The sequence below is a fragment of the Brachybacterium netajii (SeqCode) genome, from assembly GCF_054114245.1.
In genome coordinates, this window is sequence record NZ_JBSYXB010000002.1 from 687,282 (window position 1) to 744,952 (window position 57,671).

A 57,671-nucleotide genomic window follows, 5' to 3' on the forward strand; every position below is an offset into this window, starting at 1 on the left:
GCTCGTCGCCGGCTCCCGCATCCTGTGGGCCGGTCCCGCAGTCTCGGCCCCTTCCTACGCCGCACGCAGCGAGCGCCGCCACGACGGCCTGCTCCTGCCGGGGCTCGTGGACCTGCACTGCCATGGCGGAGGGGGCGCATCGTTCCCGGACGCCGACGGCCCCGAGGCCATGCGCACCGCCGTCCTCGAGCACCGCCGCCACGGCACGACCTCCGTCGTCGCCTCCCTCGTCACCGCCTCCTCGGCGACGCTCCGCGACCGCGTCCGCGACCTCGCCGTGCTCGCCGCCGACGGGGATGTCGCCGGGATCCACCTCGAGGGCCCCTTCATCTCGGTCGCCCGCAAGGGCGCCCAGAATCCCGAGCACATCCGCGCAGGCGACGCCGCCCTCGTGCGCGAGCTCGCCGAGATCGCCGACGGAGCGCTCGCGACCATGACCCTCGCCCCGGAGACCCCGGGAGCCGACGACGTCGTCCGCGCCCTCGCGGAGAGCGGCGCGCTCCCCTCCCTCGGCCACACCGACGGGTCCAGCGCCGACATGACCCGCCTGGTCGCCGTGTCGCGGGACGCGCTGCGGCGCGCGAAGGGCCGCAGCTGCCGGCCGACCGCCACGCATCTGTTCAACGGGATGCGCCCCATCCATCATCGCGATCCCGGTCCGGCCCTCGCCGCCCTGGATGCCGCGGCCCGCGGCGAGCTCGTGGTCGAGCTCATCGCCGACGGCGTCCACCTCGACGCCCGGACCGTCGCGCACGTCATGACGATCGCCGCCGACGATGCGGTCGTGCTCGTCACCGACGCGATGGCCGCGGCCGGCATGCCCGACGGCCGATACCGCCTCGGAGCCCTCGACGTCACGGTCGACGAGGGCGTCGCGACCCTCACCGAGGGCGGTGCGATCGCCGGCGGCACCGCGCATCTGGTCGATGTCGTCCGCTTCGCCGTGCAGCGGGCCGGCGTCGATCTCGCCCGCGCCGTCCACGCGGCCTCCTCCGTCCCCGCGGCGGTGCTGGGGCTCCAGGACGAGATCGGGTCCCTGCGCACGGGGCTGCGGGCCGATCTCCTCCTCGTCGACGCGGATCTGCGGCCCGTCGAGGTCCTCCGCGCAGGCGCGAAGGTCTGACCTCCGGAGGGCCCGGCTCCCGGCGGTCCTGACATCCGGCGAGCCGGTCGCGTCGGTCGCCGTCGCCGAAGATCAGTCGGTGTCGCCGATGACCTGACCGGTGGGGGCCGCCTCGAGCCAGGCCGTCAGGACGGGCGTGGCCTCGCGCTCGACGATCGCCTGCACCTCACGGCCGTCGACGAGGAGGAGCGTCACGAGGCATTCCACCGGCGCGCCCTCGACGCGCACCGGCAGATCGCGCCGCTGCACGTCCTGGATGTCGCTGCGACGCAGCGAGAGCGACGACCCCGGGTGCAGGGACGCCATTCGGTACCAGCGGATCCGCTCCGTGCTGAAGCGGACGACGCCGTGCTGCCACGCCTTCCCGCCGACGAGACCGCGGCGGCTCAGATCGCACTCGATCGTCCCCGGTCGCCGGTAGACCAGCAGATGGCGCGCCACCACGAACAGCGCCAGAACGACGATGAGCACCCCGATCCCCACGAGGAGGATCGGGATGCTCACGTGCGTCATGGATGGGCTCGGCAGCTCAGCGGGTCGCGCTCAGGCGCTTGGCATGATCCACCGCGATGGTCACGACGTCCGCGTCCATCGAGATGAAGCCGCCATGGACCTCGCGCTCGGTGACGTCGCCGTCCTCCGCGATGATGCGCACGACACCGTCGCTGAGGATCGCGAGCGTCGGCTGCATGCGAGGCAGGATGCCCATCGATCCGTCGGCGGCCGGGACCACCACCTGCGAGGCGCGACCGGACCACACGGTCCGATCGGCCGTGACGAAGGTGACCTCGAGGGCAGTCACTGACCGAGCTCCTTCTGGATCTTGTGCCAGTTCTCGAGGACCATGTCGATGCCGCCGACGTTGAAGAACGCCTGCTCCGCGATGTGGTCGAACTCGCCGTCGCAGATTCCCTTGAAGCCCTCGATGGTGTCGCGCAGCGGGACGTCCGAGCCGTCGACGCCGGTGAACTGCTTGGCGAGGTGCGTGTTCTGCGAGAGGAACTGCTGGATGCGGCGAGCGCGCGAGACGATCACCTTGTCCTCCTCGGACAGCTCGTCGACGCCGAGCATCGCGATGATGTCCTGGAGCTCCTTGTTGCGCTGCAGGATCTGCTTCACGCGCACCGCGGTGTCGTAGTGGTCCTGGCCGATGTAACGGGGATCCAGGATCCGCGAGGTCGAGGACAGCGGGTCGATCGCCGGGTACAGACCGCGCGAGGCGATCTCACGGGACAGCTCGGTGGTCGCGTCCAGGTGGGCGAAGGTCGTCGCCGGGGCCGGGTCGGTGTAGTCGTCGGCCGGCACGTAGATCGCCTGCATCGAGGTGATCGAGTGGCCGCGGGTCGACGTGATGCGCTCCTGGAGCACACCCATCTCGTCCGCCAGGTTCGGCTGGTAGCCCACGGCCGAGGGCATGCGGCCCAGCAGCGTGGAGACCTCGGAGCCGGCCTGCGTGAAGCGGAAGATGTTGTCGATGAAGAGCAGCACGTCCTGCGACTGCACGTCGCGGAAGTACTCGGCCATCGTCAGGGCCGACAGGGCGACGCGGAGGCGCGTGCCCGGCGGCTCGTCCATCTGGCCGAAGACCAGTGCGGTCTTGTCGATGACGCCGGACTCCGTCATCTCCTCGATCAGATCCCAGCCCTCACGGGTGCGCTCGCCGACGCCGGCGAACACGGAGACGCCGTCGTGGTTGTTCGCCACGCGGTAGATCATCTCCTGGATGAGGACCGTCTTGCCGACGCCCGCGCCGCCGAACAGGCCGATCTTGCCGCCTTGCACGTACGGGGTGAGGAGGTCGATCGACTTGATGCCGGTCTCGAACATCTGGGTCTTGGACTCCAGCTGGTCGAAGTTCGGCGCCTTGCGGTGGATGGGCCAGCGCTCGCTGACCTGGAGGGACTCCGGGTCCTTGTTCAGCGGGGTGCCGGTCACGTCGAAGACGGTGCCGAGGGTCGCGTCGCCGACGGGCACCGAGATCGGTGCGCCGGTGTCGAGGACGGCCTGGCCGCGGACGAGGCCGTCGGTCGGCTTCAGCGCGATGGCGCGGACCATGCCGTCGCCGAGGTGCTGGGCGACCTCGAGGGTCAGGGTCGAGGGCTCGAGGCCCGCGCCCTCCACGGCGATGCGCGTGGTGACGGCGTTGTACAGATCGGGGATGTTGCCCGGAGGGAACTCGATGTCGACGACCGCGCCGGTGACGCGGGCGATACGACCGGTCCCCTGCTGCTGGTCAGCAGCCGGGGCGGTGGGGGCGGGGGTGCTCATGTGCTTCTCTCCAATAGGTCAGGCCGGCGCTCGGTGCGCGTCGAGGCGGCTCAGCGTTCCTTGCGACCGGATCCCGAGAGCGCGTCGGCGCCGCCGACGATCTCCGTGATCTCCTGCGTGATCTCCGCCTGGCGGGCCGAGTTGGCCAGGCGCGTGAACTTCCGGATCTGGGTCTCGGCGTTGTCCGTGGCCGTCTTCATCGCGCGCTGCGTCGCCGCGTGCTCGGACGCGATCGACTGCATCAGGATGTTGACGATGCGGGACTCCAGGTATCGCGGCATCAGCTCGTCCATGACGTTCTCGGCGTCCGGGGCGAACTCGTACAGCGGGTAGGTCGGCGAGGTCTCCTCCTCGGCGCTGTCCACGACCTCGATCGGCACCAGGCGGGTGGCCCGGGCGACCTGCTGGAAGCGGCTGAGGAAGCGGGTGCCCACCAGGTAGAGCTCGTCCAGGTGCTCGGCCGGGTCCTCGTGCAGGAGATCCGCGGTCACCCGCTCGGCGATCTCATGGCCCAGACCGGCCAGCTCCGCCTCCGAGTAGGGCGCCCACGCGACATGCGGGGGGCGGTTGCGGAACTTGTAGTAGGTCTCGCCCTTGCGGCCGACGACGTACAGCACGGGGGTCTTGCCCTCGGCGGTCAGCTTGTTGCCGAGCTCCTCCGCGGTGCGGATGACGTTGTGGGAGTAGGACCCCGTCATGCCGCGGTCGGCGGTGATCAGCAGGATGCCGACCCGACCGCTGGATGAGCGGTCGCGGTCGAGGAAGGTGTGCTCGACGTCGGTCGAGTGCGTGGCGACCGCACCGATGGCACGGGTGATCGCGTCGGCGTAGGGCGTCGTCGCGAGGACGCGCGCATGCGCCTTCGAGATGCGCGAGGCGGCCACCATCTCCTTGGCCTTGAAGATCTTCTTCATGCCCTGGGCGGAGCCGATCCGCTGCTTGTAAACCCTCTGCTGGGCTCCCATGTCTCTCCTTCGCGGGGATGATCCTGCCGGTGTCCGACGCCTCCCGCCCTCGCGGGCGGGAGGCGATCAGGATCATCCGCGGACGATGCGCTCCTGGTCGATGTCCTCGTCGGACGCGCTGGAGTGGACGTCCTTCACCGCGGCGCCCTGGCCCTTGGCGGCCAGGAAGTCGCGCTTGACCTGCTCGAGGATCGTCGTCGCCTGCTGCTCGGTCTCGTCAGAGAACTTCTGCGAGCCGCGGATGTCGGCGAGGACGGTGCCGTTGTGGCGCAGGTGCTCGAGGAGGTGCGCCTCGAACTCCCGGACGTCCTCGACCTCGATCTCGTCGAGCTTGCCCGTGGTGCCGGCCCAGATCGAGATGACCTGCTCCTCCACCGGGAAGGGCGAGTTCTGGGACTGCTTGAGCAGCTCCATCAGACGGGCGCCGCGGCTGAGCTGCTGCTTGGAGGCGGCATCCAGGTCCGAGGCGAACATCGCGAAGGACTCGAGGTCGCGGTACTGCGCGAGCGAGATCTTCAGCGTGCCGGAGACCGACTTCATCGCCTTGATCTGCGCGGAGCCGCCGACGCGGGAGACCGAGATGCCGACGTCGACCGCCGGGCGCTGGTTCGCGTTGAACAGGTCCGACTGCAGGAAGCACTGGCCGTCGGTGATCGAGATGACGTTGGTCGGAATGTAGGCCGACACGTCGTTCGCCTTGGTCTCGATGATCGGGAGGCCGGTCATCGAGCCGCCGCCCATCTCGTCGGACAGCTTCGCGCAGCGCTCCAGCAGACGGGAGTGCAGGTAGAAGACGTCACCCGGGTAGGCCTCGCGGCCCGGCGGGCGGCGCAGGAGCAGCGACACGGCGCGGTAGGCCTCGGCCTGCTTGGACAGGTCGTCGAAGACGATGAGGACGTGCTTGCCCTCGTACATCCAGTGCTGGCCGATGGCCGAGCCGGTGTAGGGGGCGATGTACTTGAAGCCCGCCGGATCGGAGGCCGGGGCCGCCACGATCGTGGTGTACTCCAGCGCGCCGTTCTCCTCGAGGGTCGCGCGCACCGACGCGATGGTCGAGCCCTTCTGGCCGACGGCGACGTAGATGCAGCGGACCTGCTGCGAGGGGTCGCCGGTCTCCCAGTTCGCCTTCTGGTTCAGGATCGTGTCCAGGGCGACGGTGGTCTTGCCGGTCTGGCGGTCGCCGATGATCAGCTGACGCTGGCCGCGGCCGATCGGCGTCATCGCGTCGATCGCCTTGAGGCCGGTCTGCATCGGCTCCTTGACGCTCTTGCGCTGCATGACGCCGGGCGCCTGCAGCTCGAGGGCGCGGCGGCCGACGGTCTCGATCTCGCCCAGGCCGTCGATGGGTGCGCCGGTGGGGTCGACCACGCGGCCGAGGTAGCCGTCGCCGACGGGGACGGAGAGGACCTCGCCGGTGCGACGGACCTCCTGGCCCTCCTCGATGCCGGTGAACTCGCCGAGGACGACGGCGCCGACCTCGCGGAGCTCGAGGTTCAGGGCGAGACCGAGGGTCCCGTCCTCGAAGCGCACGAGCTCGTTGGCCATGATGTTCGGCAGGCCCTCGATGCGGGCGATGCCGTCGGCCGACTCGGTGACGCGGCCGATCTCCTCGCGGTCGGGAGTGCCGGCCTGGTAGGTGGACACCGCCGTGTCCAGGGCGTTCCGGATGTCCTCCGGTCGGATCGTGAGCTCAGCCATCGGAGTGCTTCGCTTCCTCTCGTCCCTCGCCGGTGCGAAGGCAGTCGTCGTGATGCTTGGGGTCGCCGGGGGCGGGGCCGTCAGGCCACCAGGCGGGTGCGTGCCTGCGACAGGCGCGCGAGGACGGTCGCGTCGTAGAGATCGTCGCCGACCCGGATGCGCAGGCCGCCGACGACGTCCTCGTCCAGGTCGTAGTTGGCCTGCACCTCGCGCCCGTACACCCGGGCGAGGATGGAGCCGAGCCGTGCCTGCTGCTCGGCGGACAGCGCGCGAGCGCTGGTGACCACGGCCAGGAGGCGGCTGCGTCGCGCGGAGGCGAACTCGGCGAAGCCGAGCAGCCGACGCGCGGGCTTGAGGTCGCTGCGCCGGGCCACGGCCCGACGGGCCAGCACCACGGTCAGCGGGTGAGCCCGGCCCTCCAGCAGTCGCGAGAGGATGCCCTCGCGCTCGGACGGCGTCTCCCGGGCGTCATCGAGGGCCCCGCTCAGAGCGGCGCTGTCCTCGATCAGCCGGGAGATCTGGAAGAGCTCCTCCTCGACCTGCTCGAGCGCGCCGCCGCGGGCGGCCTGCTCCAGCAGCGCCTCGATGCCGAGCTGCTCGAGGGCGTCCAGGACGTCCTCCTGCTCGGACCAGCGGCGACGGACGACCTCGAGCGCGAGCTCGAGGGCGGCGGGGACCACGCGGCCGGAGAAGAGCGAGCGGACGACGCTCTCCTTGACCTCGGCGGGCCGGCCGCCGTCGCTGAGCGTCCGCACCAGCTGATTGCTGGAGTCGATCGCATCGGCGATGGAGAAGAGGTCCCCGGCGGTCTGCTCGAGCGGCGCATCGCCGCGAAGCAGCACCTGGGATCGCTGGGTCACCTCACGCAGGGAGGTGGAGGAGGTTCCTCGCATTGTCGGTCCTTATCGGGTCGCGGGCTGGGCCGACTCGAGGTCGTCCAGGAACCGGTCGATCACGCGGCGGGAGCGCTCGTCGTCGGAGAGGGACTCGCCGACGATCTTCGAGGCCAGGTCGCTGGCGAGAGTGCCCACCTCGCCGCGCAGCTGGGCGGCGGCGGTGGTCCGCTCCGCGGTCAGCTGCTGACGGCCGGCGGTCAGGATGCGGTCGTTCTCGGCGTCGGCGCGAGCCTTCGCCTCCTCGACGATCCGTGCGCCGTCGTGGCGAGCCTGCTCGCGGATCGCGGCGGCCTCCTGACGGGCGGCGACCAGCTCCTGCTCCTGCTGATCCTTGAGCTGGTCGGCCTGCTGCTGGACCTCTTCGGCCTTCTTGATGCCGCCTTCGATCTTCTCCGCCCGCTCATCCAGCACGGCGGTGAGCCGCGGGAGGACGAACTTCGAGAAGACGGCGATGAAGATGACGAGGAAGATGAACGTCCAGACGATCTCCGGGACCTGGGGAATCAGGAGCTGATACCCAGGAACGTTGTCTTCAGCCTGAATCATCGGGGCTGCCTCAGAAGATGAAGCCGGTGACGATGGCGAGCAGCGTCAGGATCTCGGTGAAGGCGATACCGATGAACATCGTGGTCTGCAGCTGGCCGCGGAGCTCGGGCTGGCGCGCCATGGCCTCGGCGGTCTTGCCGACGATGATGCCGATGCCGATGCCGGGGCCGATCGCTGCGAGACCGTAGCCGATAGCCGCGACGTTGCCTTCGAGAGCGGCGAGGAGCGTGGTGTCCACAGGGGTTCCTTTCGGTTGTGCCGACCGGTCGGACGGCAAGAATGTGGGGTGGAGGGGAAACGTCAGGGGCGGACGATCAGTGCTCGTCCGAGGTCGCCATCTGGATGTAGACGGCGGACAGCATCGTGAAGATGAAGGCCTGCAGGGCGGCGACGAAGATCTCGAAGCCGTAGATGCCGATCGCGAGCGCGCCGGAGAAGGGCGCCAGCGCGATCAGGGCCGTGCCCGAGAACAGCAGCGCCTGCGTCATGCCGATGAACACGACCATCATGATGTGACCGGCGACCATGTTGGCCAGCAGTCGGATGGTCAGCGAGGCCCAGCGGATGAGCACGACCTGCAGGAACTCGATCGGGACGAGCAGGAGGTAGATCGGCTTCGGGACGCCCGGGGGCATCGTCTCGTGCTTGAGGTACCCGCCCAGTCCGTGCTTCTTCACACCGAAGTAGACGTAGGTGCCGAAGGTCCACAGGGCCAGCAGCAGCGGCATGCCGATGACGGAGGTGCCTGCCAGGTTCAGGCCGGGGACCACGCCGCCGAGGTTCATCGCGAAGATGAAGAAGAACATCGTGATGAGCATGGGGGCGAACTTCTTGCCCTCGCGCAGGCCCAGCGTGTTCTGGATGACCGTGTTGTTCACGAACTCGATCAGGATCTCGACGATGCTCTGCACGCGGCCCGGCACCAGCTTGGCGCGGGAGGCGATGATGCAGGTGGCCGTCAGCACGACCGCGAGGATGATCAGTCGGACGAGCTGGACCCGGTTGAACTCGAACCAGGTGCCGTCGAAGAGGATCGCTTCGGGGAAGAACTCCGCGATGCTCGGCACATGGAACTCGAACCCTTCGGCGAGGAGGCTCACAGTGGCGTCGGAGGTGTTCAGCGCGATCTCCCGTGGTCGTCGTGGTGTGATCCGGCCGCAGCTTCCTCGGGGCCCTGCAGGCCGGGAGCATGGTGGTCCCGGCCCGGCCGTCCCGGGTCACGTCAGCCTGGATGGTCGTGCAGCGTCCTTGCAGCAGCCGGTGGGTGTTCCGGTGTGCATCGCACGACGACCAGGGACCGCCCTCCTGGGGAGGAAGGGCGATTCTGCGAGGGCCCAGGATCTGCCGTATCCGACCCGCTTCTGCCTCCTTGTGGAGCAGGGGATCCGATGCCGATCAGACTTACGTCCCGGCCGTGCGAGGACAGTTGGGAGCATATCAGAGGGTCAGCGCTCTCCGCCCGGTCCGGCCACCTCCAGGCGGGGCCGGCTGCGGACCATCTGGACCGCCTCGGTGACCGCCGCGGCGATCGCTCCAGCCAGCAGGGCGATCCCCAGCCATCCGCGAGCCATCCATTCGGCGTCGCGGAGCAGAAGAAGTGCGATGATCAGCACGAACATCTTGACCATCCAGCTGCCCATGAGCACTGTCGCCCATGCCATCGGAGGCAGCGAGCGCGAGATCCGGGCGCCCGCGAGAGTGGGCAGGGTCACGACGAGGGCGAGCGCCGAGCCGACCAGGGCACCGTTCAGCGCCCCCTCTCCCCCGGCCGTGGCCGCGAGGGCGATGACGATCGCGTCGATGACGATGCCGACGCCCACGGCGATGAGGAGCGCACGCATCATCATGCGGTCGTTGCGGGCCCGCGCACGGGCGATGTCGGCGTCCGTCGGCTCGCCGACGGCGTCGGTCGCCCGCGCTCCGCGGTCGTCGTGGGGGTCGGTGGTCTCATGCGCGGGCATCGCGGTCCTCGGTGCTCTCTGTGTTCTCGGCGAGGGCTGTGCTCTCGGTGCGGGACGGGGCGGGCTCGGCGTCGGCGCGCCGCCCGGCGCGCCGACGCCGGAGCCGGCCGACGGGGTCGAAGGTGAGCAGGAGGGCGACGACGAGGCCGCACGCCCAGAAGATGAGGACGGGCCTGGTCGGGAGCTGGAGCGGCAGCAGCAGCCCCACGCAGATCACGACCGTCCAGAAGTACATGATGAGCACGGCGGTGCGCTTGGAGTGCCCCAGCCGCAGCAGACGGTGGTGCAGGTGCGCCTTGTCGGCGTGGAAGGGGGACTTCCCCGAGCCGATCCGTCGCACCACGGCGAGGCCGAAGTCCAGGAACGGGATGATCATGACCCCGATCGGCAGCAGGATCGGGAGGAACTGCCCGAAGAAGTCCGCGCTCGAGAGGCGGGCCGGATCCACCTGGCCGGTGACGGCGATGGTGCTCGCGGCGAGAAGGAGCCCGAGGAGCATCGACCCGGTGTCGCCCATGAAGATCCGGGCCCGATGCATGTTGTGCGGGAGGAAGCCGAGGCAGGCGCCGATCAGCAGCGCCGTGACGAGCGTCGCGAGGGAGGAGTAGTCCGTCGCGGAGGCGCTGCGCGTGAGCGTGTACGCGTAGAGGAAGAAGGCGGCGCCGCCGATGGCCATCACGCCGGCGGCGAGACCGTCGAGACCGTCGACGAAGTTCACCGCGTTCATGCTGACGACGACCACGAGGACGGTGAGGATCAGCGCCGTATGGGGCGACAGCAGCGTCACTCCCCCGATCGGCAGCGTGACCAGCTGCACGCCCTTCCAGGCCATGAGCAGCGCGGCGAGCACCTGCCCGGCGAGCTTGGTGACCCAGTCCAGATCCCATTTGTCGTCGGCCGCTCCGAGCAGGCAGACCAGCCCGGCGGCGCCGAGGATCGCCCAGGGCTTCGAGCTGTCGTGGAAGACCGGATGGAGGAAGGGGACGTTCGCGGCGATCAGCATCGCGGCGGCGACCCCGGCGAACATCGCGATGCCGCCCCAGCGCGGGGTGACCGCGTCGTGGACGTCGCGCTCGCGCACCGCCGTCATCGCTCCCGCCCGCCGCGCCAGCAGCCGGACCGCGGGAGTGGTCAGGTAGGTCACTGCCGCGGCGACGAGCAGGACGAAGAGGTAGACCCTCACCCGTCTGCGGAGCGGACGGGGTCGTCGGAGGCGGCCGTCTCCGCGGGCGCGCCCTCGACATCGGCGGCGACCCCGGGCTCGGGCTCAGCGGGCAGATCGAGCGCCGGGGCGATGGCCTCGCCCTCCGACTCCTCGGCGGCGTCGCCCTGCGGCGCTCGGTCCGCGGCCGTTGCGTCGGCGCGGACCGTCGGGTCCTCGGCGCCCTCCGCGGTCGCCGACGCCGCGTCCCCTGCGGCGGCGTCCTCTGCAACGGCGTCCTCTGCGGCGGCTTCGTCCGTCGGCTCCGACTCGGGGGCGGTGAAGATGTCGCCGACGGCGGCGACGATCTCCTCGCGCGTGAGCGTGCCCTCGCGGACGATCTCCGCGGGCGTCACGGTGGTGTCGATGATGGTGGAGCTGGTGCCGAGGCGGGCCGGCCCGCCGTCGAGGTAGATCTCGACGCTGTCGCCGAGCTGCGTGGCCGCGTCGAGGACACTCAGCGCCGCCGCCTTCCCATGGCGGTTGGCGCTCGAGACGGCGAGCGGACCCGTTCGCCGCAGGAGGTCGAGGGCGACCTCGTCGTCGGGCATGCGCAGGGCCACCGTGCCGCGTGTCTCGCCCAGGTCCCAGGTCAGGGAGGGCTGCGCCGAGAGGATCAGGGTCAGTGCGCCGGGCCAGAACTCCTCAGCGAGGCGCTCGGCGTACTCGGGCACGTCGACTGCGAGGGCGAGCAGGACGGCCTGGTCGCCGACGAGGACGGGCGGCGGGGTGTCCCGGCCGCGGCCCTTGGCGTCGAGCAGGGACTGCACGGCGTCGGGATCGAAGGCGTCGGCGCCGATGCCGTAGACGGTGTCGGTCGGCAAGACGATCAGCTTGCCGTCGCGGACGGCCTCGACCGCCGCCTGGAGGGCGTCCTCGCGGGACTCGGGGTTCTGGGTGTCGTGCACGCTCACCGGGTCAGTCTCTCACTTCCAAGGGATCGGATCCTGTGCCGCGACGGGCGACGAGGAATCGGTCGCGCCCGGTGAGGTCCCGGGCGGTGCGCACGGCGGTGAACCCGCCGATGTCGTGGGCGGCCTGCCGGGCGATCGCTCCCTGCACGTCGGCATGCTCCATCACGAGGATCCCACCCGGACGCAGCAGATGCGCGGCGATCTCGACGACGCGGCGCGGGACCTCCATCCCGTCCGCTCCCCCGCCGTACAGCGCGCGCTCCGGATCGTGCTCGCGCACCTCGAGATCGCGCGGGATCGCGTCCGGCGGGACGTACGGCGGGTTGGAGAGCAGGAGGTCGACCGTCCCCGGGGCCGCGCCCGCCGCGGCGATGCGGTCGAGGGCGTCGGCGTCCAGCAGATCGGCCTGCAGCACCCGGCCGCGGCCGGGCCCCGCCGCCTCGGTGTTCTCGCGGGCGAGCTCCGCGGCGGCGGCGTCGAGCTCGACCGCGAGGACACGGGCGGCGGGCAGCTCGTCGAGCGCCGCCGCGGCGAGGGCGCCGGAACCGGTGCACAGGTCGACGACGGAGGTCGGCAGGGCGTCGGCCTCCTCGAGCGCGATGTCGATCGCGAGCTCCGTCTCGGGCCGCGGGATGAAGACGCCGGGGCGCACTCTCAGGGTGAGCCGACGGAACGGCGCCCGTCCGAGGATGAGCTGCAGCGGCTCGCGGGAGGCGCGTCGGCCGACGAGCGCCGCCAGCCGCGCGTCGAAGTCCTCCGGGAGCTCATCGAGCAGGACCAGGGGACGGTCGGTGCCGGCCGCCTCGGCGATCAGGGCGCGGGCGTCGACGCTCGGCGAGGGCACGCCCGCCGCGCCGAGCCGTGCGGTCGTCTCGGCCAGGGCCGCGCGGAGCCGGAGGCGCGGCGGCACGGCGGAGGCGTCCGCATCGGTCGCGGGGAGGGGGTCCCTGGACTCCAGGGGTTCCATTGATCAGTCCTCCTGCTGCGCGTCCGCGGCCAGCCGGGCCTCGCGCTCGGCGGCGCGGGCGGCGGCGACCAGGGGGTCGAGGTCGCCGGCGAGCACCTGCGGGAGGTTGTTGGCCTTGTAGCCGGTGCGATGGTCGGCGACCCGAGACTCGGGGAAGTTGTAGGTGCGGATCCGCTCGGAGCGGTCGACCGTGCGCACCTGCGAGCGACGGACCGCCGAGGCCTGGGCGTCCTGCTCCTGGCGCCGCACGTCGAGCAGACGGGTGCGCAGGATCCGCAGCGCCTGCTCGCGGTTGCGCAGCTGGCTCTTCTCGTCCTGGCAGGAGGCGACGATGCCGGTGGGCAGATGGGTCACGCGCACCGCGGAGTCCGTGGTGTTCACGCTCTGTCCGCCGGGACCGCTCGAGCGGTAGACGTCGATGCGGAGATGGGCGGGGCTCATCTCCTCGGCGAGGAGCTCCTCCTCGTCCGCGGCGTCGGCCTCGGGGAGGACGAGCACGCCGACGGCGGAGGTGTGGATGCGGCCCTGGGACTCGGTGACGGGGACCCGCTGGACGCGGTGCACTCCGGCCTCGTGCTTGAGATGCGCGTAGACGCCGTCGGCCGCGGCGGTGCGGGAGGCGATGGCGGCGGTGACGTCGCGCAGGCCGCCGAGCTCGGACTCGGAGGAGTCGAGGATCTGGACGGTCCAGCCGTGGCGCTCCGCATAGGCCCGGTACATGCGCAGCAGCTCGGCGGCGAACAGGGCCGACTCCTCGCCACCGGCGCCCGCCTTGATCTCGAGGATGATGTCGCGGGCGTCGTCCGGGTCGCGCGGGGCGAGCAGGTCGTCGAGCTCCTCGCCGAGGGCGGCGACGTCGGCGCGCAGCTGCTCCGCCTCGGCGGCGAGCTCGGGATCGTCCTGGCCCAGCTCGACGGCGGCCTCGAGGTCCTCGCGCGCGGCGGCGAGGCGGTCGGCGGCGGCGACGACGGCTTCGAGCTCGGCGTAGCGGCGCCCGACGGTGCGGGCGCGGGCGGCATCGGCGTGCAGGTCGGGGTCGGCCATGTCCGCCTGGAGGCGGGCGTGCTCGGCGCGCAGCGGGGCGAGCCGGTCCTCGGTCTCGGACGTCATCGCGCTCCTGCCCTCCGTCTGCTCAGCCCTGTGCGGGCGCTGCGCCGGTCCGGCGTCGGACCGATCCCGGTGCGGTCCCGGGCGAGGTGCGGATCCGGGACCGGATCGCCGCCCGCGGGGGCCGCCTCGTGCTCCGCATCGATGCGGACACGACGACGCCGGCGCACGCCGCAGGGCGCGCACCGGCGTCGGAAGACGAGGTCAGGCCTTCTTCTTGCCGTAGCGAGCCTCGAAGCGGGCGACGCGGCCGCCGGTGTCGAGGATCTTCTGCTTGCCGGTGTAGAAGGGGTGGCATGCGGAGCACACCTCAGCGCGGATGACGCCGTCCTTCTTGGTGCTGCGGGTGGTGAACGTGTTGCCGCAGGTGCAGGACACCTCGGTGACGACGTACTCCGGGTGGATATCGGCCTTCATCGCACTCTCCTTATGCTTGAGTCGCTGGGTCGGCGCCCGGCGGGCACCGTGAACCAGAACCGACCTACGATTCTGCCACGACGCAGGCCAGGACGCGAGACGGCGCGGATGCGGCGTGCGCAACACCGCACCCGCTCCCCCGCCGGGGCGGGCGGGGCGGAGCACCGGCCCTCGGGCCGCACCGCGGCCGGCGCCCCGACCCCCGACCCTGCTCAGGCGGAGTCGCGGACGATCAGGCGGTAGGCGACCGTGCGGCTCGCCTCCGGCCCGTCGTACGGGAGACGGCCGGCGAAGATGCCGTCGACGAGGTCGACCGCGTCGCGGGCGGCCTCGGCGAGATCGACCCCGAGGGTCGTCAGCTCCGGATGCGTGAGGGTCCCGATGCTGAGGCCGTCGATGCCGACGACCCGCATCTCGCCGGGCACCTGCACATCGAGCTCGCGCAGGCGCTTGAGGACGGCGAGGGCATGGGCGTCGTTCCAGCCGAGGATGACCTGCGCCCCCTCCTCCAGCGCGCGCGGCACCTGCTGCTCCTCATCCCCTGCGCGACCACCGGGACCATCACCGGAACGGGAACCGCTGCCGGAGCCGGGGATCACCGTCACGTCGAGGCCGTGCGCCGCGAGCGCCGCGCTCAGCCGCGCCGCGCGCGGCGTCCGCTCCTCCTGGACATCCAGCAGCGCCAATCGCCGAGCGCCGACGGCGCGCAGATGCTCGGCGAGGGCGCCGAGCGCCGCGGAGTCGTCGAAGCGCACTCCTGCGACCGGCTGATCGGCAGGGGCGTCCAGCCGCACGAGCGGCATCCTCGTCGGGAGGTCCTCGCCGGTCGCGACGGGCAGGCCGTAGCCGAGGAGAGCATCGGCGCGGCGTGCGAGGTCGAGGGCGACGGAGGTCGGATCCGCGGCGCCCCCGGTCTCGGCGAGCACCACGTTCCATCCGCGCGCGGCGGCCTCGCGGACCACCGCCCGCGCGATCTCCGGGAAGAACGCGTTGGAGAGGTCGTCGACCAGCAGTCCCAGCGCCGGGGGCCCTGCCGAGACGAGTCCCCGGCCGAAGCGCGAGGGGCGATAGTTGAGCGCCTCGGCCGCTGCGAGGACCCGCTCCCGGGTCGCCGCACTGATCCCGGGCAGATCGTTCACCGCACGGCTGACGGTCTGCCGGGAGACGCCGGCGGCGGCCGCCACGTCGATGATCGTCGCGCGGCGCCCCGGAGCCGGCGTCCCCGCACCGCCCTCATCGGCGCTGTCGGTGCTCTCGTCGGTGCTCACGGACGCGGACCCCGCAGGTCCAGCCAGGCGACCTGCTCCGGCGAGAGCCCGACCGACAGTCCCTGCATCGAGGAGCGCATCTCGGCGATCGAGCGGGGCCCGAACAGCGGGAACGTCGGGAAGGGCTGGGCGAGGACGTAGGCGAGGGCGATCGCCGTGGGCGGCACCCCCCGCTCGTCGGCGAGGGCCCGGGCGCGCTCGAGGCGCTCGAAGTTGCCGTCGGTGTAGAAGCAGCGCACGAGCTCCTCGTCGGAGCGGTCCTCGGGGTGCGCGCGTCCGGCGAAGAAGCCCCTCGCCTGCGAGGACCAGGGGAACAGCGGGATCTGCCGCTCCTCGAGCCACTGCTTGGAGGCCGGATCGGTCACGTGCACGCATCCTGCCCAGGGGACGTCGATCGCCTCGGCGAGGCCGAAGTGATCGCTGAGCAGGCTGAAACCCTGCCGGCCGTTCTCGCGGGCGTACGCGTTCGCCGCATCGATGCGCTCCGGCGTGCAGTTCGATCCGCCGAAGGCACGGATCCGACCGGCTCGCACCTGCTCGTCCATCGCGTCGACGAACTCGCCGACGGGGATCGACGGATCGTCGCGGTGCATCATGTAGAGGTCCGCGTAATCGGTCTGCTGGCGCTCGAGGGACTCGAGGAGCTGACGGGAGATCGACTCCGGGTCGCAGTGCGGCGTGTGCGCGCCCTTCATGATCACGACGACGTCCTCGCGGATCCCGCGGTTGGCGACCCACTGTCCGAGCAGCGCCTCGTGGCGGCCGCCGCCGTAGATGTAGGCGGTGTCGAAGGTCGTGCCGCCGGCCTCGAAGAAGGCGTCGTAGAGCGCGGAGGCATGGGCGAGGTCGGGCTGGTTGTCGCAGCCCATGACCAGGCGGGAGACCCTCTTGCCGATGCCCGGGATCTCCCCGTAGGTCATCGGGGCGTCGTCGGCGACCCGCAGCGGGGCGCCAGACACCGTCGGGATGGCGGCGTCGTCGGTCTCGAACGCGTACTGCAGGCCGATCTGCGCGCGCCAGCTGTCGAGCAGGCGCGCCTGCCCGAGGCTCGCCTCGAGGTCCCAGCCGGGGACGTCGCCGCTGCCCGCCGCGGCGGCGACGGCATCGGCCTCGAGGGCGTAGGGCCAGGCACCGGAGATCTCGATCTCGCGGCGATCCTCGCCGACCACGTCGACCCGGATGCTCTGGCGCTCTCCGAGCGCCCACGGCTCGTCGAGCCGGATGACACCGCGGGTGCCGGTGATGGTGGCCGACTGCGGGTCGTCGAGGCGCACGCCGGTGCGCAGGCTCGCGGTCGCGTCGCCCGCAAAGGTCAGCTGCGCGGTGGCCCATTCATCCACTCCGGTGGGGCCGAGCGAGCCGTGCCCGACGAGCGAGGTCGGCTCCTGGACCGTCGTGCCGGCGGCGGCGCCGGCGACGAGGCGGGCGAGGGACAGCGGGTAGCAGCCGACGTCGAGGATGCCGCCGCCTGCGACGGCGGGATCAAACAGGCGGCCCTCGCGGCGGCCGGTGTCGAAGGAGAAGGAGGCGTCGACGTGGACGAGCTCGCCGATCGTGCCGTCGGCGACGAGCTCGAGGACCTTCAGCGTCTGCGGGTGGAAGCGGTACATGAACGCCTCGAGCAGCGTGCCGCCGGTGCGACGCGCGGCATCGGCCATGGCCATCGCGGTGCCGTGGTTGACCGCGAGGGGCTTCTCGCACAGCACGTGCTTGCCCGCCTCGAGAGCGGCGATCGCCAGCTCGGCGTGCGCGGTGTGCACGACGGAGACGTAGACGGCGTCGACCTCCTCGGAGGCGAGGACCTCCTCGTAGGTGCCGACGACGGCCCCCTCCCCCAGCCCGAACTCCTCGGCGAAGGCACGGGCGCGCTCGGGATCGCGGCTGCCGGCGCCCACGAGGACGCCGTGCTCGGAATGCGGGAGCTGGGTGGCGAAACGGCGGGCGATGCCGCCGGGGCCGAGGACGGCCCAGCGCAGACGGTTGCTCATGAAGACCTCGCTGTCGGAGTGCAGGACGCCCGAGGGCCGGGCGGATGGCTCGCGGAACGCAATGAGTGAACGTTCACGGCGCGTCCGACGCTACACGCGTCCGCCCCTCCGGCGCAATGCCGCGCCTCGTCGGGACGCCTCGTCGGCGCGCTCCATCGGCACGTCCCGTGGGCGGGCCCTGCCGCCGACGACGACGGGGCGCCCCCGCAGGGGCGCCCCGTCGATCGCGCACGCCAGGCGGCGAGCCGCCGGGCCGAGCCGATCCGTCGGCCGGTCGATCGATCGACCGGTCGATCGGCTCAGTCGGCGGTGCGCTGCCCCACGCTGGGGGTGTTCTTCTGGACCGTCATCAGGAACTCGGCATTGGACTGCGTCTTCTTGATCCGCTCCAGGAGCATCTCGAGCGCCTGCTGCTGCTCGAGGGATCCGAGCACGCGGCGGAGCTTCCACATGATGGCCAGCTCCTCCTTGCTCATCAGCTCCTCCTCGCGGCGCGTGCCGGAGGCGTTGACGTCCACCGCCGGGAAGATGCGCTTGTCGGCGAGGTTGCGCGAGAGGCGCAGCTCCATGTTGCCGGTGCCCTTGAACTCCTCGAAGATGACCTCGTCCATCTTCGAGCCGGTCTCGACCAGTGCCGAGGCCAGGATCGTCAGCGAGCCGCCGTGCTCGATGTTGCGCGCGGCGCCGAAGAACCGCTTCGGCGGGTACAGCGCCGAGGCGTCCACACCGCCGGAGAGGATGCGGCCCGACGCCGGGGCCGCCAGGTTGTACGCGCGCGAGAGGCGGGTGAGGGAGTCCAGCAGCACGACGACGTCGCGCCCCATCTCGACCAGGCGCTTCGCCCGCTCGATCGCGAGCTCGGCGACGATCGTATGGTCCGAGGCCGGACGGTCGAAGGTCGAGGCGATGACCTCGCCCTTCACCGTGCGCTGCATGTCGGTGACCTCCTCGGGGCGCTCGTCGACGAGCACGACCATGAGGTGGACCTCGGGGTTGTTCGTGGTGATCGCGTTGGCGATCTGCTGCATGATGATCGTCTTGCCGGCCTTCGGCGGCGCCACGATCAGACCGCGCTGGCCCTTGCCGATCGGCGAGACCAGGTCGATCACGCGCTGCGACACGCTCGGGCCGGCCGTCTCGAGACGCAGGCGCGAGTCCGGGTACAGCGGCGTGAGCTTGCCGAAGTCGGCGCGCTGGCGCGCCCGGTCCGGGGTCATCCCGTTGACCGTGTCGACCTGCACCAGCGCGGCGAACTTGCCCTGCTGGCTCTTGGAGCGACGATTGCGGCCGCCGGAGTACTGGGGCTGCTCGACGACATGGTCCTCGCCCTCACGGGGGGCCTTGACCTGCCCCGTGATCGCGTCGCCCTTGCGCAGGCCGTACTTGCGCACCTGGTTCATACTCACGTGCACGTCGCTCGGTCCGGGCAGGTAGCCGGTGGTGCGGACGTAGGCGCTGTTGTCGCGGACGTCGAGGATGCCGGCGACGGTCACCAGCTCCTCGCCCTCGCGCACCTCGGTGTCCTCGACCTGCCCGGAGTGCCCCGAGTGGCCGGACTGCCCGCCCTGCTGGCCCAGGTCCGAGCCGCCGCGCCCACGGCGCTTGCGGTCCCGCGAGCGGTTGCGCGACCGGGAGCGCCCGCGGCGCTCGTCGTCGTCGCGGCCGCCCTGATGGCGGTCGTCCTCGGGCTCGCCGGAGCGATCCGGGAGCTCGATGTCCTCGATGCGGGCCGGACGGCGCTGGCCGTTGCGGTCGGCGCGCTGGTCCTGGCGAGCCGCGCGCTGATCCTGGCGCTCGCTGCGCTGCTCGGAGCGGGAGTCCTCGCGGGAACCGCGATCGGCCTGGTCGCCGCGGGGGCTGTCCTGGCCGGCGGGCTCGGCGGACGCGCCCTGCTCGGGGAGATCGATCTGGAGCGCCGGTGCGCCGCTCTCGCGGGAGGCGGAGCGTCCGCGCGAGCGGCTGCGGGAGCGCCCGGCGGGAGCCTCGGCATTCCCCTCGGCGGAGGACTCCGCGTCCTGCTCGGTGCGGGATGCCGCGGCGGAGGCGCGTCGGGTCGAGGCGGAGGCGGTTCCTACCGGCTCCTGGCCGGAGTCCGCGGACGTCGACGACGCCGCATCCGTGCGGGGAGCAGCCTGCGCCTGCTGGGCGCTCGTGTCCTGCGTCGGGCGGCCGGCGGCCCGCGACGCGGAGCGCGAGGTGCGCGTCGCGGAGGTGCTCGTCGTAGCGGACGCGGGGGCCGCGGGAGCGGATGCGGGGGCGGCGGTCGACGGAGCGGCTCCGCCGCCGATGGCCTCGATCAGCTCGCTCTTGCGGAGCCGACGGGCGCCCTTGATGCCGAGGGAGGCCGCGATGCTCTGCAGCTCAGGCAGCTTCTTCGCGGCGAGATCGCTTCCGGTGCCGGAGGCGGGGGTGGAGTCGTTCACCCGGGTTCCTTCCTGTCGGACCGGGCATACCGGTCCTGTGTGGGGGCGGTGGCCGGGGCGCGTCGAAGAGGCGTGATCGCCCGTGCGCTGCCGGGGCTCATCCGTGCAGGAGCGCAGTCGGAGATGCACTGGGCACCGCAGACTCGCCTGCCGGGGTGGTTCATGGGGTGCGTCGGCGTCGATGCAGAGGCCTGCACGGCTCGACCTGCGCTGAGCGCGGGGACCCTGCGAGACGCGGATCAGCCGATGGCAACAGGAACGGGGTGCGATGGAGATGCATCCGCCCTCGGTCGATGCCGTCGGGACGCAGGGTCAACCTACCACAACGCGCGCGCCGTCCTCGCGCAGCGCGACCTCGGCGATCCGCCACGCGGACGGGTCGTCGACGGCCTTGCGCACGAGGGCCGCGATGTCCGCGCGGGCCCCGTCGAGGACGAGCACGGAGGGTCCCGCTCCGGAGATCACGGCCGGGTGCCCCTCGCTGCGCAGAACGCGCACCAGCTCGACGCTCTGCGGCATGCCCGGGGCGCGCTGCTCCTGGTGGAGGCGATCCTCCGTCGCCTCCAGCAGCAGGCCCGGCTCCTCCGAGAGCGCATGCACGAGCAGCGCGGCGCGGGCCGCGTTGAAGGCGGCGTCGGCGTGCGGGACCTGGGTCGGCAGCAGCGTGCGGGCATGGTCGGTCGCGAGCGTCGAGGTGGGCAGCAGCACCACGGGACGCAGGGCGTCGGCGCGATGGTGGAGGGAGACCGCACGGGCCCTCTCCCCCTCGGTCCAGGCGAGGGTGATCCCGCCCAGCAGCGCCGGGGCGGCGTTGTCCGGATGCCCCTCGAACTCGGTCGCGAGCTGCAGGACCGTGTCGTCGTCGAGGGCGTCGGCATCGTCGAGGAGGCCGCGGGCGAGCAGGAGCCCGGCGACCGTCGCCGCCGCGCTCGAGCCCATGCCGCGACCGTGGGGGATGCGGTTGACCGCGTGCAGGCGCAGACCCGCCTGCGGTGCCCCGGCATGGTCGAGTCCGCGGCGCAGGGCGCGCACGACGAGATGGCTCTCGTCCTCCGGGACGCTCCCGGCGCCCTCGCCCTCGGTGCTGATCTCGAGCCCGCCGGTGGTCGCCTCGACCTCGAGGTCGTCGCACAGGTCGAGCGCGAGTCCCAGCGCGTCGAAGCCGGGCCCGAGGTTCGCCGAGGTCGCGGGGACGTGGACCCGGGCCCGGGTGCGCTGGATCCTCACAGGCCGATGGCCTCGACCGCGGCCGCGGTGTCCACCGGGATGACCGTCGGGGTGAGGTCGCGCTGGGCGAGCGCGGTGTCGATGTCCTTGAGGCCGTTGCCGGTCACCGTGATGGCGATGGTCGCGCCCGCGGGGACCTCCCCGCGCGCCGACTGCTGCAGCAGCCCGGCGACGCCAGCCGCCGAGGCGGGCTCGACGAAGATGCCGACCTCGGCCGCCAGGAGCGCCTGGGCCTCGAGGATCTGCTCGTCGGTGACGGCGTGGATGAGGCCGCCCGACTCGTCGCGCGCGGCGGTGGCGAGATCCCAGGAGGCGGGGGCGCCGATGCGGATCGCCGTGGCGACGGTCTCCGGATCCGAGATCGGGTGCCCGGCGACGAAGGGTGCGGCGCCGGCGGCCTGGAAGCCCCACATCGCGGGGACGGCCGAGGTGATGCCCTTGTCGCGGTACTCCGTGTAGCCCATCCAGTAGGCGGAGATGTTGCCGGCGTTGCCGACGGGCAGGATGTGCACGTCGGGCGCCTTGCCGAGGGCGTCGCAGATCTCGAAGGCGCCGGTCTTCTGACCCTGGAGGCGGTAGGGGTTGACCGAGTTGACCAGCTCGACCGGGTACTCGGCGTCGAGCTTGCGCGCGATCTCGAGGCAGTCGTCGAAGTTGCCCTGGACCTGCACGAGCTTCGCCCCGTGCACGACGGCCTGGGCGAGCTTGCCGGCGGCGATCTTGCCCTCGGGCAGCAGCACGACGCAGGTCATGCCCGCCACGGCGGCGAACGCCGCGGCCGAGGCCGACGTGTTGCCGGTGGAGGCGCACACGACGGTCGTCGCGCCGTCGTTGAAGGCCTTCGTCATGGCCGAGACCATGCCGCGGTCCTTGAAGGATCCGGTCGGGTTCTGGCCCTCGACCTTGATGTGGACATCGGCGCCCACGCGGCGCGAGAGCGCCGGGGCGGGGACGAGCGGCGTGCCGCCCTCCCCGAGGGTGAGCAGGGTGTCCGACGAGCTGAACGGCAGGTGCTCGCGATATTCGGCGAGCACGCCGCGCCACTGGTGCGCCATGCGGGTCATTCTCCTTCGATGCGCAGGACCGAGTCGATGCCGAGCACCGTGGACGTCGAGGAGAAGACGTCCAGGGATGCGGTCATCGCGGATTCGACGGCCTTGTGGGTGGTGATGCCGATATGGGCCAGCGGATGGCCGTCGGCGGCGGGATCCTCTTCGGAGTCCTCGAGGAGCTCCTGGTGGATGGTCGAGATGGAGATGCCGTGGCCCGAGAGGGTCCCGGCGATCTCGGCGAGCACGCCCGGGCGGTCCTGGACCGTGAGCGAGACGTAGAAGGCGCTGCGCAGGTCGTCGACGGGGATCATGTCGAGCTCGGCGTAGCTGGACTCGCGCGGGCCCACTCCCCCGGCGACGCGATGGCGGGCCGCGGAGACCAGGTCCCCGAGGACCGCCGAGGCGGTGGGGGCCCCGCCGGCGCCCTGGCCGTAGAACATGAGCGATCCGGCGGCGTCGGCCTCGATGAACACGGCGTTGTACGCCTCGGCGACGGAGGCCAGCGGGTGCGAGTCCGGGATCAGCGCCGGGTAGACGCGCGCGGAGACGCGCTCCTGCTCGCCGTCGTCGACGCGCTCGACGATCGAGAGCAGCTTGATGGTGCGGCCCATGCGGCTCGCCGCGGCGATGTCCTGCGCGGAGACCTCGGTGATGCCCTCGCAGTGGACGTCGGCGAGCCGGACGCGCGTATGGAAGGCGAGCGAGGCCAGGATCGAGGCCTTCGCGGCGGCATCGTGGCCCTGCACGTCGGCCGTCGGATCGGCCTCGGCGTAGCCGAGCTCCTGCGCGGAGGCGAGCGCGGAGTCGAAGTCCGCGCCCGTGCGCGTCATCGCATCGAGGATGTAGTTGGTGGTGCCGTTGACGATGCCGAGGACGCGCTGGATGCGGTCGCCCGCGAGGGACTCGCGGACGGGACGCACGAGCGGGATCGCGCCGGCGACGGCGGCCTCGAAGTGCAGGTCGACGTCATGGGAGTCGGCGGCCTCGTAGAGGGAGGAGCCGTCCTGCGCGAGCAGCGCCTTGTTCGCGGTCACGACGCTCGCGCCGTTCTCCATCGCCTCGAGCAGGAGCCCGCGCGCGGGCTCGATGCCGCCCATCACCTCGACCACCAGGTCGGCGGAGCGCACGAGCGCGGAGGCGTCCTCGGTGAGGAGCTCGCGGGGGACGTGCGGGCCGCGGTCGCGCCCGAGGTCGCGCACGGCCACGCCGATCACCTCGAGGCGGGCGCCGATGCGATGCGTCAGGTCATCGCCCTGCTCGGCGATCAGGCGCAGCACCTCGGAGCCGACGGTCCCGGCTCCGAGGACGGCGACCCGGAGAGCGGGGGCCTCGGCGCCGTCGGCCGAGCGGGCAGCGGGGCTGCCGGGATGGGGCTGGGACATGGGATGTCGTCCTTCCGCGGAAATGCGACGTCGGGCCGGTGCGGCTCCCGGAACTGTATCCGAGCGCCGCGACCGCCTGAGTCCGTATGTGAATGAATGGGACGGCGGCGACGGGCGGGGCCGTCAGCCGACGTCGAGGCCGAGGAGGTCGTCCTCGGTCTCGCGACGGACGACGACGCGGAGCTCGCCGTCCTTCACCGCGACGACGGGCGGTCGCGGCACGTGGTTGTAGTTGGAGGCCAGCGAGTAGCAGTAGGCGCCGGTGACGGGCACCGAGACCAGGTCGCCGCGCTGCACGTCGGCGGGCAGGTACTCGTCCTTGACGACGATGTCGCCGCTCTCGCAGTGCTTGCCGACCACGCGCACGATCTCGGGGGCGGCCTCCGAGACGCGGCCGGAGAGCAGGCACGAGTAGTCGGCGTCGTAGAGGGCGGTGCGGATGTTGTCGCTCATGCCGCCGTCGACCGAGACGTAGACGCGGTGGTGGGGCCCGCCCAGTCGCACGTCCTTGACGGTGCCGACGGTGTAGAGCGTCTGCGTCGTCGGGCCCGCGATCGCGCGGCCGGGCTCGAATGCCACATGCGGCACCTCGAGATCGAGCTCATGGCACTGCTTCTCGACGATCCCGGCGATGCCGTCGGCGAGCGCCTCCGGGGTCGAGGGCGTGTGCTGAGTGTTGTACATGACGCCGAAGCCGCCGCCGAGGTCGAGATGGTCGATCGTGTGGGACAGCTCGTCGCGGACCTGCGCGACGAGGTCGAGCACGCGGCGGGCGGCGACCTCGAAGCCGCCGACGTCGAAGATCTGCGAGCCGATGTGGGAGTGCAGCCCGATCAGGGAGATCTCCTCGCGGGCGAGCACGCGGCGCACCGCCTCGAGGGCGTCGCCGGAGGTGATCGAGAGCCCGAACTTCTGGTCCTCGTGCGCGGTCGCGATGAACTCGTGGGTGTGCGCCTCCACGCCCGTGGTCACGCGCAGCATGACCGGGGCGACGACACCGAGCCGGGCGGCGAGGCCGGCGACCTGGTCGATCTCGGCGAGCGAGTCGACGACGATGCGGCCGACGCCGGCCTCGAGGGCGCGCACGATCTCGGCGTCGGACTTGTTGTTGCCGTGCAGCGCGATGCGCTCGGCGGGGAAGCCGGCGCGCAGCGCGACGGCGAGCTCGCCGCCGCTGCAGGTGTCCAGGCCGAGGCCCTCCTCCTCGACCCAGCGGGCGACCGCTCCGCACAGGAACGCCTTGCCGGCGTAGTAGACGCTCGCGCCGGCATGCGGGGCGAAGGCGCGGGCGAAGGCGTCGCGGAAGGAGCGGGCGCGGGCGCGGAAGTCGTCCTCGTCGAGGACGAAGGCCGGGGTGCCGACCTCCTCGGCGATGCGGCGCACGTCCACGCCGCCGACCTCGAGCGCGCCGTCGGGGCCGCGGCGCACGGTCTGCGACCACAGGCCGGGGATGAGGGTGTTGACGTCGGTGGGGTACGGGAGCCACGTGGGGGCGGCGTCGTTGCCGTGGAGGGCTCCGGCTTCGTGGGCGCGCATGGATGCTCCTGGGGAGATCGTGCACTCGACCGGGTGCGGTCGGCGCGGAGTGTTCGGTGCGGAGTGCTCGGGGCGGGGCGCGTCCGGGTCGCGGACGGGCCCCGGTGCGGGCGGACCGTCGCACACTATCGCGGCGCGGCCACCGTCGGCCATGTCGTCCCAGGTCAGCCGTCGCGGTGCGCGCCGCCTGCGGCGAACCTCCCGAGGAGGGGGCGCCGGCCCCGCCTTGGTACCGTGGGCGGTGTGACGGGGCACTCCCCGTCGACGTCCCCGACCTCAGGAGATGCCTCGTGACCAAGCCCGCCCCGCACCCCGTCGCCGCACATGAGCTGGTGGTCGTGGCCAACCGTCTCCCGGTGGGATCGCGCACCCTCCCCGATGGTGCGACCGAGTGGGTGACCAGCCCCGGAGGCCTCGTCACCGCGATGGAGTCCGTCATGCGCACCGTGGACTCGGGCGCCTGGGTCGGCTGGCACGGCGATGCCGGCGACGCGCCCGAGCCCTTCGAGGCCGACGGCATGCAGCTGTACCCCGTGGAGCTGTCCCGCAAGGACGTCGAGAAGTACTACGAGGGCTTCTCCAACGGCACGCTGTGGCCGCTGTACCACGACGTCATCGTCGACCCCGAGTTCCATCGCACCTGGTGGGACTCGTACGTGCAGGCCAACCGCCGGTTCGCCCGCACCGCCGCCGCGGTCACGGGCCCGTCCGGGATCGTCTGGGTGCACGACTACCAGCTGCAGCTGGTCCCGCAGATGATCCGGGACTCCCGGTCCGACGTGCGGATCGGCTTCTTCAACCACATCCCCTTCCCGCCCGTGGAGCTGTTCTCGCAGCTGCCCAAGCGCAACCAGATCCTCCGCGGCCTGCTGGGATCGGATCTGGTGGGCTTCCAGCGCGAGAGCGACGCGCAGAACTTCGTCGCCGCGGTGCGCAAGCTCCTGGGCTATCAGATCGACGGGCAGACCATCACCGTGCCGGGCCTCGGCACCGCCCCCAGCCGCGAGGTGGTCGCGCACACCTTCCCGATCTCCATCGACTCGGCCGCGGTCTCGGCGCTCACCGAGGACGACGAGGTGCGGGCCCGTGCCGCCGAGCTGCGCAAGGAGCTCGGCGAGCCGAAGAAGATCGTGCTGGGCGTGGACCGCCTCGACTACACCAAGGGCATCCGGCATCGTCTCAAGGCCTGGGGCGAGCTGCTCAACGACGGCTCGATCGATCCGCATGAGGTCGTCATGGTGCAGGTCGCGACCCCCTCGCGGGAGCGGGTCGACGCCTACCGCCAGCTGCGCGACGAGGTGGAGCTGACCGTCGGCCGCATCAACGGCGATCATGCGCCGATCGGCCGACCGGCCGTCTCCTACCAGCACCGGTCCTTCGACCGGCGCGACATGACGGCCCTGTACATGGCCTCCGACGTGGTGCTGGTGACGGCTCTGCGCGACGGCATGAACCTCGTCGCCAAGGAGTACGTCGCCTCGCGCCCCGATCGCCACGGCGTGCTGGTGCTCTCCGAGTTCGCCGGGGCGGCCGATGAGCTGCGCGCCGCCGTCCTGGTGAACCCGCACGACATCGATGAGCTGAAGTCCGCGATCCTGCGGGCGCTGACCATGCCCGAGGACGAGCAGGAGGAGGCGATGACCTCCCTGCGCCGCCAGGTCCTCGAGCACGACGTCCAGGCCTGGGCGCACTCCTTCCTCGAGGAGCTCAGCGCCGTCGGCTCTCCCGTCGAGGAGCGGGTGCGGGTGCGCCTGCGCGGGGACGACGCGCGACCCGCCGCCGAGCTCGACGCCGATCTGGAGGCCTTCGCGCAGGTGCCGCGGATCCTCGTGGCGAGCGACTTCGACGGAGTCCTCGCGCCGATCGTGGCCGATCGCCACGCCGTGGAGGCGGATGCGGCCTCGCTCGGCGCGCTGCGGGAGCTCGCGGAGCTGCCGGGCGTCGCCGTCGCGCTCATCTCCGGCCGTGCTCTGGCCGATCTCGACTCCCATGCCCGCATGCCCAGCTCCGTGGTGCTCGTCGGGAGCCATGGCGCCGAGGTCGGGGCGCTCCCGCCGTGGATGCATGCCGAGGTGCTGGACTCCGCCTCGCTCACGATGACGCCGCAGAAGGAGCATCTGCTGGCCTCGATCACGCGCCGTCTGCGTCGCATCGCGAGCGAGTTCCCCGGCTGCGATGTCGAGACGAAGCCCGCGGCCGCTGTGCTGCACACGCGCAATGCGCGCGGTCGGGGCGCCGCGAACGCGACCGAGGCGGCCCTCGAGTACGCGCTGTCGCTCCCGGACGTCACCGTCACGCCCGGCAAGGAGGTCGTCGAGTTCTCCGTCCTCGATGCCTCCAAGGGCGTGGCGATCGAGGCGCTCGCGCGCGCGGGAGCCTCCGACGCCTGGCTGTACCTCGGCGATGACGTCACCGACGAGACGGTCTTCGCCCGCCTGGGCGACGGGGATCTCGGCATCAAGGTCGGCGACGGCGACACCGCCGCTCAGCACCGGATCGCGGGGACCGACGACGCGCGCGAGCTGCTGGTCCGTCTCGCCCGCCGACGCCGCCAGGGCTGACCGGCGCCGTCGGGCCCGCGGAGCGGGCGGCGAGAGCTCAGACGAGCGTCGCCGCCCGCATCCCGCGCACCGAGCTCAGCAGCGCGACCTCTTCGGCGGCCCGCAGCGCGGCGACGGTGATCGGCCGCTCGCGGATCTCCCCCCGCTCGAGGGCCAGGCGTCGGCCGATGCCCGGCAGGCAGCCGTCCTCGAGCGGCGGCGTCCACCAGACGCCGTCGATCCGCACCAGCAGGCTCGCGATCGTCGTCTCGACGACGCGCCCCTCGCGGCCGAGCAGGACGACGTCGTCGGCCGCGTCCCCGCGCTCCTCCGCACGGCGCAGGGCCGCGGTCAGGTGCGCGCGGTCGGTGGTCTTGTGCCGCACCGCGGGCGCCTCGGGGTCGACGGGCACGGTGTCCACGGCGAGCCGCAGCGGCGGATCGTCCGGGCCGGCCGCGGAGATGCTGCGCGTGCGCAGGGTGGGCGTCCCGTCGAGGGCGAGGTGGAGGCGCAGGAGGTCCAGGCGTCCCTGCTGCGGGGCCCGGCCCCGGGCGGCGCGCACCAGCAGGTCCCGGACGCGCATGCGGTCGATGGGGATCCGCAGCGCCTCGGCCGAGCGTGCGAGCCGCTCGAGATGCTCCGTGAGATGCCGGGGCGCTCCGTCGTCGACGGCGAGGGTCTCGATCAGACCGAACGGCTCCTCGGCCTGCGCGGTCACGCCGGGCGCAGTCGCTCCGCGGGCGGGCGCGGCCCCGGAGATCGCTTCGAGGACGCGCGCCTTCGTCAGGAGCTCCTGCCACTCGTCCTGCGCACAGGACGCCCAGGTGATCCCGCTGCCGACCCCGTAGACGGCGGTGCCGTCGCGGCGATCGATCTGGATGGTGCGGATCGCGACGTTGAAGCGGGAGCGCGCGGGGGCGGTCGATGCGGTCCCGTCCTCCGCGATGATCTCCCGGGCAGGTTCGATCAGACCGATGGCGCCGCAGTAGATCCCGCGCGGTGAGGACTCGAGCTCACGGATCAGGCGCATGGTGGAGATCTTCGGAGCCCCGGTGATGGAGCCGCAGGGGAAGAGCGCGCCGAACAGCTCGGGCAGGCCGGTGCCGGACGCCGCCTGCGCGGTCACCGTCGAGGTCATCTGCCACAGCGTCGGGTACGGCTCGGCGTCCAGCAGCCGCGGGACCTCGACGCTCCCGGTGCGGGCGATGCGGGCGAGGTCGTTGCGGAGCAGGTCGACGATCATGATGTTCTCCGCCCGCTCCTTCTCGCTGCCGAGCAGGTCCGCTCGGGCGAGGGCGTCGCGGGCGGGCCCGTCGCCGCGGGCGGCGGTCCCCTTCATGGGCCGCGTGATGAGCAGGTCTCCCTCGCGCTCGACGAACAGCTCGGGGCTCGCGCTGAGGAAGGTCCAGGACCCGATGTCGAGATAGGCGCTGTGCGCGGCCCGCTGGCGGGCGATCAGGTCGTCATGGCAGGCGAGGAGGTCGCCCTCGATGCGTCCGCGCAGCCGCGTGGTGAGGTTGACCTGGTAGGTGTCCCCCTCGGCGATGGCCGCGCGGACCCGCTCGACGGCGGCCCCGTGCTCGGCCGCCGACTGCTCCGGGCGCCAGGGGTCGACCCGGTAGCGGGACTCGTCGGTCCCGCTCGTCCGCGCGGGTGCCGCCGGGGCCGACGACGACGCTGGTGCCGTCGTCGGCGCCGTCATCTGAGTCGTCGTCGGGGGTTCGTCGCTGATCCCGAACCAGACCAGCGGCGGCCCGTCGGGATCTTCGTGCACGGCGGCATGGGGGTCGAGTCCGGCGGCGGCCTCGTAGGTCACCATGCCGACGGCCCAGGCTCCCCCGTCGACCGCCGCCTGGACGGCGCGCAGCGCAGGGATGACCTCCTCCGGGGTGCGCGCGACGATCCGCTCGCGGATCCCATCGATCTGCCGAACCGTCCCGGCCTGGGCGTCGTCGAAGCGGGCGATCGGGGTCCGACAGGTGTCCGCGGGTTCGTGATCCGGGGTCACAGGTCTCCGTCCTGCTCGAGGTCGTCGTCCTGCGCGAGGTCGTCGTCCCTCCGAAGGCCTGCGGCGGCGGCGCGGTCGTCGAACCAGGCGCTGGCGGCGTCGAGATCGGCTGCGGTCATGCCCTCCAGGTCATCGGAGCGTCGCAGCACGGGATGCCTCTGCGCCTGCTCGAGCGCGGAGCGTCGCAGCTCCGGCGAGAGTGCGGCATCGTCGACGATCAGCACGAGGCGGTCCCATCCTCCCCGGTCGTCGGCGAACCGGTGCAGGCGCCACAGCGGCTGGGCGGGATCGGCGACGGCGACGGCGAGCGCCGTCGCCTCGAACTCCCGGAGCCGTCCGTCGGCCCGCATCCGGTCGACGACCTCGATCGGCCGCGCACCCTCCCGGCGGGCGGTGAGCAGGATCAGGGTGACCAGCTGGCCGGAGTCGTCGTCGGAGGCGGCGACGACCTCCTCGAGGGCCCGCTGCCCCTCCTCGTCGGGGCGCGCGAGGAGCGTCAGCAGCCGCGCCGGCGTCTTCCACTTCGGCGGCTGCTTCGCCCACCAGGTGCCGAGGGCGTCCGCGAGGGGGTCCTCGAGCTCCCGGGCGAGGCAGGTGAGGGAGACCAGCGGATGCCGCCAGGGGACATAGGTGGTGTCGTAGGTCTTGGCAAGCTCCTTGCGCCAGCGGCGCCGCAGCGCGTCGACGTCGGCCGTGGTGCCCTCTCCGTGGGAGACGAGGAGCTCGAGGCAGAAGGCGAGTCCCTGGATCGCCGTGGCGGGATCGGCGACCTGCGCATGCAGCCAGGCGGTGTCGGCCGGGCTGAGGACGCGGTACTCGTGCCAGAGGTCGACGAGGGTCCCGTAGTAGTCGGTCAGGTCGGGTCCGGCGCCGGCGAGGAGCTCGTCGACGATCGCGTCGAAGCGGCGGAGGTCGGCGGCGGTCCCGTCGGACCCGCTGTCCCCACCGGTCCTCGGCTCCGATGCCGCGAGGGACTCGAGAGCGCTGCGCCTCCGACGGACGCGCTGCGCCGCCTGCGCACGGAACGGACGGGGCAGCGAGTCGTCGAGCGCCCAGGACAGCTCGGCGCGGACGGCCTCGGGCGCATCCGGCAGCACGGTGTCGGAGACCTCGAGGCGCAGCAGGGTGCGCGCGAGGCTCTCCCAGGTCCGCGGAACGTCGGGGAGCTCGGATCCCTCGGCGAGGATCTCCCCGCCGAGGCGTCGCAGCGCGTCGAGCCCGCTCATGCCCTCGACACGGACGACGGCCTCGAGCCAGTCCCCGGCATCGGCACCGTCGGCGACGAGCTCGCGCAGGACGGGCAGGACGCTCGTGCGATCGACGGTCACGAGGACGCTCGCGGCATGGAACCCGATTGCTCGGGCGAGCACTGCCGCCTCCGGATCCTCGGCACGGGCGAGGGCGCGCAGCACCGCCGCCCAGCCCTCCCAGCCCGCGAGGTCCTCGCCGTGCACCGCACGCCAGGGCCCGAGCAGGGCACGGGCGTCATCGAGCGCGACCGCGTCCCGGAGGGACAGGATCCCGAGCGGCCCGAGGAGGGCACGGTCGTCGATGCGCGCCGGATCCGCGGCGACCGCGGCGAGGCCGTCGGCGACCCGCGCGCGCAGCCAGCCCTCCTCGGCCGCCGACAGGGGACGGTAGGCGAAGTGCCAGCGGCGCCGGTCGAGGGGCTCCTCGAGCTCCTCGAGGAAGCGGCGCACACCGGCGGCGTCGTCCGGATCCGGCAGCCCGTCGGCGTCCCGCACGGCGATCCGATCGAGCGCGAAGGCGCCGGTCGGACCGCCGTCGAGGATCTCGAATCCCTCGGGGCCCGTGCCGAGGCCCGCGCGCACGGCGGCATGGTCGCCGCCCCAGTGGAGCATCAGGGGACCGGTGAGCATCCCGTCGGCGTCGAACACCTCATGCCGCTGCCAGGACCAGAAGGCGTAGGAGGTCCCGGCGTCGAGGCCGCGGTCGGCGAACAGCTCCGCGGCATCGTCATGGCCGTCGCCCTGGGTGTAGCGGGAGCGGGTCGGCGGCGGGAGGACGATGAACACGTCCGCCGGAGAGGAGGACGGAGAGGAGGGGGTGGGGGTGGTGGTGCGGTCGGTGCCGAGGGTCCTCCACCATGCGCGGACGGCCTGCAGGTCGCTGATCGGGGTCACGGCCGGATTCTCCCACGACCGTCCGCGCAGGGAGCAGGTCAGGGACGGACCATGACCTTCAGGGCGGTGCGCGCATCCATCGCGGCATACCCGGCGGGAACCTCGTCGATCGTCACCGTGCGGTCGAAGACGCGCCCGGGGTCGATCGTGCCGTCGAGGACCTGCGGGATCGCAGCCTCGAGGTAGGCCCGCACGGGAGCGGGCCCGCCGGCGAGGCGCGCGTTCTTCCCGAACAGGGAGCCGAACCCGATGGGGGCGTCCTCGTACTGCGGGACGCCGACGCGGGAGATGATCCCGCCGGCGCGGACGATCCCGACGGCCTGCTCGTACGCGGGCATGTGGCCGACGGCTTCGATGACCACGTGCGACCCCTCGCCGCCGGTGAGCTCGAGGACCTCGTCGATGCCCTCCTGGCCGCGCGCGGCGACGACGTCGGTCGCGCCGAACGCACGACCGAGGTCGGTGCGGGCGGTGTGGCGGCCCATCAGGATGATCCGCTCGGCGCCGAGCTGCCGGGAGGCGAGGACTCCCCCGAGGCCGACGGCCCCGTCGCCGATCACCGTGACCGTCCGCCCGGGCCGGACCTCGCCCATCCTCGCCCCGTGGTGGCCGGTGAGGTACACGTCCGACAGGGTCAGCAGCGAGGCCAGCAGGCTCTCGTCGGCGGCCGACGGGTCGACGTCCGGGACCTTCACGAGGCTGCCGTCGGCGAGCGGGACGCGGCCGTACTCGGCCTGCAGCCCCGGCGCCCGCTCGGTGCCGTACCAGCCGCCGTGGGGGCAGGCGGTCTGGAAGCCCTCGCGGCAGATCGCGCAGGTGTTGTCGCTGAACGCGAAGGGCACGATGACGAAGTCGCCGGGCTTCACGGTGCGGACCTCGGCGCCGATCTCCTCGACGACGCCGATGAGCTCATGGCCCATCGAGGTGCCCTGCTCGGAAGCGGGCAGGGAATGGTAGGGGTGCAGGTCGGATCCGCAGATGCAGGACCGGACCGTGCGCACGATCGCATCGGTCGGGGCCAGGAGGATCGGATCCGGGACGGTCTCGACGCGGACGTCGCCGGCGCCGTACATGAACGTTGCCTTCATCAGGGCTGTGGTCTCCTCGGGAGCAGGTCGGGTCTCGACCCGGCATCGCCCTCACGGGCGCTCGACCGGATCGTCGAGATCCATCGAACGCCTGCCCGGGCGGGAGAGGGAGGGCGGGATGAACCAGGGACCGGCAGTACCTGTCACAGGCCCGGATCTCCTGCCTCCCCGCATAGCAGAGGACCCCGGCACGCATCAGCGTGCCGGGGTCCTCTGCTTGGAACGTTCCGTGCCCGCGACAGGATTCGAACCTACGACCTTCTGCTCCGGAGGCAGACGCTCTATCCACTGAGCTACGCGGGCGGGCCAGCTCGAGCAGTCTAGCAACCGCCGAGGGGTGCTCGGCGCCCCGAAGCGCCCGGGCATGCCCCCAGTGAGACCGACCTCACCGCAGCAGCGGGAGCTGCGCGCCGTGGAGGACCGCCGAGGGGTCCGCCGCGATCCCGAGCCCGCTGGGCTCGGCGCCGGAGCGCACGAGGAGGTCGCCGACGGCGGCGATCATGGCACCGTTGTCGGTGCACAGGCTGATCGGCGGGATCCGCAGCGCGATCCCGAGCTCGTCGCAGCGCGCCTGGGCGGCGGCACGCAGGCGCGCGTTGGCGGCGACGCCGCCGACGATCACGAGGGTGTCGAGACCGCGGTCCTGCACGGCGCGCACGGCCTTGGTGACCAGCACATCGACGACGGCCTGCTCGAAGGAGGCGGCGACGTCGGCGACAGGCACGACCTCGCCGGCGCGCTCGATGGTCTCGACCGTGCGGGCGACGGCCGTCTTGAGACCGGAGAAGGAGAAGGTGTAGGGCGCATCGCCGGGACGGAGCATCGCGCGCGGGAAGCGGAATGCCGAGGGGTCGCCATCGACGGCGGCGCGGGAGATCGCGGGCCCTCCGGGATAGCCGAGCCCGAGCAGTCGCGAGACCTTGTCGAAGGCCTCGCCCGCGGCATCGTCGAGGGTGTCGCCGAGATGCTCGATCGGGTCCCGGACGAGGTCGCCGACCGCGAGGATCGACGTGTGCCCGCCGGAGACGATGAGGATGATGCTGCGCTCCGGCAGCGGGCCGTGCTCGAGGGTGTCCGCGGCCGCATGGCCGGCGAGATGGTGCACGCCGTACAGCGGCACGTCGAGCGACCAGGCGATGGACTTCGCGGCGGCGAGGCCCACGTGCACGGCGGTCGCCAGGCCGGGGCCGGAGGTGGCGGCGACATGCGTGATGTCGCCCAGCTCCACGCCGGCGTCGGCGAGGGCGAGTCGGAGGGTCGGCACCGCCGCGTCCAGGTGGGCGCGTGCGGCGATCTCGGGCACGACCCCGCCGAACTCGGCGTGCTGCGCGGCGCTCGAGGCGAGGCCCTGGCCGAGCAGGCGCCCCTCGGTGACGATCCCGAATCCGGTCTCGTCGCAGGAGGATTCGACGCCCAGGACGATGGGGGCTCCGGTCACTGGAGCAGCGTCATGGGGTTGGAGTACTCGCCGCTCGCATCCATCTTCGCGAAGTGGAGGTGGCAGCCGGTGGAGCGGCCCGTGGAGCCGACGTAGCCGATCACGTCGCCCTGCTCGACCGTCGCGCCGACCGAGGTGTTGAAGCCCGACAGGTGGTAGTAGCCGGTGATGACGCCGTCGCCGTGGTCGATCTTCACGCGGTTGCCGGAGGAGCTGTTGTACTCGACCGCGACGACGGTCCCGGCCGCCGAGGCGTGGACCTCCTCGCCGCAGGAGGCGGCGAAGTCGACGCCGTCGTGGAGCTTGGCGTAGCCCAGCACCGGATGGGTGCGCCATCCGTAGCCCGAGCTGATCCGCGCGTTGACCGGGTAGATGTAGCCCTCGTCGGACTCCTCGAGGACGGCGCCGTTCTCGTCGTAGACCTTGGGGTCCGGGGCCTCGATCTCGATGCCCTCGGTCGTGGTCGCGACCTCCTGGCTCTCGACGGACTCGCGGTCCTCGGAGCGGCTGGAGTCGTCGTCGGCGCGAGTCTCGACGGCGGTCGAGCTCGCGACCGGGAGCGCGACGGGCGCGGCGACGGCGGCCGTGGTGGAGGCGAGCACCGTCTGCGCCTGGGCCGAGGAGGCCAGGTTCACCGGAGCGGCACCGGCCTGCACATCGGTGTCGACGCCCGCCGCGGCGGCGGCGAGCGGTGCGGCGATCGTGGCGGTCGCGAGAGCACCCACGACGCCGACCTTGACGACCTGCGCGGGAAGCGGAGCTCCTCGATGGTTGCCCCCCGTGAGCCCCGGCTTGCGCCTGGAGGCGCGTCCGTCGGCGCGATGGTTCGCCACGTGTGATCAACCTGCTTCCGGTGTGCGTCGTTCGATGAGTCCGGCCGTATGTGACGCCGGATGGGAAGGACGCGTCACCGAAGAACCTCGATCAACATACGGGCGAAGAGGCCGACCTCCGAGGGACCGGGCGGGTCCATTGCCAAGTTTTTGCCCTCATGCCCTAAAGGCTGGTGGGCTCTTGACGGACGCCCCCTGTCCGAGGGGTGCCGATGTGAGGCGCACCCCGCGCACGGCCCGACGGGGAGGAGGATCGTCGCGGGCACGCCCCGACGAGACGCAGGATCGCCGCGGGTCCGCGGTCTACAGTGGCGCCATGTCGAACCCGGACACCCCCGCCAGCAGCAGCTCCGCGCCCGTGCGCGTGGTCGTCATCGAGGACGAGCCCACCATCACGCGCGCGATCGCCGATCGGCTCGCCGCCGAGGGATGGGAGGTCCACACGGCCTTCGACGGCCCCTCCGGGGTGCGCACCGTCGCCGACACCGCCCCGGACGTCGTCGTCCTGGACGTCATGCTCCCCGGCTTCGACGGCCTCGAGGTCTGCCGCCGGATCCAGGCCGCCACGCCGGTCCCCGTCCTCATGCTCACCGCGCGGGACGACGAGACCGACATGCTCGTCGGCCTCGGGGTCGGCGCCGACGACTACATGACCAAGCCCTTCTCGATGCGCGAGCTCGTCGCGCGGCTCAAGGCGCTGCTGCGGCGCGTCCGCCGCGCTCCGACCGCCCCGCAGCCCGGCCCCGCCGACCCGCAGGTGGCCCTCGAGATCGGCGACCTCGTCATCGACCGCGCCGGGCGCCGCGTCATGCGCGCCGGGACGCCCGCGCACCTGACCCCCACCGAGTTCGACCTGCTGCTCTGCCTGGCCTCGGCGCCCGGGACCGTGCTGACCCGCGAGCAGCTCCTTGCCGACGTCTGGGACTGGGTCGACGCGACCGGGACCCGCACCGTCGACTCCCATGTCAAGGCGCTGCGCCGCAAGCTCGGCGCGGACCTCGTGCGCACCGTGCACGGCGTCGGCTACGCCCTCGAGGTGCCGGCGGACCCGTCGGCCTCGGACTCCGACGGCCCCCGCGACGCCGACGGCGGAGCCGCCGGCCCCGCCGGCTCCCCGGCGCTGTGAACCCGCCCGGCGGCGCGGGCGACCACCACGGCCTCGCGCGCATGGGCGCCTCCGCCCGCCGCCGCGCCGAGGAGACGCTCGACGTGCGACCCCTGGACCGCGTGCGCTCGTTCAAGGTGAAGCTCGGGGTGCTCGTGGCCTCGGTGGTCACCGTCGCCGCGCTCCTGGCGTGGGTCGGGAACAGCGCCGGGCTCCAGCCGCTGCTCGCCATCCCGCTGGTGGTGCTGATCGCGCTCGTCTTCACCCAGATCCTCGCCCGCGGCATGACCTCCCCGCTGCGCGAGATGACCGCCGCCGCGCAGGCCATGGCGCGCGGCGACTACACCCAGCGCATCCACTCCTCCAGCCGCGACGAGGTCGGCCAGCTCTCCGAGGCGTTCTCCACCATGGCCTCCGAGCTCGAGCAGACCGACCGGATGCGCCGCGATCTCGTCGCCAACGTCTCCCATGAGCTGCGCACCCCCGTCGCCGGGCTCCGCGCCCAGCTCGAAAACCTCGTCGACGGCGTCACGCGCCCCGACCCCGCGGCGCTGTCGGTCGCCCTCGCCGAGACCGAGCGCCTCTCGCTGCTCGTCGACCACCTGCTGGACCTGTCGCGCCTGGACGCCGGGGTGATCTACCTGGACCTGGAGACGATCGAGCTCACCCCCTTCCTCCACGAGGTCGTCGACGCCGCCGCGCTCGCCGCCGGCGACCGGGATGTGCGCTGGAGCGTCGCGGTGGACCCGCCGGACCTGCGCACGACCGCCGACGCCGCCCGCCTCCACCAGGTGATCCACAACCTCCTGGACAACGCCGCCCGGCACTCCCCCCGCGGTGGCCGCATCCACGTCCTGGCCTCGACCGACGAGCAGGGCGGGGTCCGCATCGACGTCCATGACGAGGGCCCCGGCATCGCTCGTGAGGACCGTTCGCGCGTCTTCGAGCGCTTCCAGCGCGGCGGGCTCGCCGACAGCTCCGGTGGGACCGGGCTCGGACTCGCGATCGCCCGCTGGGCCGTCGGCCTGCACGGCGGGACGATCGAGGTGCTCGACGACCCGCGCCGCGAGCTCGCCCGCGAGGGCCGCTCGTCGCTGATCCGCGTGACGCTCCCGGCGCGCCGGGACTGACGGGGAACCCGACATGGTCCCGTCCGCCGTGATCCTGTCCGACGCGATCCCGCCCGACGTGATCCGGCCCACCGCGGGCGCCGACGTCCGGGATCCGTCGGCTCGGACCGCGCCGACGGGCCCTCCAGCTCCGTTAGGCTGGACCCAACCGCAGAACTCGACCGTGAGAAGGCTGGCGATCTGAGAGTGTCACAGAAGACACAGAACCCGGAGACCCCGGAGTTCGGTCCCAATCAGTGGCTCGTGGACGCGCTCCGCGAGCAGTGGCAGCAGGATCCCGCGAGCGTCGATCCGAGCTGGGCGGAGTACTTCTCCGCCGGCCCGGGCCCCGCCGCGACGACGTCCGCGACCCGCGAGGCGGGTGCCGACCCCGAGCCGTCCTCCCCCGCGCCCCCGGCGCCGGCAGAGCCCGCTGAGCCCGCCGAGCCCGTCGAGCCTGTGCAGGCCGCCCCCGCGGCGCCCGCACCGGCACCGGCCCCGAACCCCGAGCCCCCGCAGCGAGCGGCCGCCCCGGCGACGACGACGTCGTCGGCCCCCGCCGCCTCCCGTCCCTCCTCCGCGCCCGCGAGGCCCGCGGAGGCCACCACGCCCGTGAAGGAACCCGCTCCCGTGAACGCCTCGCCCTCGTCGGCCCCCGCACCGAGGACCACCGCCGTCTCCACCACGTCGGACCGTCCCGCGAAGGTCCCCACCTCCACCGCGCAGATCCCCGCCGTCGAGCTCCGCGAGCCCGAGATCGTGAAGCTGCGCGGCCCGGCCGCCGCCGTCGTGCGCAACATGGACGAGTCGCTGGCCGTGCCGACCGCGACCTCGGTGCGCGACGTGCCGGTGAAGCTGATGTTCGACAACCGCATCGTCATCAACAACCATCTCAAGCGCCACCGCGCCGGGAAGGTCTCCTTCACCCACCTGATCGGCTGGGCGATGATCGAGGCCATCAGCGAGGTCCCGGACATGAACAACGGCTTCGACGTCGACGAGAAGGGCAAGCCCGTCCTCCTCGCCCGCGAGGACGTGAACTTCGGCCTCGCGATCGACATGCCCCGGCCCGACGGCTCCCGCGGGCTCGTGGTCCCGAGCATCAAGGCCGCGCAGCGCTTCGACTTCCACGGGTTCTGGAAGGCCTACGAGGAGGTCGTGAAGAAGGCGCGCGCCGGCCGTCTGACGATGGACGACTTCTCGGGCACGACGGTCTCGCTGACCAACCCCGGCGGCATCGGCACCGTGCACTCGATCCCCCGCCTCATGAGGGGGCAGGGCGTCATCGTCGGCGTCGGGGCCATGGACTACCCCGCGCAGTTCCAGGGCGCGAGCCCGGCCACCCTCGCCGATCTCGCGATCTCGAAGGTCATGACGCTGACCTCCACCTACGACCACCGCATCATCCAGGGCGCCGCCTCGGGCGAGTTCCTCAAGGTCATGTCCGACAAGCTGCTGGGGCGCGACGGCTTCTACGACCGCGTCTTCACCGCGCTGCGGATCCCCTACCAGCCGGTGCGCTGGGTCCCGGACAACCCCTTCAAGGACTCGAAGTCCGAGCGCCTCGCCCGGGTGATGGACCTGATCCACGCCTTCCGCGTGCGCGGCCACCTGATGGCCGACACCGACCCGCTGCAGTACCGGGTCCGCCACCATCCCGACCTCGACGTCGAGACCTACGGCCTGACCCTGTGGGACCTCGACCGGATCTTCCCGACCCGGGGCCTCGCCGGCAAGGAGGAGATGCCGCTGCGCGACATCCTCGGCGTGCTGCGCGACGCCTACTGCCGCACCATCGGCGTGGAGTACATGCACATCTCCGATCCCGAGGAGCGGCTCTGGATCCAGAAGGCGATGGAGACGCCCCGGCGCCCGTTCGAGAAGTCCGAGCACCGGCACATCATGGACCGGCTGAACGCGGCGGAGGCCTTCGAGACCTTCCTGCAGACGAAGTTCGTCGGCCAGAAGCGCTTCTCCCTCGAGGGCGGCGAGTCCGTCATCCCGCTGCTGGACACGGTCCTGCACGAGGCCGCCCACGCGGGCATCGACGAGGTCTGCATCGGCATGGCGCATCGCGGCCGCCTCAACGTCCTGTCGAACCTCGCCGGCAAGAGCTACGGCCAGATCTTCCAGGAGTTCGAGGGCAACATGGGGCCGGGCCTGGGCTCCGGCGACGTGAAGTACCACCTGGGCACCGAGGGCACCTACAGCGCCCGCGACGGCGAGTCCACCAAGGTGTACCTCGCGGCGAACCCGTCCCACCTGGAGGCCGTGAACCCGGTGCTCGAGGGCATCGCGCGCGCCAAGCAGGATCGTCTGGAGCGCCCCGAGGACTTCCCGGTCGTCCCGATCCTCATCCACGGCGATGCGGCGTTCGCGGGCCAGGGCGTGGTGACCGAGACCCTGAACCTCTCGGAGCTGCGCGGCTACCGCACCGGCGGCACCATCCACGTCATCATCAACAACCAGATCGGCTTCACGACGCTGCCGGACTCCTCGCGCTCGTCGTACTACTCGACGGACGTCGCGAAGTCGACGCAGCTGCCGATCTTCCACGTCAACGGCGATGATCCCGAGGCCTGCGTGCGGGTCGCCGAGATCGCCTTCCGCTACCGCGAGAAGTTCCACCGCGACGTGGTCATCGACATGGTCTGCTACCGCCGCCGCGGTCACAACGAGGGCGACGACCCCTCGATGACCCAGCCGCAGATGTACAAGCTGATCGGCGACCTGCCCAGCACCCGCAAGCAGTACATGGAGACCCTCATCCAGCGCGGCGACCTCACCGAGGACGAGACCGCCGACCTGGTGCGCAACTTCCAGGAGCACCTGGACCAGGCCTTCGCGGCCACCCGCGCGGACTCCGCCCCGTCGGATGCGGACCCGGCCGCCAACGTGCAGGGCCTGGACCTGCCCGTCGCCCAGCGCCCGGCCGCCGCGGCCGACCGCGACGAGGCCACCGCCGTGGACGCCGCCGTCATCGAGCGCATCGGCGCCGCGCATGTCGAGGTGCCCGAGGGCTTCACCGTGCATCCGAAGCTCGCGCAGCTGATGCAGAAGCGCCACCAGATGTCGTCCGAGGGCGGCATCGACTGGGGCTACGGCGAGCTCCTCGCCTTCGGCTCGCTGCTCATGGAGGGCCGACGGGTCCGCCTCGCCGGACAGGACTCGCGCCGCGGCACCTTCGTGCAGCGGCACAGCGTCCTGATCGACCACGAGAACGGCGAGGCCTGGACCCCGCTCGCGAACCTCTCGGAGGACCAGGGCCGCTTCAACGTCTACGACTCCTCGCTCTCGGAGTTCGCAGCGCTCGGCTTCGAGTACGGCTATTCCGTGGAGAGCCCCGACGCCCTGGTCCTGTGGGAGGCGCAGTTCGGCGACTTCGTCAACGGCGCGCAGACCATCATCGATGAGTTCATCTCGGCCTCCGAGCAGAAGTGGGGGCAGAACTCCGGCGTCGTGCTGCTGCTCCCCCACGGCTACGAGGGCCAGGGGCCGGACCACTCCTCCGCCCGCATCGAGCGCTTCCTGCAGCTGTGCGCGGAGCAGAACATGCGGGTGGCCGCGCCGTCGACCCCGGCGAGCTACTTCCATCTGCTGCGCCGCCAGGCGAAGACGGAGCCCCGTCGTCCGCTGATCGTCTTCACGCCGAAGTCGATGCTGCGCAACAAGGCCGCCGTCAGCGCGGTCGAGGACTTCACCACCGGCGGGTTCCAGCCCGTCATCCCCGACACCGAGGTGGACCCGGCGCGCGTGCGCCAGGTCATCCTCGCCTCCGGCAAGGTGTACTGGGACCTCGTCGCCCGCCGCCGCAAGCTCGAGCGCGACGACGTGGCGATCGTCCGCCTCGAGCAGCTGTACCCGCTGCCGGTCGACGAGCTGCACGCGGCGCTCGACCAGTACCCGGGAGTCCCCCTCACCTGGGTCCAGGAGGAGCCGGAGAACCAGGGCGCCTGGGGCTACATGGCGATCAACTTCGCCGTCGCCGTCGGCCGCACCCTGCGCGTCGCCGCCCGTCCCGCCTCCGCCTCGCCGGCGACCGGGTCGAACTCGGCCCACAAGGCCGAGCAGGAGGACCTGCTGGAGCGCGCCTTCGAGGTGTGACCCCTCGGCGCGTCCCCGGGCCGAGCCCGGGGACGCGCCGATACAGTCGAAGCCCCGTCCCCTGCTCAGGAGGTTCCGGTGCCCGCTGCACCCACGACGACCGATCCCGTCCAGGATCCGAGGATCCGGATCATCGCTCTCGGCGACGAGCTGCTCGCCGGGGTCGGCGACGCCCGCGCGATGGGGTGGATCGGTCGAGCCGTCGCCAGCGAGCAGGGCGCACGGAGCCCTGTCGAGCTGTTCGTCTCGGCCCTCCCGCAGGAGACCTCCGCGCAGCTGTCGGAGCGCTGGGACGAGGAGGTGCGGCTGCGCACCGATGCCGAGGGCCAGGCCGAGGGCACGGTGGACCATCGGGTCGTCCTGGCCCTCGGACGGGCCGATGTGCCCGAGGGCCTCTCCCTGGCGCGCTCCCGTCTGAACCTCGCGAAGGTCCTCGACGGCCTCGAGCGGCTGCGGGTGCCCGCCTTCGTCGTCGGTCCCCCGCCGAGCCGGGACCGCGGGCTGACCGCGTCGATCCGCGAGCTCTCGGGGGCGTACGCCGACGTCTGCGCGCGCCGCCGGATCCCCTACATCGACATGGTCGCCGGTCTCGAGGGCCATGAGCAGTGGGAGGGCGACCTCGCGCGCTCCCGCGGCGATCATCCCGGGCAGACGGGATACGGGCTGATGGCCTGGCTGGTCCTGCACGGGGGCTTCGGCGCCTGGCTCGGCACCTCCTCCTGACCGCGCGCGTGAGCGCCGTCTCGGCGGACTCCGTCTCGGCCGACGTCCGCGGTGTGGCAGAATTGCCGGGTTGCCCAGGCGAAGGAAAGGAGAGCGTGATGAGCAAGCGCGGACGCAAGCGCAAGTCTCGCCGCAAGAGCGGCGCCAATCACGGCAAGCGCCCCAACGCCTGACCCGTGATGTCGATGAGGGCCCCTCCCGCTGCGGGAGGGGCCCTCATCGCATGTCCGGGCCGCTCAGTCCGGGCCGCTCAGACCGGTCCGTTCAGACCTGACCGCTCCAGCGGGCGCTCGTGACCTGCACGGTGGTGGTGCCCTCGGCGGTGCTGCGGGTGACCTCGACGCTGCGGCACTGCACGGCGATCCGCTCGCGCAGGGCGCTCGGCGCGGCCTCGCAGCAGCTGCGCCGCACGAGGTCCTTGAGCTGGCGCAGCATCTCGAGCTCGTCGGCGCATTCGGTGCAGTCCTCCGCATGCGCGATCATCCGCTCGACGAGCTCACGGGGAAGCTCCCCGTCGACCGCTCCCTCGAGCCCGAAGCGCAGGTCCTGCGCCTCCTTCCGCACGGTGTCCCGCACATGGCGCTGGGCGCCCGTGCTGTCGCTCTCCTGGTTCACCGCTCCTCCTTCCCGGGTTCCCCGGTCCGCGCGTCGGCGCTCCGGCGCAGGTATCCGCTGCGCTGCGCATGGTCCTCCAGCAGCTCGCGCAGCTGGCGTCGGCCGCGATGCAGGCGGGACATCACGGTCCCGATCGGGGTCTCCATGATCTCGGCGATCTCCTTGTACGCGAAGCCTTCGACGTCGGCCAGGTAGACCGCCATCCGATAGTCCTCCCGCAGCTGCGCGAGGGCGTCCTTGACCGCGGAGTCGGGGAGCTTCTCGAGCGCCTCCGTCTCGGCGGAGCGCAGGCCCCGGCTGCTGTGGGACTCCACCTCGGCGAGCTGCCAGTCCTCGACGCTGTCGCTCCAGGCCTCCTTGGGCCGCCGCTGCTTCTGCCGGTAGGTGGAGATGTAGGTGTTGGTCATGATCCGGTACAGCCAGGCGCGCATGTTCGTGCCCGGGGTGAACCGCGCGGCGGCGCGGAAGGCCTTCATGAAGGTCTCCTGGACCAGGTCCTCCGCGTCCTGCGGGTTCCGGGTCATGCGCAGCGCGCCGCCGTAGAGGGAGTCCAGGTGCGAGAGCGCCTCGGACTCGAAGTCGAAGTCCGCCGCGCCGTCCTCGACGAGGAGACGACGGGCGTCGGGGGCCGCGGGATCGGTGAGGTCGGCGCCGCCGGGGAGGCCGGCGTCGTCGGGAGCCGTCGCGGGCGACGGGGCGGGGCCGGACTCCGGCGCGTCCTCGGTCCCGGGGCTGGGTGCGGTGTCGGTCGGGGTCATCGCGTCCCAACCTACGCCAGGGCCGCCGGGACAGGGGCGCGCGGCGTCGAGAACTGCCGTGGTCATCCTCGCTGCATCCTCCGGGTCGTCGCGTTCGTCGTGCGGACGGTGCCCGCCGACGGCCGGCGGGTCCGTCGGGTGCAACGCGCCCGGCGCCCCGCGTGTTCCCGGAGCACAGGGTCCGCGCCGTGAACTGCGCGATAGGGTGAGCTCCGGTGACCGGGATTTCCCGGTCGCCGGCCAACGACAGACGCTCTCGAACGTGAGGACACCATGGCCCTGGTCCGCCGCATCGCCCGTCCCCTTCTCGCCGCCCCCTTCGTCGTCGAGGGAGTGCGCACCGCGCTGCGCCCGGAGCGCAGCCTCGATGTCCTCCCGCAGGCGTTCTCCGCAGCGGACTCCGCCCTCGGGAAGTCCTCCGTCCCCGCGATCGTCGACTCCCGCACGATCCTGCGCGCCGCGGGCCTGCTGGCCGCCGGCGCCGGCGTCGCCTACGCGGCGGGTCGCTGCCCGCGCGGCGCCGCCGCCGTGCTGCTGGCCACCACGACCGTCGGCTGGGCCGGCCGCCGGAGGATCTGGGAGCTCAGCGGTGAGGAGCGGCTCCAGGAGCTGCAGTCGATCGTCACCGACGCGGGCCTGCTCGGCGGCGTCCTGCTCGCCGTCGTCGACCACGACGGCAAGCCGTCCCTGGGCTACCAGTTCGAGCAGTTCGTCGACCGTGCGCAGAAGAACGCCGCGCAGAAGCAGAAGGAGATCGGGAAGCGCACCGCGGCGCTGGAGAAGAAGGCGAAGAGCACCGTCAAGGATGCCCGCACGTCCCTCTCCGTTCAGCAGGGCTGACTCCGTGACCACCGACGTCCTCTGGAGCGCGCCCGTCGCGAAGTCCCCCGTCGACGCGCTCGTGCGCGTCCCGGGCTCGAAGTCCCTCACCGCCCGCTGGATGCTGCTCGCGGCCCTCGCCGACTCCCCCGCGCTCCTGCGCGGGGCGCTGGTCTCGCGGGACACGCGGCTCATGCGCGATGCCCTCGAGCGCCTGGGCGCCGTCCTCGTCCCGGCGGACGACTCCCTGCGGGTCGACCCGATCCCGGCGCCGACGGCCGAGCCCGCCGCCCCGATCGAGATCCACTGCGGCCTCGCCGGCACCGTCATGCGCTTCGTGCCCCTGCTCGCGGCCCTGCACCACGGCGACGTCCGCTTCACGGGCGACGCCGCCGCCCTCGCCCGCCCCATGGGCCCGGTCATCCAGGTGCTGCGCGCCCAGGGCGTCGAGGTCACCGAGCACGGCGAGCCCGGGTACCTGCCCTTCACCGTCCACGGGACCGGCCGCCTCCCCGGCGGCCGGGTCGAGGTCGACGCCTCCGCCTCCAGCCAGTTCATCTCCAACGCGCTGCTGATCGGCGCGCGCTGCGAGCAGGATCTCGAGCTCGTCCACGTCGGCGAGGTCCTCCCCTCGCTCCCGCACATCGAGATGACGGTCGAGACCCTGCGGGAGGCCGGCGTCGACGCCGCCTTTGCGCCCGACGAGGCGGGCCGCCCCCGCTGGATCGTGCGCCGCGGTGCTCTCGCCGTCGGCGATGTCGTCGTCGAGCCCGATCTGTCCAACGCGGGCCCGTTCCTCGCCGCCGCCATGGTGACCGGTGGGACGATCGCCGTCGCCGACTGGCCCGAGGCCACCACTCAGCCGGGCGACGCCTATCGGGATCTCCTGGAGCGCATGGGCGCCGAGGTCTGGCGCGACGAGGACGGCGCCCTCTGCGTGCGCGGCACCGGCACCATCCGCGGTCTCGACGCGGACCTCTCGGCGACCGGCGAGCTCACCCCCACGATCGCGGCGCTCGCGGCCCTCGCGGACTCGCCGAGCCGCCTCACCGGCGTCGGCCATCTCCGCGGCCACGAGACCGACCGCCTCAAGGCCCTCGCCACCGAGCTGACGAAGATCGGCGCCCCCACCGCGGAGCTCGAGGACGGGCTGGAGATCCGGCCCGAGGAGCTGCACGGCGCGGTCTTCGAGACCTACGAGGACCATCGCCTGGCCACCGCCGCCGCGGTGATCGGCCTGCGCGTCCCCGGCGTGCAGGTGGTCGACGTCGCCACCACCCAGAAGACCCTCCCGGACTTCGTGGGGATGTGGCTGTCGATGCTCCACACCGACCTCCCGGAGGGCGGCCAGCCGTGAGCGGACGGTCGGCCCGCGACTACGACGAGTCCGACGTCCGCGTCCGACCCAGCCGTCGCGGGTCCCGACCCCGCACCAAGGACCGCCCCAAGCACGAGGACGCGGTCCTCGCCCGGGTGGTCTCCGTGGACCGCGGCCGCTGGCGCACCGTCGTCGGCGCCGGCGGTCCCGAGGAGCGCACCGTCATCGCGATGCGCGCCCGCGAGCTCGGCCGCTCCCCCGTGGTGCCGGGCGATCTCGTGGGCCTCGTCGGCGACGTCTCGGGCCGCGACGGATCGCTCGCGCGGATCGTGCGGATCGAGGAGCGGCGCTCGTTCCTCCGCCGCAGCGCCGATGACGACGACCCCAGCGAGCGTCCGCTCGTCGCCAACGCCGACCTGATGGTGATGGTCACCGCCGTCGCCGATCCCGAGCCGCGCGGCGGCATGATCGACCGCTGCCTCGTCGCCGCCTACGTCGCGGGCATCGACACCCTGCTCGTGCTCACCAAGGCGGACCTGCGCGCGCCCGAGGAGTTCCTGCGCACCTACGCGCCGCTGGGCCTGCGCCATGTGGTCACGCGCCAGGAGGCCGACGGCACCATCGCCGGGCTCGACGCGCTGCGCGAGCATCTCGACGGGCGCATCAGCGTCCTCATCGGGCACTCCGGCGTCGGGAAGTCGACGCTGCTGAACGCCCTGGTGCCGGGGGCGGGACGCGCCATCGGACGCGTGAACGACGTGACCGGCCGCGGACGGCACACCTCGTCCTCGGCTCTTGCCCTGCGCCTGCCCGACTCCGACGCCTGGGTGATCGACACGCCGGGCGTGCGCTCCTTCGGCCTCGGCCATGTCGCGCCCGAGGAGCTCCTCGACGCCTTCGAGGATCTCGCGGCCCTCGCCGAGCACTGCCCCCGCGGCTGCACGCACCTCGAGGACGCCCCCGACTGCGCCCTGGACGCGCTCGTCGCCGACGGCGGGGCCGGCACCGCGGGCCCCGCCCGGCTCGCGTCCTATCGTCGTCTCGCGGTGGCGCTGCGGGCCAACGACCCCTGGGACGTCTGAGGCGCCGGAGGCCCCTGGGAGATCCGAGGCGGCCGGGAGGTCGGAGGCCGTCACCCCCGCGTCGTTCCCCGGCAGGTGCCGGACCGCGCCCTAGAGTTGGGCCATGTCCAGCCGATACGCCGAGGATCTGCGCCTCGCCCACGTCCTCGCGGACGCCGTCGACCAGCTGACGATGTCCCGCTTCAAGGCGCAGGACCTGCAGGTCTCCACGAAGCCCGATCTGACCGAGGTGACCGACGCCGACCGCGGGGCCGAGGAGCTGATCCGCGCGCAGCTCAAGCGCTCGCGCTCACGCGATCAGGTCATCGGCGAGGAGTTCGGCACCACGGGGTCCTCGCCGCGGCAATGGGTCATCGACCCCATCGACGGGACCGCGAACTTCGTGCGCGGGGTCCCGGTGTGGGGCACGCTCATCGGCCTGATCGAGGACGGGGAGCCCGTGATCGGCCTGGTCTCGGCGCCGGCGCTGTCCCGCCGCTGGTGGGGCGGGACCGGAGCGGGCGCCTGGACGGGGACGCGCATCACCAGCGCCTCCGCCCTGCGGGTCTCGACGGTCGACGACATCGCCGAGGCGAGCCTGTCGTACGCCTCCCTCGACGGCTGGGCCGACGACGATCGCCTCCCGCAGATGCTGAACCTCATGCAGCGCTTCTGGCGCACCCGCGCCTACGGCGACTTCTGGTCCTACATGCTCGTCGCCGAGGGCGCCGTCGACGTCGCCTGCGAGCCCTCGCTCGCCCTGCACGACATGGCCGCGCTCGTCCCGATCGTCACCCAGGCCGGCGGCCGCTTCACCTCCCTGGCCGGGGAGCCCGGCCCCTTCGGCGGAAGCGCCGTGGCGACCAACGGTCCGCTCCACGAGGAGGTCCTGGCGGCTCTCGCCCCGCGCGAGCCCCGCGCCTGATCGCACGCGGGACGGTCGCCCCGGACTCCCTCGGCGTCGGGTCGCTAGACTCGGCCTGTCGTGACCCCGAACCCTGAAGGGACCCCTACGCCATGACGATCAAGCGCGTCGCACTGCTCACCGCCGGAGGCTACGCCCCCTGCCTGTCCTCCGCCGTCGGCGGCCTCATCGAGCGGTACAACGAGCTGGTGCCCGATGTCGAGATCATCGCCTACAAGCACGGCTACTGGGGCCTGCTCTCCGGCGAGAAGATCGTGGTCGACGACGAGGTCCGCGCGAACGCCCATGTGCTGCACAACTACGGCGGCTCCCCCATCGGCAACTCGCGCGTGAAGCTGACCAACACCGCGAACCTGGTCGAGCGCGGGCTCATCCAGGAGGGCGAGAACGCCCTCGAGGTCGCCGCCAAGAAGCTCATGGAGGACGGCGTCGACGTCCTGCACACCATCGGCGGCGACGACACCAACACCACCGCGGCGGACCTCGCGAAGTACCTCCACGACAACGAGTACGACCTCCAGGTCGTCGGCCTGCCCAAGACGATCGACAACGACATCGTGCCGATCCGTCAGTCCCTCGGCGCGAAGTCCGCCGCCGAGCAGACCAGCATCTTCGCGCAGAACATCATCGCCGAGCACGGCTCGAACCCGAAGATGCTGATCATCCACGAGATCATGGGCCGCGCCTGCGGCTACCTGACCGCGCAGGCCGCCGAGTACTACCAGCAGTGGCATGCCCAGCAGACCTGGCTGCCCTCGATCGGCCACAAGGCCGAGCGCTGGGACGTGCACGCCGTGTTCCTGCCCGAGCTCGCCCTGGACATCGACGCCGAGGCCGCGCGTCTGAAGACCGTCATGGACGAGACCGGCTGCGTGAACATCTTCCTGTCCGAGGGCGCCGGCATCCCCGAGATCATCGCCGAGATGCAGGCCCGCGGCGAGGAGCCGGAGAAGGATCCCTTCGGCCACGTCAAGATCGACAAGATCAACCCCGGCCAGTGGTTCGCCAAGCAGTTCTCCGAGAAGCTCGGCGCCGAGAAGGTCATGGTCCAGAAGTCCGGCTACTTCTCGCGCTCCGCGAAGGCCAACGCCGACGACCTGCGCCTGATCAAGTCGATGACGGACCTCGCCGTCCAGGTCGCGCTCGAGGGCGGCTCCGGCCTCATCGGCCACGACGAGGAGCAGGGCAACATCCTGCGCGCCGTCGAGTTCTCCCGCGTCGCCGGCCACAAGGCCTTCGACATCACCCAGCCGTGGTTCGAGAAGGTCATGGAGCGCACCGGCCAGGAGATCGTCCCGGCCGCGGCCCACTGACGACGCGTCCCCGCTGACGGCGCGCCCTCGGCGCCCCGTCGCCCTGGTTCCGCACCGGGGCGGGAGGGGATGATGGGCCGATGAGCCCCTCCTCCCCTGCCCGCCCGCGGACCTGGCGCCGCACCCTGCGCGCGCTCGCCCTCACCGGGCGGGCGCGCGCAGCGCATTCCGGAGCTGCCACGGCATCCACCGCTTCCACCGCGTCCACCGCGTCCGCACTGTCCGCACCGTCTGCAGGCGAGGGGCCGGACGCGCCGGGGCTCGGCCCCGTCGGCCGGGAGCTGCGGGCTGACGACGGCCCGTGGGATTGGCACCGCCGTCCCCGCCAGGGCAGGCTCGGCGACTGCTGGGTGATGGCCTCGATGCTCGCCGTCCACGAGACCGCTCCGGAGCGCCTGCGGGCGCTCGTCGTCGACGCCGACGGGCCCGGAGGGGTCGCCGACGCAGGCAGAACCGTCGGAGCCGGCAGAACCGTCGGAGCCGACGGGGCCGACGCACAGCCGCGGGCTGCGCTCGTGCGCCTGCCGGGCGTCGCAGGACCGATCCGCGTGGAGCGGACGTTCCCCGTCGATGCGGAGGGGCGCTTCGTCTATGCCCACGGCGACGGCGGCGGCCCGGGCTGGGCGGGCACGCTCGAGAAGGCGATCGCTCTCCACGTCGCCGGCGGCTACGGGTTCCTGCAGCGGGGCATCGCACGCTACGGGCTCCAGCTGCTGCTGGGACGGACGGGGCGCACACTGCTGCGCATGCCGTCGGCCGCGACCCTGGCCGAGTGGCTCGAGGAGGGGCGGGCGATCACCGCCTCGACGCATCCGCTGAGCCCTCGGATGGGCACCGAGCAGGGCCCCCTGGCTGCGAGCCACGTCTATGTGGTCGTCGGTGCCGATCCGCGGACCGGGCATGTCCTGCTGCGCAATCCGGTGCGTCCCGCCCGCGTGCTGCGGATCGATGCGCGGACCCTGCGTCGCGGATTCCTCTCACTGGACGTGACGGCGCCGCTGCGCCCCTGAGACGCGCGCACCCGGCGTCCGTCGTCGGGCCGACGACGGGCCGTCGTCGGGCCGACGACGGGCCGTCGTCAGGCCGACGCCGTGCGTCATCCGGTGCACCGTCCGGCGCACCGTCGTCGGGCGCGCTGGCGGCACCCGACGACGGTGCGAGCTCAGCGGCGCGGGTCGGCCTTGGCGAAGACCTCGAGCCAGGCGTCGGCGATGAGCCGGTGACCGGCGATCGTCGGGTGCACACCGTCCTCGGCGATGCCGGCCGGCGTGTGCCCGACCGCCCAGGCCTCTTCGAGGACCTCCTCGAGGTCGACCACGGGATGGCGGAACTCCTTCGCCAGGCGGCGGACGATCGCTACCTTCTGGTCGAGGTCCGCGTGGAAGCTGGCCTTCTCCTCGTCGATGTCCGCGACGAAGGGGATGATCATCAGGACCGGGGCCGCGGGGCGGCGGGCGGAGAGCTGGTCGAGGAGGTGGCGGTAGCCGCTCTCGAAGTCCTCCTGGCTGACGGGGTCGTTGTGGCTGAACCCGTGCCAGGTGTCGTTCACGCCGATGTACACGGTCACGACATCGGGTTCGAGGTCGAGGCAGTCCTCGTCGAAGCGGGCGACGAGGTCGCGGACCTTGTTGCCGCTGATGCCGCGGTTCACGACGGTCGCGGTGGGCTCGTGGGCGGCGAAGTGCTCGGCGAGCAGGCGCACGTACCCGTAGCCGAGGCCGTCGGGATCGTCGTTGCGCCCGCAGTCGGTGATGGAGTCCCCGATGAACAGCAGCGTCCGGGGATCAGGGAGCTTGTCCGTGGTCATGCGCAGATTCTGCCAGAGCCGACACCGCCGCCCCGAGGGCGTTCACCGGGGCCGGTCCCCTTCCGGGGAGCGATCGTGCGCGCCGCGCCGGGGATAGCAGAAGGCCCTCGATCGATATCTCGATCGAGGGCCTTCGTCTCGTAGCGGGGGCAGGATTTGAACCTACGACCTCCGGGTTATGAGCCCGGCGAGCTACCGAACTGCTCCACCCCGCGGCGACTGGTTCTACTTTACGTCATCCCAGCTCGGAGGTCCAATCCGGGAAGGGTGACCTCCGACTCCTCCCGAGGCGCCGGCGTCGCGCCGGCCTCGAGGTCGGTGTGCCGCCCTCCAGGCGAGCGCCTGTTTCCGGGAACAGCAGAAGGCCCTCGATCGAGATCTCGATCGAGGGCCTTCGTCTCGTAGCGGGGGCAGGATTTGAACCTACGACCTCCGGGTTATGAGCCCGGCGAGCTACCGAACTGCTCCACCCCGCGGCGACATGGACGACTCTATGACGCCGCGGGGCGGAGGGCCAGCCGAGAGGCCTCGAACGTGCGACATGACACGTTCATGCCCCTGTCACCAGCTGGTTCGGCTGCTCGATCCGGTCCGTCCCCTCTCAGTGCGGTCCGTCCGCGCTCACCCCTCGCCGCCGTCGCTCGCACCGGTGGCGGTGCCGTCGCCGTTGAGCTCCTGATTGGCGGCGATGGCCCGGTTGAGCGCGTCGGCGAGCTGGTCCTGGGCGTCGCCGTAGGCATCCCAGTCCCCGTTGGCGAGGGCCTCGTCCGCCGCGGCGATCGCCGTGTCGGCATCGGCGAGGGCCTGGTCGAGGCGCTCCTGGGCGGAGCCGGATGCGGCGCCCGTGGAGGTGCCGTCGGTGGAGGTGTCTGCGGTGGTGTCGTCGCCCTCGGTCGCGGCCTCGCCGTCGCCCGGATCCACAGTGGCCTCACCGGTCTCGGTGTCGGCCGTGCCGCTGGAGCCGCTGGTGTCGGTCACCGCCGCGTCGCCGGCGTTCGCGCCCGAATCGCCGCCGAAGACCAGGTCGAGCGCTTCGTCGAGCGTCGGCGCGAAACCGATCTTGTCGCCGAAGGACACGAGCACCATCTGCAGCAGCGGGTACTGCGTGCCGCCGCCGGAGGCGGAGGACTGCAGATACACCGGCTGGACGTACAGCAGGCCGCCGCCGATCGGGAGGGTGAGCAGGTTGCCGTTGATGACCTCGGAGTTGCCCGACTTCAGCAGATTCAGGGCCTGCGAGACGTTGGGCTCCGCGTTGAAGGTCGCCTGCACCTGGCCCGGACCGTTGACCGGGTTCGAGGCCGGCAGCACCAGCAGGGTCAGATTCCCGTAGTCCTCGGAAGGGTTGCCGGAGACGTTGCCGGTCTCCGAGTTCACCGCGAGGAAGCCGGTGAGCACGTTCTGACCGTCGGCCGGGATGTAGCTCGAGGAGAGCGAGAAGCTCGGCTCGTCGGTGCCGGGCATCTGCAGGCTCAGGTACATCGGCGGCTGCGCGGCCTGCACGCTGGTCGTGCCGTCGGCGTTGGTGGTGGTCTGCGCCGTCGGGTCCGGGGGCGTCTGCCAGAAGTCCTGCTGGCCGAAGAAGTCGTCGGCGTTGGTGACGTGGTAGGTCGCCAGCAGCTCGCGCTGCGCCTTGAAGTAGTCCGCCGGGTAGCGCAGGTGGCTCATGAGCGCGTCGCTGATCTCGGAGGAGGGCTGGACCGCGTCGGGGAAGATCTCCTCCCACGCCTGGAGGATCGGGTCTTCGGTGTCCCAGGCGTAGAGCGTCACGGAGCCGTCGAAGGCGTTGACCGTCGCCTTGACCGAGTTGCTCATGGAGTTCGCCGAACGATCGCGGTACTGGGCGGAGGCCCCTGCGCTCGTCTGCGAGTCCTCGATGACCTGGTCGAGGTCCACGGAGGTCGCGTACGGGTAGCGATCGGTGGTGGTGTATCCGTCGATCACCCAGACCAGCTCGCTGTCGACGACCGCGGGGTACATCTGCGAGTCGAGGGAGAGGAAGGGCGCGACCTCGCGGACGCGCTCCTGCGGGCCGCGGTCGTAGAGGATCTGCGAGTCCTCGTTGACGTACGAGGAGATCATGATGTTCGCGTCGCGGAACTTGATCGCATACAGCAGACGGTTCACCAGCGAGCCGATGCTCGGCCCGCCCTCGCCCTGGTAGGTGTTGTTGACCTGCTCGCCGCCATCCTCCCCGTCCGTCACGGACTGGTAGTCGAACTCCTCCGGAGTGCTGCCCTCGGGAGCGCCGACGATGGAGTAGTCCGGCGAGTAGCGGCCGAAGTACACGCGCTCCTCGTACTCGCCGAGCTCGCCGGAGCTGGGGACTCCGGACTGCAGGAACACGGGCTCGCCGTCGGAGCTGCGGAGGTTGCCGTAGGCGGCGGCGGTGCCGAAGCCGTGCGTGTAGATGATGTGCTGGTCGACCCAGGAGCGCGTGCTCAGGTTGAACTTGTCGGGCCGCAGCTCGCGGACGCCGATCACGGTGTCCTGGAGCTCGCCCTCGATCTCGTAGCGGTCGACGCTGAGGACGTCGTCGAAGCCCCAGTAGGCGCGGTTGGCCTCGCGCTGCTCGAAGGTCGGCGAGATGATCGCCGGGTCCATGAGGCGGATCTGCGCGGTGGTCTGGGCGTCCTCGCGGAGGGCCCCGGCCTCGGTATCGGTGGACGGCGAGTAGGACACCTCGTCCACGGCGTCGAGGCCGAAGGAGGTGCGGGTCGCGTCGATGTTGCGCTGGATGTAGGTCTGTTCGAGGGAGCGCTCGTTGGGGGTGACCTGGAAGCGCTGGATCGCCCACGGATAGAGGCTGCCGACCACGATGGTCGCCAGGATCATCAGCCCGGCGCCGACCGCCGGGATGCGCCAGTCGGCGCGGAAGATCCACACCACGAAGAGGGCGGCCACGACGATCGCGGCGATCGCGAGGATCGTCTGGGCCGGGAGGATCGCGTGCACATCGGTGTAGGAGGCGCCGGTGAAGCGGCTGTGCTCGTTGACGAGCAGGTCGTAGCGATGGAACCAGTGCCCGAGGCCCAGCAGCACCACGTAGATCGTGGCGAGGATCCCCAGGTGCTGGCGGGCGGCGCGCGTGACCTCGAGGCCGCTCTCCTGGCCCCAGGCGACGCCGCCGTAGACGAAGTGGCCGATGAGCGCGCCGACGATGGCGACCAGGCACACGAATTGGCCGAAGGACAGGGCGATGTCGATCAGCGGCAGGGTGAAGACGTAGAAGCCGATGTCGAGGCCGAAGACGGGATCGACCTCGCCATAGGTCTGCGGATGCAGGAACAGCTGCACGTCCTGCCAGCTGCGGGAGGCGGCGAGGCCGCCGAAGGCGCCGATGATCAGCGGCGCGGCGACGGTGATCCCCCGGCGCAGCGGATCCACGGCGGAGCGGAACTGCTCGAGCGCCTCCTGCTCGCGCGTGACCGGCGGGTAGACGGGCCGACGGCTGTAGGCGATCCGCAGGCTCACGTAGAGCGGCGCGGCGAACAGCAGGAAGCCGACCACGAAGAGGATCGCCTGCGTCCCCCAGCGGGTCAGCAGGACATCCGTGTAGTCGAGCTGATCGAACCAGAGGTACTTCGTCCACACCTCCGACGCGATCAGCAGCAGGACGACGAGCGCGCCGAGCACGAGCGCCGTCACCGCCACCGGGGAGAGACGCGGGCGCGACGGCGGCTCGGGAGCCGGTCGCGGGCGGGAGGCGTCGCCGTACGGCGCGGAGAAGCTCACGTAAATCCTCAGGGACTCATGGAACGGCGCCGTCGTCGCATCGGATCCGTCGCGACGGACCTGCACCTGCTCCGGATACAGTGGGGCGCCGCCACCGAAGCGGCGGCCCACCCATTCTGTCAGGTCGAGCACGGAAGTAGGCTCTCGTTTCGATGACGACCCCCGATCAGGACCCCCTGGATCCCGCCACCGCGGCCCTCGCCGCCGGCGTGCTCGACATCTGCCGTCATGTGGACGACGCCCCGCTGCGCGCTCCGCGCTGGTTCGCCCTCGCCCGCAGCTCCGCCCTGCTGGCCTCCTCCCCCGCTCTGGCCTCCCTGCTGGGCGGGGAGGACGCTCCCGCGGCCGACGATCTCGAGCTCACCCCCATCGAGCTCGACGAGTCCACGGGCGCCCCCGCCTCGGCCCTGGGTGCGTCGGATCCGCTCGACGGCCTCTCCCGCATCCTCTGGCCCGATCTCGCCGCCGGCGGGGCCCTCGCCTGCGACCTGGCGCCCGATCGCTGGAGCCTGCGCGACGGCACCGACGATCGCGCACTGCCCGCGGACCGGCCGCTGCGCATCGTCGTCGGGGCGCTGGCCGACGGCACCACCTGGTCGGCGCTGCGCCGGGCGGACGGGGACGGCTACGTGCTGGGGGCCGCGCTCGTCCCCGCCCTGACCTCGGCGCTCCTGCAGACCCTGCAGGAGACCGAGGCCGGCTGACGGCCTCGCTCACGACGCCGTCGCGAGCGACCCTCCGAGGGGCGCGGCGGCGGTGAGCGCGTCGTCGTCCCCCGCCTCCCCGTCGACGATCTCGAGGGAGGAGCCGCCGATCCCCGGCGAGGGGCTCAGGACCTCACCGGTCTGGAAGTCGACGTCGGGCAGGTCCTGAGTCCGCAGCGGCTTGGTGAAGACGGCGGTGCCGTAGGTCAGGTCGTGCCCGAGGGCCTCGGCCTGCATGACCAGCTGCACGTGGCGCACGTCCTCGGAGTCGGTCCACTCGCTGCTGCTCAGGCGCCCGGTGACGACCAGCGGCTGCCCCTTGCGGACCGAGGCCATCAGGTTGCGCGCGAGGTTGCGACGCGCGTAGACGGTGATGAATTCGGTCTTGCGGTCCTCGAAGCTCTTCTTGGAGATGTCGAAGTAGCGGCCGGTGACGGCGATGCGCACCATCGCGCTGGGGGTGCCGTCGGGCATGTCCCGGCGGCTCGGATCGCCGGTCGCGTTGCCCATCAGGGTCGTCAGGATGCGCCAGCACGAACTCCGGGCTTCATGGTCACGTCGATGCTGCGCTCGTCGTTGAAGTCGACGACGACCTTCTCGACGGCGCGGGCGAGGAGCGCTCGCCGGTGGGAGGTGGGGAGGATGTGCCAGTCCGCGACGAGGCTGACGACGGCGTCGTGCATGGGTGGGACGACCTGCTCGGCGGTCGCGGCTTCGAGGGCTTCGCGGGCGGTGGCGAGCTTCTGCTCGAGCGCGGGCGCGGCGGCGCTGTAGGCGTCGGCGCTGATGATGCCCTCGGCGAGCTGCACGGCGAGCCGGCCGAGCGACGTCTTGTGCTGCTGGATGGCGCGCTTCAGCGTCGCGGTGTCGACGGTGATGGTCGGCGTCTCGGGCACGGCGAGGGTCGTGATGTGCGCGGCGGTCTCGATCAGCTTCTCGTGGACGGCGGTCTCGACGGCGGGTGCCGGGGCCTGGACGTAGGAGTGCTTCCCGGTGAAGCGGGAGGAGTAGCAGCGGTAGTAGAACCAGCGTCCGCGGGCGGACGCGCCGGTGAGCTTCCTCCCGCAGACGCCGCAGTACACGAGCCCCGCGAGGAGGTACTCGGACGCCTCGGATCGCGGCGCCGCGGCGCGCTTCTTCCGCGCCTGCCTGTACGCCGCGTGCTCGGCCTCGGTGATCAGCGGTTCGTGCGCGCCGGGATGCACCTGGCCCAGGTAGTGGACCTTCCCGACGGCGAACTCGCGGTCCATGATCTGGCGGAGGTTCCCCGCGGTCCAGATGTTGGAGCCCGTGGCGGTGGGGATCCCCTGCGTGTTCAGCCAGATGCAGAGGGAGTAGAACGTCTCCCCGGCGGTGAACCGCCGGTAGAGGTCGGCGAAGACCGGCCCGGTGACGGGGTCGGGGACGTACATCTTCTGCTCGGCGTTGTAGACGTAGCCGAACCGGACCCTGCCGTCATGGGGCAGCCCTTGCCGCACTCGGCGGGCCTGTGCTTCCTTCCACTGGTCGCCGGCGCGCTCGGACTCGAACGCCGCGATCTCGATCATCATCCCGCGCGCGAGCCGGCCGATCGACGTGGAGGTGTCGATCGGCTCGGTCGCCGACTCGATCCGGCCGCCGGCCTCCTGGGCCCGGTCGGCCGCGAGGTACCAGTCGAGCCGGTTCCTGGACAGCCGTGACCACTTCCAGAGGATGATCACGTCCGCGGTACCGGACTCGACGGCGTCCATCACCGCCGCGACGCCGGGCCGGTTGAACGTCCGGCCGGAGAGGCCGGGGTCGGACTCCATGCCGACGACGGTGTAGCCCTGCTGGGCCGCATACTCGCGTCCCGCGGTCTCCTGCAGCTCGAGCGAGATCGACTCCTCCCGGAACGTCGACTGCCGAAGGTAGATCACCGCACGCTCGCCCCGGGACGACCGGGACCGCGAGCTCACGACAGCTCCAACGTCATGTCGCGCCCGCCCTCGACCTGGGTCCACCGCATCGTCAGGTTCCCCCACGAGTACTCCCCGCCATCGAGCGTCGCCCCCGCAGACGTGAACCCGTCGTACGAGTACTCGGCCCACGCGCGCGCCGGCGGATCGAGCTCGAGCAGCACGCACTGCCTCGAGAACGACGGATAGACCGTGCCCGGCAGTGTCAGCACCCCGTCCGCATCCGTCTGCACATCGTCGATCCCGCACGCGACCACCGCCGCGTCGAGATCCGCCGCCGTGAACACCAGCTCCCCCGCCTCCTCCTCGGCCGCCGCCGCGCTCGCCGCGCCGGCGGAGCGCTCGCCGAGGACGTGGCCGCCGAGGAAGGCACCGCCGCCGAGGAGGATCCCTGCGGCGATCGTGCCGACGGCGATGATGATCGCGGCGGTGCTGCTGATGGTGATCCCGCGTGCCGGCGGGCGTCCGGCGGGGATGGGCCGGGGCGCGGTGGTGCTGGGCGACGACATGGCTGCTACTCCTGGTCGGTCGAGAGGGTGGTGCCCGGATCGTAGGCCGACGGCGGCCGTGGGCGGCGGCAGTCCGTCTCAGGTCTGATGGTCGGGGTCGAGGGGATCCTGGCCCGCGCGCGCGAGGTCGAACAGCTCG

49 protein-coding genes and 3 tRNA genes (2 of these 52 cut by a window edge) are annotated in these 57,671 nt (G+C 72.1%); 14 read left to right on the forward strand and 38 right to left on the reverse strand.

Annotated features, from left to right (window positions below):
• Positions 1 to 1,123 carry the 3' portion of an N-acetylglucosamine-6-phosphate deacetylase gene (locus ACXET9_RS06805; RefSeq protein ID WP_457885735.1) on the forward strand. It extends 131 nt beyond the left edge of the window, so the window shows 1,123 of its 1,254 coding nt (coding positions 132-1,254); its start codon lies off the left edge, out of view; it ends in the stop codon at positions 1,121 to 1,123.
• Between the two features lie 72 nt (positions 1,124 to 1,195).
• Here ACXET9_RS06805 and ACXET9_RS06810 read toward each other — a convergent pair whose 3' ends face one another.
• From ACXET9_RS06810 to lysA, 22 genes are all read right to left on the reverse strand, one after another.
• Positions 1,196 to 1,636 (reverse strand): DUF2550 family protein, encoded by a 441-nt coding sequence (locus tag ACXET9_RS06810; protein WP_457885736.1) that lies wholly within the window; start codon positions 1,634 to 1,636, stop codon positions 1,196 to 1,198.
• Positions 1,637 to 1,652: 16 nt separating this feature from the next.
• Positions 1,653 to 1,925, reverse strand: coding sequence for a F0F1 ATP synthase subunit epsilon (locus ACXET9_RS06815; protein WP_457885737.1), 273 nt, complete (start codon positions 1,923 to 1,925; stop codon positions 1,653 to 1,655).
• Positions 1,922 to 3,391 carry a F0F1 ATP synthase subunit beta gene (atpD, locus tag ACXET9_RS06820; protein ID WP_457885738.1) on the reverse strand — a complete coding sequence of 490 codons (1,470 nt, stop codon included), beginning with the start codon at positions 3,389 to 3,391 and terminating at the stop codon, positions 1,922 to 1,924. The genes ACXET9_RS06815 and atpD overlap by 4 nt, the downstream gene beginning before the upstream one ends.
• A gap of 50 nt (positions 3,392 to 3,441) precedes the next feature.
• Positions 3,442 to 4,356 carry a F0F1 ATP synthase subunit gamma gene (locus ACXET9_RS06825; protein WP_457885739.1) on the reverse strand — a complete coding sequence of 305 codons (915 nt, stop codon included), beginning with the start codon at positions 4,354 to 4,356 and terminating at the stop codon, positions 3,442 to 3,444.
• Positions 4,357 to 4,428: 72 nt separating this feature from the next.
• A complete protein-coding gene (atpA, locus tag ACXET9_RS06830) occupies positions 4,429 to 6,054 on the reverse strand; it encodes a F0F1 ATP synthase subunit alpha (protein WP_457885740.1) in 1,626 nt (541 codons plus the stop codon).
• An 80-nt stretch (positions 6,055 to 6,134) separates the two neighbouring features.
• Entirely contained in the window at positions 6,135 to 6,947 is an 813-nt protein-coding gene (locus ACXET9_RS06835; RefSeq protein ID WP_457885741.1) for a F0F1 ATP synthase subunit delta, read from the reverse strand.
• A gap of 9 nt (positions 6,948 to 6,956) precedes the next feature.
• Positions 6,957 to 7,496, reverse strand: a complete 540-nt coding sequence (locus ACXET9_RS06840) for a F0F1 ATP synthase subunit B (protein ID WP_457885742.1) — start codon at positions 7,494 to 7,496, stop codon at positions 6,957 to 6,959.
• A gap of 10 nt (positions 7,497 to 7,506) precedes the next feature.
• A complete protein-coding gene (gene atpE / locus ACXET9_RS06845; protein ID WP_457885743.1) occupies positions 7,507 to 7,734 on the reverse strand; it encodes an ATP synthase F0 subunit C in 228 nt (75 codons plus the stop codon).
• Positions 7,735 to 7,810: 76 nt separating this feature from the next.
• Positions 7,811 to 8,596 (reverse strand): F0F1 ATP synthase subunit A, encoded by a 786-nt coding sequence (gene atpB, locus ACXET9_RS06850; protein WP_457885744.1) that lies wholly within the window; start codon positions 8,594 to 8,596, stop codon positions 7,811 to 7,813.
• A 345-nt stretch (positions 8,597 to 8,941) separates the two neighbouring features.
• The gene (locus ACXET9_RS06855; RefSeq protein ID WP_457885745.1) at positions 8,942 to 9,457 is read right to left on the reverse strand and encodes a hypothetical protein; all 516 of its coding nucleotides are present in this window, start codon (positions 9,455 to 9,457) and stop codon (positions 8,942 to 8,944) included.
• Entirely contained in the window at positions 9,444 to 10,640 is a 1,197-nt protein-coding gene (locus ACXET9_RS06860) for a glycosyltransferase family 4 protein (RefSeq protein WP_457885746.1), read from the reverse strand. Before ACXET9_RS06860 ends, ACXET9_RS06855 begins: the two co-directional genes overlap by 14 nt.
• Positions 10,637 to 11,572 carry an L-threonylcarbamoyladenylate synthase gene (locus ACXET9_RS06865; RefSeq protein WP_457885747.1) on the reverse strand — a complete coding sequence of 312 codons (936 nt, stop codon included), beginning with the start codon at positions 11,570 to 11,572 and terminating at the stop codon, positions 10,637 to 10,639. The genes ACXET9_RS06860 and ACXET9_RS06865 overlap by 4 nt, the downstream gene beginning before the upstream one ends.
• Before the next feature lie 4 nt (positions 11,573 to 11,576).
• Positions 11,577 to 12,539, reverse strand: a complete 963-nt coding sequence (gene prmC, locus ACXET9_RS06870) for a peptide chain release factor N(5)-glutamine methyltransferase (RefSeq protein ID WP_457885748.1) — start codon at positions 12,537 to 12,539, stop codon at positions 11,577 to 11,579.
• A gap of 3 nt (positions 12,540 to 12,542) precedes the next feature.
• Positions 12,543 to 13,649, reverse strand: coding sequence for a peptide chain release factor 1 (gene prfA / locus ACXET9_RS06875; RefSeq protein WP_457885749.1), 1,107 nt, complete (start codon positions 13,647 to 13,649; stop codon positions 12,543 to 12,545).
• 201 nt (positions 13,650 to 13,850) lie between these two features.
• Complete coding sequence (gene rpmE / locus ACXET9_RS06880; RefSeq protein ID WP_457885750.1) at positions 13,851 to 14,063, reverse strand: 50S ribosomal protein L31; 213 nt, start codon at positions 14,061 to 14,063, stop codon at positions 13,851 to 13,853.
• 212 nt (positions 14,064 to 14,275) lie between these two features.
• Positions 14,276 to 15,331, reverse strand: coding sequence for a LacI family DNA-binding transcriptional regulator (locus ACXET9_RS06885; RefSeq protein ID WP_457885751.1), 1,056 nt, complete (start codon positions 15,329 to 15,331; stop codon positions 14,276 to 14,278).
• Positions 15,328 to 17,319, reverse strand: coding sequence for an aldo/keto reductase (locus ACXET9_RS06890; RefSeq protein ID WP_457885752.1), 1,992 nt, complete (start codon positions 17,317 to 17,319; stop codon positions 15,328 to 15,330). The genes ACXET9_RS06885 and ACXET9_RS06890 overlap by 4 nt, the downstream gene beginning before the upstream one ends.
• Before the next feature lie 299 nt (positions 17,320 to 17,618).
• Positions 17,619 to 19,742 (reverse strand): transcription termination factor Rho, encoded by a 2,124-nt coding sequence (gene rho / locus ACXET9_RS06895; protein WP_457885753.1) that lies wholly within the window; start codon positions 19,740 to 19,742, stop codon positions 17,619 to 17,621.
• Positions 19,743 to 20,054: 312 nt separating this feature from the next.
• Positions 20,055 to 20,969 carry a homoserine kinase gene (gene thrB / locus ACXET9_RS06900; protein WP_457885754.1) on the reverse strand — a complete coding sequence of 305 codons (915 nt, stop codon included), beginning with the start codon at positions 20,967 to 20,969 and terminating at the stop codon, positions 20,055 to 20,057.
• Positions 20,966 to 22,024 carry a threonine synthase gene (thrC, locus tag ACXET9_RS06905; protein ID WP_457885880.1) on the reverse strand — a complete coding sequence of 353 codons (1,059 nt, stop codon included), beginning with the start codon at positions 22,022 to 22,024 and terminating at the stop codon, positions 20,966 to 20,968. The genes thrB and thrC overlap by 4 nt, the downstream gene beginning before the upstream one ends.
• 5 nt (positions 22,025 to 22,029) lie before the next feature.
• Positions 22,030 to 23,403 (reverse strand): homoserine dehydrogenase, encoded by a 1,374-nt coding sequence (locus ACXET9_RS06910; protein WP_457885755.1) that lies wholly within the window; start codon positions 23,401 to 23,403, stop codon positions 22,030 to 22,032.
• A gap of 123 nt (positions 23,404 to 23,526) precedes the next feature.
• A complete protein-coding gene (gene lysA, locus ACXET9_RS06915) occupies positions 23,527 to 24,939 on the reverse strand; it encodes a diaminopimelate decarboxylase (protein ID WP_457885756.1) in 1,413 nt (470 codons plus the stop codon).
• Positions 24,940 to 25,229: 290 nt separating this feature from the next.
• Between lysA and ACXET9_RS06920 the strand changes: the two genes are divergently transcribed.
• Positions 25,230 to 27,500 (forward strand): bifunctional alpha,alpha-trehalose-phosphate synthase (UDP-forming)/trehalose-phosphatase, encoded by a 2,271-nt coding sequence (locus ACXET9_RS06920; RefSeq protein WP_457885757.1) that lies wholly within the window; start codon positions 25,230 to 25,232, stop codon positions 27,498 to 27,500.
• Between the two features lie 37 nt (positions 27,501 to 27,537).
• On the opposite strand, the gene pabB is transcribed toward ACXET9_RS06920, so the two are convergent.
• The 6 genes from pabB to ACXET9_RS06950 form a co-directional block, all read right to left on the reverse strand.
• Entirely contained in the window at positions 27,538 to 29,487 is a 1,950-nt protein-coding gene (gene pabB, locus ACXET9_RS06925; protein WP_457885758.1) for an aminodeoxychorismate synthase component I, read from the reverse strand.
• On the reverse strand, positions 29,484 to 31,631 hold the full coding sequence (locus ACXET9_RS06930; protein WP_457885759.1) for a hypothetical protein: 2,148 nt from the start codon (positions 31,629 to 31,631) through the stop codon (positions 29,484 to 29,486). Before ACXET9_RS06930 ends, pabB begins: the two co-directional genes overlap by 4 nt.
• A 38-nt stretch (positions 31,632 to 31,669) precedes the next feature.
• On the reverse strand, positions 31,670 to 32,719 hold the full coding sequence (locus ACXET9_RS06935; protein WP_457885760.1) for an alcohol dehydrogenase catalytic domain-containing protein: 1,050 nt from the start codon (positions 32,717 to 32,719) through the stop codon (positions 31,670 to 31,672).
• 230 nt (positions 32,720 to 32,949) lie between these two features.
• Positions 32,950 to 33,022 (reverse strand) — tRNA-Arg (locus ACXET9_RS06940).
• Between the two features lie 82 nt (positions 33,023 to 33,104).
• Entirely contained in the window at positions 33,105 to 34,157 is a 1,053-nt protein-coding gene (gene tsaD / locus ACXET9_RS06945; RefSeq protein ID WP_457885761.1) for a tRNA (adenosine(37)-N6)-threonylcarbamoyltransferase complex transferase subunit TsaD, read from the reverse strand.
• On the reverse strand, positions 34,154 to 34,990 hold the full coding sequence (locus tag ACXET9_RS06950) for a M23 family metallopeptidase (protein WP_457885762.1): 837 nt from the start codon (positions 34,988 to 34,990) through the stop codon (positions 34,154 to 34,156). Before ACXET9_RS06950 ends, tsaD begins: the two co-directional genes overlap by 4 nt.
• A gap of 316 nt (positions 34,991 to 35,306) precedes the next feature.
• On the opposite strand from ACXET9_RS06950, the gene ACXET9_RS06955 reads away from it, so the two are divergent.
• The 5 genes from ACXET9_RS06955 to ACXET9_RS06975 all read left to right on the forward strand — a co-directional run bounded on the left by ACXET9_RS06955 (position 35,307) and on the right by ACXET9_RS06975 (position 42,204).
• A complete protein-coding gene (locus tag ACXET9_RS06955) occupies positions 35,307 to 36,116 on the forward strand; it encodes a response regulator transcription factor (protein ID WP_457885763.1) in 810 nt (269 codons plus the stop codon).
• Between the two features lie 41 nt (positions 36,117 to 36,157).
• A complete protein-coding gene (locus ACXET9_RS06960; protein WP_457885881.1) occupies positions 36,158 to 37,225 on the forward strand; it encodes a sensor histidine kinase in 1,068 nt (355 codons plus the stop codon).
• A gap of 186 nt (positions 37,226 to 37,411) precedes the next feature.
• On the forward strand, positions 37,412 to 41,308 hold the full coding sequence (locus ACXET9_RS06965) for a multifunctional oxoglutarate decarboxylase/oxoglutarate dehydrogenase thiamine pyrophosphate-binding subunit/dihydrolipoyllysine-residue succinyltransferase subunit (protein WP_457885764.1): 3,897 nt from the start codon (positions 37,412 to 37,414) through the stop codon (positions 41,306 to 41,308).
• A gap of 78 nt (positions 41,309 to 41,386) precedes the next feature.
• Entirely contained in the window at positions 41,387 to 42,031 is a 645-nt protein-coding gene (locus ACXET9_RS06970; RefSeq protein ID WP_457885765.1) for a GDSL-type esterase/lipase family protein, read from the forward strand.
• 98 nt (positions 42,032 to 42,129) lie between these two features.
• Positions 42,130 to 42,204, forward strand: a complete 75-nt coding sequence (locus tag ACXET9_RS06975; protein WP_370297284.1) for a 50S ribosomal protein bL37 — start codon at positions 42,130 to 42,132, stop codon at positions 42,202 to 42,204.
• A gap of 91 nt (positions 42,205 to 42,295) precedes the next feature.
• On the opposite strand, the gene ACXET9_RS06980 is transcribed toward ACXET9_RS06975, so the two are convergent.
• On the reverse strand, positions 42,296 to 42,646 hold the full coding sequence (locus tag ACXET9_RS06980; protein ID WP_457885766.1) for an anti-sigma factor: 351 nt from the start codon (positions 42,644 to 42,646) through the stop codon (positions 42,296 to 42,298).
• Positions 42,643 to 43,404 carry a sigma-70 family RNA polymerase sigma factor gene (locus ACXET9_RS06985; RefSeq protein ID WP_457885767.1) on the reverse strand — a complete coding sequence of 254 codons (762 nt, stop codon included), beginning with the start codon at positions 43,402 to 43,404 and terminating at the stop codon, positions 42,643 to 42,645. The genes ACXET9_RS06980 and ACXET9_RS06985 overlap by 4 nt, the downstream gene beginning before the upstream one ends.
• Positions 43,405 to 43,677: 273 nt before the next feature.
• On the opposite strand from ACXET9_RS06985, the gene ACXET9_RS06990 reads away from it, so the two are divergent.
• The 6 genes from ACXET9_RS06990 to ACXET9_RS07015 all read left to right on the forward strand — a co-directional run bounded on the left by ACXET9_RS06990 (position 43,678) and on the right by ACXET9_RS07015 (position 49,850).
• Complete coding sequence (locus ACXET9_RS06990) at positions 43,678 to 44,244, forward strand: hypothetical protein (protein ID WP_457885768.1); 567 nt, start codon at positions 43,678 to 43,680, stop codon at positions 44,242 to 44,244.
• Positions 44,245 to 44,248: 4 nt separating this feature from the next.
• Positions 44,249 to 45,580 carry a 3-phosphoshikimate 1-carboxyvinyltransferase gene (aroA, locus tag ACXET9_RS06995; RefSeq protein WP_457885769.1) on the forward strand — a complete coding sequence of 444 codons (1,332 nt, stop codon included), beginning with the start codon at positions 44,249 to 44,251 and terminating at the stop codon, positions 45,578 to 45,580.
• On the forward strand, positions 45,577 to 46,623 hold the full coding sequence (rsgA, locus tag ACXET9_RS07000; RefSeq protein WP_457885770.1) for a ribosome small subunit-dependent GTPase A: 1,047 nt from the start codon (positions 45,577 to 45,579) through the stop codon (positions 46,621 to 46,623). Before aroA ends, rsgA begins: the two co-directional genes overlap by 4 nt.
• A 103-nt stretch (positions 46,624 to 46,726) precedes the next feature.
• Complete coding sequence (locus tag ACXET9_RS07005) at positions 46,727 to 47,527, forward strand: inositol monophosphatase family protein (RefSeq protein ID WP_457885771.1); 801 nt, start codon at positions 46,727 to 46,729, stop codon at positions 47,525 to 47,527.
• Between the two features lie 92 nt (positions 47,528 to 47,619).
• Positions 47,620 to 48,840, forward strand: coding sequence for a pyrophosphate--fructose-6-phosphate 1-phosphotransferase (locus ACXET9_RS07010; RefSeq protein ID WP_457885772.1), 1,221 nt, complete (start codon positions 47,620 to 47,622; stop codon positions 48,838 to 48,840).
• An 80-nt stretch (positions 48,841 to 48,920) separates the two neighbouring features.
• Complete coding sequence (locus tag ACXET9_RS07015; protein WP_457885773.1) at positions 48,921 to 49,850, forward strand: crotonobetainyl-CoA--carnitine CoA-transferase; 930 nt, start codon at positions 48,921 to 48,923, stop codon at positions 49,848 to 49,850.
• Between the two features lie 152 nt (positions 49,851 to 50,002).
• On the opposite strand, the gene ACXET9_RS07020 is transcribed toward ACXET9_RS07015, so the two are convergent.
• The 4 genes from ACXET9_RS07020 to ACXET9_RS07035 form a co-directional block, all read right to left on the reverse strand.
• Positions 50,003 to 50,647: an SGNH/GDSL hydrolase family protein gene (locus tag ACXET9_RS07020; protein WP_457885774.1), complete on the reverse strand. Its 645-nt coding sequence runs from the start codon at positions 50,645 to 50,647 to the stop codon at positions 50,003 to 50,005.
• A 141-nt stretch (positions 50,648 to 50,788) separates the two neighbouring features.
• Positions 50,789 to 50,862, reverse strand: a tRNA-Met gene (locus tag ACXET9_RS07025).
• 187 nt (positions 50,863 to 51,049) lie between these two features.
• Positions 51,050 to 51,123, reverse strand: a tRNA-Met gene (locus tag ACXET9_RS07030).
• A 145-nt stretch (positions 51,124 to 51,268) separates the two neighbouring features.
• Complete coding sequence (locus ACXET9_RS07035) at positions 51,269 to 54,382, reverse strand: UPF0182 family membrane protein (RefSeq protein WP_457885882.1); 3,114 nt, start codon at positions 54,380 to 54,382, stop codon at positions 51,269 to 51,271.
• 152 nt (positions 54,383 to 54,534) lie between these two features.
• On the opposite strand from ACXET9_RS07035, the gene ACXET9_RS07040 reads away from it, so the two are divergent.
• Complete coding sequence (locus ACXET9_RS07040) at positions 54,535 to 55,086, forward strand: PPA1309 family protein (RefSeq protein WP_457885775.1); 552 nt, start codon at positions 54,535 to 54,537, stop codon at positions 55,084 to 55,086.
• Positions 55,087 to 55,095: 9 nt separating this feature from the next.
• Here ACXET9_RS07040 and ACXET9_RS07045 read toward each other — a convergent pair whose 3' ends face one another.
• The 4 genes from ACXET9_RS07045 to ACXET9_RS07060 all read right to left on the reverse strand — a co-directional run.
• A complete protein-coding gene (locus tag ACXET9_RS07045) occupies positions 55,096 to 55,596 on the reverse strand; it encodes a single-stranded DNA-binding protein (protein ID WP_457885776.1) in 501 nt (166 codons plus the stop codon).
• A gap of 8 nt (positions 55,597 to 55,604) precedes the next feature.
• Positions 55,605 to 56,984 carry a recombinase family protein gene (locus ACXET9_RS07050; protein ID WP_457885777.1) on the reverse strand — a complete coding sequence of 460 codons (1,380 nt, stop codon included), beginning with the start codon at positions 56,982 to 56,984 and terminating at the stop codon, positions 55,605 to 55,607.
• A 35-nt stretch (positions 56,985 to 57,019) separates the two neighbouring features.
• Entirely contained in the window at positions 57,020 to 57,532 is a 513-nt protein-coding gene (locus ACXET9_RS07055) for a hypothetical protein (protein ID WP_457885778.1), read from the reverse strand.
• Positions 57,533 to 57,610: 78 nt separating this feature from the next.
• Positions 57,611 to 57,671, reverse strand: partial view of an ImmA/IrrE family metallo-endopeptidase gene (locus ACXET9_RS07060; protein WP_457885779.1) — the end only. Its footprint extends 395 nt past the window's final position; the window shows 61 of its 456 coding nt (coding positions 396-456); its start codon lies beyond the right edge, outside the window — the gene reads right to left on this strand; its stop codon occupies positions 57,611 to 57,613.

Bases quoted from the DNA above. Each gene is read 5' to 3' on its own strand.
- atpD (WP_457885738.1), bottom strand. From the start codon at position 3,391: ATGAGCACCCCCGCCCCCACCGCCCCGGCTGCTGACCAGCAGCAGGGG.
- ACXET9_RS07045 (WP_457885776.1), bottom strand. From the start codon at position 55,596: ATGGGCAACGCGACCGGCGATCCGAGCCGCCGGGACATGCCCGACGGC.
- ACXET9_RS06855 (WP_457885745.1), bottom strand. From the start codon at position 9,457: ATGCCCGCGCATGAGACCACCGACCCCCACGACGACCGCGGAGCGCGG.
- ACXET9_RS06990 (WP_457885768.1), top strand. From the start codon at position 43,678: ATGGCCCTGGTCCGCCGCATCGCCCGTCCCCTTCTCGCCGCCCCCTTC.
- ACXET9_RS07040 (WP_457885775.1), top strand. From the start codon at position 54,535: ATGACGACCCCCGATCAGGACCCCCTGGATCCCGCCACCGCGGCCCTC.
- ACXET9_RS07015 (WP_457885773.1), top strand. From the start codon at position 48,921: ATGAGCCCCTCCTCCCCTGCCCGCCCGCGGACCTGGCGCCGCACCCTG.
- ACXET9_RS06960 (WP_457885881.1), top strand. From the start codon at position 36,158: ATGGGCGCCTCCGCCCGCCGCCGCGCCGAGGAGACGCTCGACGTGCGA.
- ACXET9_RS07005 (WP_457885771.1), top strand. From the start codon at position 46,727: ATGTCCAGCCGATACGCCGAGGATCTGCGCCTCGCCCACGTCCTCGCG.
- prfA (WP_457885749.1), bottom strand. From the start codon at position 13,649: ATGACGTCCGAGACCGAGGACCGGCTCGCCCCGCTGCGCGCCGAGCAC.
- ACXET9_RS06825 (WP_457885739.1), bottom strand. From the start codon at position 4,356: ATGGGAGCCCAGCAGAGGGTTTACAAGCAGCGGATCGGCTCCGCCCAG.
- ACXET9_RS07055 (WP_457885778.1), bottom strand. From the start codon at position 57,532: ATGTCGTCGCCCAGCACCACCGCGCCCCGGCCCATCCCCGCCGGACGC.
- rpmE (WP_457885750.1), bottom strand. From the start codon at position 14,063: ATGAAGGCCGATATCCACCCGGAGTACGTCGTCACCGAGGTGTCCTGC.
- ACXET9_RS06955 (WP_457885763.1), top strand. From the start codon at position 35,307: ATGTCGAACCCGGACACCCCCGCCAGCAGCAGCTCCGCGCCCGTGCGC.
- ACXET9_RS06935 (WP_457885760.1), bottom strand. From the start codon at position 32,719: ATGAAGGCAACGTTCATGTACGGCGCCGGCGACGTCCGCGTCGAGACC.
- ACXET9_RS06840 (WP_457885742.1), bottom strand. From the start codon at position 7,496: ATGATTCAGGCTGAAGACAACGTTCCTGGGTATCAGCTCCTGATTCCC.
- ACXET9_RS06890 (WP_457885752.1), bottom strand. From the start codon at position 17,319: ATGAGCAACCGTCTGCGCTGGGCCGTCCTCGGCCCCGGCGGCATCGCC.
- atpA (WP_457885740.1), bottom strand. From the start codon at position 6,054: ATGGCTGAGCTCACGATCCGACCGGAGGACATCCGGAACGCCCTGGAC.
- prmC (WP_457885748.1), bottom strand. From the start codon at position 12,539: ATGGAACCCCTGGAGTCCAGGGACCCCCTCCCCGCGACCGATGCGGAC.
- ACXET9_RS06910 (WP_457885755.1), bottom strand. From the start codon at position 23,403: ATGTCCCAGCCCCATCCCGGCAGCCCCGCTGCCCGCTCGGCCGACGGC.
- lysA (WP_457885756.1), bottom strand. From the start codon at position 24,939: ATGCGCGCCCACGAAGCCGGAGCCCTCCACGGCAACGACGCCGCCCCC.
- ACXET9_RS06985 (WP_457885767.1), bottom strand. From the start codon at position 43,404: ATGACCCCGACCGACACCGCACCCAGCCCCGGGACCGAGGACGCGCCG.
- thrC (WP_457885880.1), bottom strand. From the start codon at position 22,024: ATGGCGCACCAGTGGCGCGGCGTGCTCGCCGAATATCGCGAGCACCTG.
- ACXET9_RS07020 (WP_457885774.1), bottom strand. From the start codon at position 50,647: ATGACCACGGACAAGCTCCCTGATCCCCGGACGCTGCTGTTCATCGGG.
- ACXET9_RS07010 (WP_457885772.1), top strand. From the start codon at position 47,620: ATGACGATCAAGCGCGTCGCACTGCTCACCGCCGGAGGCTACGCCCCC.
- ACXET9_RS06810 (WP_457885736.1), bottom strand. From the start codon at position 1,636: ATGACGCACGTGAGCATCCCGATCCTCCTCGTGGGGATCGGGGTGCTC.
- ACXET9_RS06835 (WP_457885741.1), bottom strand. From the start codon at position 6,947: ATGCGAGGAACCTCCTCCACCTCCCTGCGTGAGGTGACCCAGCGATCC.